At 37.8% G+C, this 57,671-nt stretch carries 60 protein-coding genes and 1 pseudogene (1 of these 61 running past the window's edge); 31 read left to right on the top strand and 30 right to left on the bottom strand.

Going from position 1 to position 57,671, the window contains the following annotated elements; translation table 11 throughout:
- From ACEW8U_RS08265 to sdaAA, 3 genes are all read left to right on the top strand, one after another.
- Positions 1-24 carry the final stretch of a hypothetical protein gene (locus ACEW8U_RS08265; RefSeq protein ID WP_373521567.1) on the top strand. The gene continues 1,347 nt to the left of window position 1, outside the view, so the window shows 24 of its 1,371 coding nt (coding positions 1,348-1,371); its start codon lies off the left edge, out of view; it ends in the stop codon at positions 22-24.
- 2 nt (positions 25-26) lie between these two features.
- Entirely contained in the window at positions 27-986 is a 960-nt protein-coding gene (locus ACEW8U_RS08260; RefSeq protein ID WP_373521566.1) for an FKBP-type peptidyl-prolyl cis-trans isomerase, read from the top strand.
- A gap of 100 nt (positions 987-1,086) precedes the next feature.
- Positions 1,087-1,995, top strand: coding sequence for an L-serine ammonia-lyase, iron-sulfur-dependent, subunit alpha (gene sdaAA, locus ACEW8U_RS08255; RefSeq protein ID WP_373521565.1), 909 nt, complete (start codon positions 1,087-1,089; stop codon positions 1,993-1,995).
- On the opposite strand, the gene ACEW8U_RS08250 is transcribed toward sdaAA, so the two are convergent.
- The 4 genes from ACEW8U_RS08250 to ACEW8U_RS08235 all read right to left on the bottom strand — a co-directional run bounded on the left by ACEW8U_RS08250 (position 1,984) and on the right by ACEW8U_RS08235 (position 5,414).
- Entirely contained in the window at positions 1,984-2,442 is a 459-nt protein-coding gene (locus ACEW8U_RS08250; protein ID WP_373521564.1) for a hypothetical protein, read from the bottom strand. The genes sdaAA and ACEW8U_RS08250 overlap by 12 nt on opposite strands.
- Positions 2,439-3,362, bottom strand: coding sequence for a calcium/sodium antiporter (locus ACEW8U_RS08245; protein ID WP_373521563.1), 924 nt, complete (start codon positions 3,360-3,362; stop codon positions 2,439-2,441). Before ACEW8U_RS08245 ends, ACEW8U_RS08250 begins: the two co-directional genes overlap by 4 nt.
- A 7-nt stretch (positions 3,363-3,369) precedes the next feature.
- Positions 3,370-4,023 carry a uracil phosphoribosyltransferase gene (upp, locus tag ACEW8U_RS08240; protein ID WP_373521562.1) on the bottom strand — a complete coding sequence of 218 codons (654 nt, stop codon included), beginning with the start codon at positions 4,021-4,023 and terminating at the stop codon, positions 3,370-3,372.
- 128 nt (positions 4,024-4,151) lie between these two features.
- The gene (locus tag ACEW8U_RS08235; RefSeq protein ID WP_373521561.1) at positions 4,152-5,414 is read right to left on the bottom strand and encodes an OmpA family protein; all 1,263 of its coding nucleotides are present in this window, start codon (positions 5,412-5,414) and stop codon (positions 4,152-4,154) included.
- Between the two features lie 176 nt (positions 5,415-5,590).
- Here ACEW8U_RS08235 and ACEW8U_RS08230 point away from each other — a divergent pair, with 176 nt between their 5' ends.
- From ACEW8U_RS08230 to ACEW8U_RS08190, 9 genes are all read left to right on the top strand, one after another.
- Positions 5,591-6,499, top strand: a complete 909-nt coding sequence (locus ACEW8U_RS08230) for an aminopeptidase (RefSeq protein ID WP_373521560.1) — start codon at positions 5,591-5,593, stop codon at positions 6,497-6,499.
- 85 nt (positions 6,500-6,584) lie between these two features.
- Positions 6,585-7,112, top strand: coding sequence for a hypoxanthine phosphoribosyltransferase (gene hpt, locus ACEW8U_RS08225; RefSeq protein ID WP_373521559.1), 528 nt, complete (start codon positions 6,585-6,587; stop codon positions 7,110-7,112).
- Positions 7,113-7,138: 26 nt separating this feature from the next.
- On the top strand, positions 7,139-7,711 hold the full coding sequence (locus ACEW8U_RS08220; protein WP_373521558.1) for an adenylate kinase: 573 nt from the start codon (positions 7,139-7,141) through the stop codon (positions 7,709-7,711).
- A gap of 84 nt (positions 7,712-7,795) precedes the next feature.
- Positions 7,796-8,791, top strand: coding sequence for a GTPase ObgE (gene obgE / locus ACEW8U_RS08215; protein ID WP_373521557.1), 996 nt, complete (start codon positions 7,796-7,798; stop codon positions 8,789-8,791).
- Positions 8,792-8,864: 73 nt separating this feature from the next.
- Positions 8,865-9,440, top strand: a complete 576-nt coding sequence (locus tag ACEW8U_RS08210) for a nucleotide exchange factor GrpE (protein ID WP_373521556.1) — start codon at positions 8,865-8,867, stop codon at positions 9,438-9,440.
- A gap of 9 nt (positions 9,441-9,449) precedes the next feature.
- Positions 9,450-10,556, top strand: coding sequence for a molecular chaperone DnaJ (gene dnaJ / locus ACEW8U_RS08205; RefSeq protein WP_373521555.1), 1,107 nt, complete (start codon positions 9,450-9,452; stop codon positions 10,554-10,556).
- Between the two features lie 78 nt (positions 10,557-10,634).
- A complete protein-coding gene (locus ACEW8U_RS08200; RefSeq protein ID WP_373521554.1) occupies positions 10,635-11,522 on the top strand; it encodes a hypothetical protein in 888 nt (295 codons plus the stop codon).
- Between the two features lie 44 nt (positions 11,523-11,566).
- On the top strand, positions 11,567-12,466 hold the full coding sequence (locus ACEW8U_RS08195; protein WP_373521553.1) for an ABC transporter ATP-binding protein: 900 nt from the start codon (positions 11,567-11,569) through the stop codon (positions 12,464-12,466).
- Positions 12,459-13,766, top strand: coding sequence for an ABC transporter permease (locus tag ACEW8U_RS08190; RefSeq protein ID WP_373521552.1), 1,308 nt, complete (start codon positions 12,459-12,461; stop codon positions 13,764-13,766). The genes ACEW8U_RS08195 and ACEW8U_RS08190 overlap by 8 nt, the downstream gene beginning before the upstream one ends.
- A 45-nt stretch (positions 13,767-13,811) precedes the next feature.
- On the opposite strand, the gene ACEW8U_RS08185 is transcribed toward ACEW8U_RS08190, so the two are convergent.
- The 3 genes from ACEW8U_RS08185 to ACEW8U_RS08175 all read right to left on the bottom strand — a co-directional run bounded on the left by ACEW8U_RS08185 (position 13,812) and on the right by ACEW8U_RS08175 (position 15,461).
- On the bottom strand, positions 13,812-14,252 hold the full coding sequence (locus ACEW8U_RS08185) for a UPF0158 family protein (RefSeq protein WP_373521551.1): 441 nt from the start codon (positions 14,250-14,252) through the stop codon (positions 13,812-13,814).
- A gap of 88 nt (positions 14,253-14,340) precedes the next feature.
- Positions 14,341-14,979, bottom strand: a complete 639-nt coding sequence (locus ACEW8U_RS08180) for an alpha/beta hydrolase (protein WP_373521550.1) — start codon at positions 14,977-14,979, stop codon at positions 14,341-14,343.
- Complete coding sequence (locus tag ACEW8U_RS08175; protein WP_373521549.1) at positions 14,979-15,461, bottom strand: cytidine deaminase; 483 nt, start codon at positions 15,459-15,461, stop codon at positions 14,979-14,981. Before ACEW8U_RS08175 ends, ACEW8U_RS08180 begins: the two co-directional genes overlap by 1 nt.
- 133 nt (positions 15,462-15,594) lie before the next feature.
- On the opposite strand from ACEW8U_RS08175, the gene ACEW8U_RS08170 reads away from it, so the two are divergent.
- Complete coding sequence (locus ACEW8U_RS08170; RefSeq protein ID WP_373521548.1) at positions 15,595-16,926, top strand: saccharopine dehydrogenase family protein; 1,332 nt, start codon at positions 15,595-15,597, stop codon at positions 16,924-16,926.
- Positions 16,927-17,263: 337 nt separating this feature from the next.
- Here the strand turns inward: ACEW8U_RS08170 and ACEW8U_RS08165 are convergent, their stop codons facing one another.
- From ACEW8U_RS08165 to aroQ, 8 genes are all read right to left on the bottom strand, one after another.
- Positions 17,264-18,322, bottom strand: a complete 1,059-nt coding sequence (locus ACEW8U_RS08165) for a DUF4249 domain-containing protein (protein WP_373521547.1) — start codon at positions 18,320-18,322, stop codon at positions 17,264-17,266.
- A 5-nt stretch (positions 18,323-18,327) separates the two neighbouring features.
- Positions 18,328-20,730 (bottom strand): carboxypeptidase-like regulatory domain-containing protein, encoded by a 2,403-nt coding sequence (locus tag ACEW8U_RS08160; RefSeq protein WP_373521546.1) that lies wholly within the window; start codon positions 20,728-20,730, stop codon positions 18,328-18,330.
- 9 nt (positions 20,731-20,739) lie between these two features.
- Complete coding sequence (locus tag ACEW8U_RS08155) at positions 20,740-22,194, bottom strand: IPT/TIG domain-containing protein (protein WP_373521545.1); 1,455 nt, start codon at positions 22,192-22,194, stop codon at positions 20,740-20,742.
- Positions 22,195-22,279: 85 nt separating this feature from the next.
- Positions 22,280-23,011: a tRNA1(Val) (adenine(37)-N6)-methyltransferase gene (locus tag ACEW8U_RS08150; protein WP_373521544.1), complete on the bottom strand. Its 732-nt coding sequence runs from the start codon at positions 23,009-23,011 to the stop codon at positions 22,280-22,282.
- Between the two features lie 14 nt (positions 23,012-23,025).
- Complete coding sequence (rnhA, locus tag ACEW8U_RS08145) at positions 23,026-23,475, bottom strand: ribonuclease HI (protein ID WP_373521543.1); 450 nt, start codon at positions 23,473-23,475, stop codon at positions 23,026-23,028.
- 90 nt (positions 23,476-23,565) lie between these two features.
- Complete coding sequence (locus ACEW8U_RS08140; RefSeq protein WP_373521542.1) at positions 23,566-24,150, bottom strand: MarC family protein; 585 nt, start codon at positions 24,148-24,150, stop codon at positions 23,566-23,568.
- A gap of 72 nt (positions 24,151-24,222) precedes the next feature.
- Positions 24,223-25,278, bottom strand: a complete 1,056-nt coding sequence (locus ACEW8U_RS08135) for an aminotransferase class V-fold PLP-dependent enzyme (protein WP_373521541.1) — start codon at positions 25,276-25,278, stop codon at positions 24,223-24,225.
- A 115-nt stretch (positions 25,279-25,393) separates the two neighbouring features.
- A complete protein-coding gene (gene aroQ, locus ACEW8U_RS08130; RefSeq protein WP_373521540.1) occupies positions 25,394-25,813 on the bottom strand; it encodes a type II 3-dehydroquinate dehydratase in 420 nt (139 codons plus the stop codon).
- A gap of 129 nt (positions 25,814-25,942) precedes the next feature.
- Here aroQ and ACEW8U_RS08125 point away from each other — a divergent pair, with 129 nt between their 5' ends.
- The 7 genes from ACEW8U_RS08125 (at position 25,943) to pyrF (ending at position 33,190) form a co-directional block, all read left to right on the top strand.
- On the top strand, positions 25,943-26,134 hold the full coding sequence (locus tag ACEW8U_RS08125) for a type II toxin-antitoxin system VapB family antitoxin (protein ID WP_373521539.1): 192 nt from the start codon (positions 25,943-25,945) through the stop codon (positions 26,132-26,134).
- A 142-nt stretch (positions 26,135-26,276) separates the two neighbouring features.
- On the top strand, positions 26,277-27,179 hold the full coding sequence (gene xerD, locus ACEW8U_RS08120; protein ID WP_373521538.1) for a site-specific tyrosine recombinase XerD: 903 nt from the start codon (positions 26,277-26,279) through the stop codon (positions 27,177-27,179).
- 111 nt (positions 27,180-27,290) lie between these two features.
- Positions 27,291-27,779, top strand: coding sequence for a hypothetical protein (locus ACEW8U_RS08115; protein WP_373521537.1), 489 nt, complete (start codon positions 27,291-27,293; stop codon positions 27,777-27,779).
- A gap of 175 nt (positions 27,780-27,954) precedes the next feature.
- On the top strand, positions 27,955-29,010 hold the full coding sequence (locus ACEW8U_RS08110) for a quinone-dependent dihydroorotate dehydrogenase (RefSeq protein ID WP_373521536.1): 1,056 nt from the start codon (positions 27,955-27,957) through the stop codon (positions 29,008-29,010).
- Between the two features lie 125 nt (positions 29,011-29,135).
- Positions 29,136-31,613 (top strand): DNA translocase FtsK, encoded by a 2,478-nt coding sequence (locus ACEW8U_RS08105; RefSeq protein ID WP_373521535.1) that lies wholly within the window; start codon positions 29,136-29,138, stop codon positions 31,611-31,613.
- Between the two features lie 40 nt (positions 31,614-31,653).
- Positions 31,654-32,310 carry an outer membrane lipoprotein carrier protein LolA gene (locus ACEW8U_RS08100; protein ID WP_373521534.1) on the top strand — a complete coding sequence of 219 codons (657 nt, stop codon included), beginning with the start codon at positions 31,654-31,656 and terminating at the stop codon, positions 32,308-32,310.
- Positions 32,311-32,374: 64 nt separating this feature from the next.
- Positions 32,375-33,190: an orotidine-5'-phosphate decarboxylase gene (gene pyrF / locus ACEW8U_RS08095; RefSeq protein WP_373521533.1), complete on the top strand. Its 816-nt coding sequence runs from the start codon at positions 32,375-32,377 to the stop codon at positions 33,188-33,190.
- Positions 33,191-33,497: 307 nt separating this feature from the next.
- On the opposite strand, the gene ACEW8U_RS08090 is transcribed toward pyrF, so the two are convergent.
- Positions 33,498-35,285 carry an ABC transporter ATP-binding protein gene (locus ACEW8U_RS08090; RefSeq protein ID WP_373521532.1) on the bottom strand — a complete coding sequence of 596 codons (1,788 nt, stop codon included), beginning with the start codon at positions 35,283-35,285 and terminating at the stop codon, positions 33,498-33,500.
- A complete protein-coding gene (gene truA / locus ACEW8U_RS08085; protein ID WP_373521580.1) occupies positions 35,282-36,046 on the bottom strand; it encodes a tRNA pseudouridine(38-40) synthase TruA in 765 nt (254 codons plus the stop codon). The genes ACEW8U_RS08090 and truA overlap by 4 nt, the downstream gene beginning before the upstream one ends.
- 106 nt (positions 36,047-36,152) lie before the next feature.
- Here truA and ACEW8U_RS08080 point away from each other — a divergent pair, with 106 nt between their 5' ends.
- Positions 36,153-36,632, top strand: a complete 480-nt coding sequence (locus ACEW8U_RS08080) for a DUF4293 domain-containing protein (protein ID WP_373521531.1) — start codon at positions 36,153-36,155, stop codon at positions 36,630-36,632.
- Between the two features lie 13 nt (positions 36,633-36,645).
- Entirely contained in the window at positions 36,646-37,749 is a 1,104-nt protein-coding gene (locus ACEW8U_RS08075; RefSeq protein ID WP_373521530.1) for a PLP-dependent aspartate aminotransferase family protein, read from the top strand.
- 160 nt (positions 37,750-37,909) lie between these two features.
- Here the strand turns inward: ACEW8U_RS08075 and ACEW8U_RS08070 are convergent, their stop codons facing one another.
- The 4 genes from ACEW8U_RS08070 to ACEW8U_RS08055 all read right to left on the bottom strand — a co-directional run bounded on the left by ACEW8U_RS08070 (position 37,910) and on the right by ACEW8U_RS08055 (position 43,604).
- Positions 37,910-39,448: a YifB family Mg chelatase-like AAA ATPase gene (locus ACEW8U_RS08070; RefSeq protein WP_373521529.1), complete on the bottom strand. Its 1,539-nt coding sequence runs from the start codon at positions 39,446-39,448 to the stop codon at positions 37,910-37,912.
- Between the two features lie 78 nt (positions 39,449-39,526).
- Positions 39,527-39,892 (bottom strand): hypothetical protein, encoded by a 366-nt coding sequence (locus ACEW8U_RS08065; protein ID WP_373521528.1) that lies wholly within the window; start codon positions 39,890-39,892, stop codon positions 39,527-39,529.
- A gap of 32 nt (positions 39,893-39,924) precedes the next feature.
- A complete protein-coding gene (locus ACEW8U_RS08060) occupies positions 39,925-41,757 on the bottom strand; it encodes an ABC transporter ATP-binding protein (protein ID WP_373521527.1) in 1,833 nt (610 codons plus the stop codon).
- Positions 41,758-41,897: 140 nt separating this feature from the next.
- On the bottom strand, positions 41,898-43,604 hold the full coding sequence (locus ACEW8U_RS08055) for a hypothetical protein (RefSeq protein WP_373521526.1): 1,707 nt from the start codon (positions 43,602-43,604) through the stop codon (positions 41,898-41,900).
- Between the two features lie 46 nt (positions 43,605-43,650).
- On the opposite strand from ACEW8U_RS08055, the gene ACEW8U_RS08050 reads away from it, so the two are divergent.
- Positions 43,651-44,169, top strand: a complete 519-nt coding sequence (locus tag ACEW8U_RS08050) for a DUF4143 domain-containing protein (protein WP_373521525.1) — start codon at positions 43,651-43,653, stop codon at positions 44,167-44,169.
- Positions 44,170-44,465: 296 nt separating this feature from the next.
- The gene (locus ACEW8U_RS08045) at positions 44,466-45,131 is read left to right on the top strand and encodes an FAD-binding oxidoreductase (protein WP_373521524.1); all 666 of its coding nucleotides are present in this window, start codon (positions 44,466-44,468) and stop codon (positions 45,129-45,131) included.
- A 71-nt stretch (positions 45,132-45,202) separates the two neighbouring features.
- Here the strand turns inward: ACEW8U_RS08045 and ACEW8U_RS08040 are convergent, their stop codons facing one another.
- From ACEW8U_RS08040 to ACEW8U_RS08005, 8 genes and pseudogenes are all read right to left on the bottom strand, one after another.
- Positions 45,203-46,447 (bottom strand): hypothetical protein, encoded by a 1,245-nt coding sequence (locus ACEW8U_RS08040; protein ID WP_373521523.1) that lies wholly within the window; start codon positions 46,445-46,447, stop codon positions 45,203-45,205.
- Between the two features lie 66 nt (positions 46,448-46,513).
- Positions 46,514-47,239: a DoxX family protein gene (locus tag ACEW8U_RS08035; protein ID WP_373521522.1), complete on the bottom strand. Its 726-nt coding sequence runs from the start codon at positions 47,237-47,239 to the stop codon at positions 46,514-46,516.
- Positions 47,240-47,299: 60 nt separating this feature from the next.
- Positions 47,300-47,623 (bottom strand): hypothetical protein, encoded by a 324-nt coding sequence (locus tag ACEW8U_RS08030; RefSeq protein WP_373521521.1) that lies wholly within the window; start codon positions 47,621-47,623, stop codon positions 47,300-47,302.
- A 72-nt stretch (positions 47,624-47,695) separates the two neighbouring features.
- Positions 47,696-47,989: a winged helix-turn-helix domain-containing protein gene (locus ACEW8U_RS08025; protein ID WP_373521520.1), complete on the bottom strand. Its 294-nt coding sequence runs from the start codon at positions 47,987-47,989 to the stop codon at positions 47,696-47,698.
- Between the two features lies 1 nt (position 47,990).
- On the bottom strand, positions 47,991-48,605 hold the full coding sequence (locus ACEW8U_RS08020; protein WP_373521519.1) for a hypothetical protein: 615 nt from the start codon (positions 48,603-48,605) through the stop codon (positions 47,991-47,993).
- Between the two features lie 245 nt (positions 48,606-48,850).
- The gene (locus ACEW8U_RS08015; RefSeq protein WP_373521518.1) at positions 48,851-49,096 is read right to left on the bottom strand and encodes a type II toxin-antitoxin system VapC family toxin; all 246 of its coding nucleotides are present in this window, start codon (positions 49,094-49,096) and stop codon (positions 48,851-48,853) included.
- Complete coding sequence (locus ACEW8U_RS08010) at positions 49,090-49,314, bottom strand: hypothetical protein (protein ID WP_373521517.1); 225 nt, start codon at positions 49,312-49,314, stop codon at positions 49,090-49,092. The genes ACEW8U_RS08015 and ACEW8U_RS08010 overlap by 7 nt, the downstream gene beginning before the upstream one ends.
- Before the next feature lie 108 nt (positions 49,315-49,422).
- Positions 49,423-50,041: pseudogene (locus ACEW8U_RS08005) on the bottom strand (Uma2 family endonuclease).
- 344 nt (positions 50,042-50,385) lie between these two features.
- On the opposite strand from ACEW8U_RS08005, the gene ACEW8U_RS08000 reads away from it, so the two are divergent.
- From ACEW8U_RS08000 to ACEW8U_RS07975, 6 genes are all read left to right on the top strand, one after another.
- On the top strand, positions 50,386-50,565 hold the full coding sequence (locus ACEW8U_RS08000) for a hypothetical protein (RefSeq protein ID WP_373521516.1): 180 nt from the start codon (positions 50,386-50,388) through the stop codon (positions 50,563-50,565).
- A gap of 38 nt (positions 50,566-50,603) precedes the next feature.
- On the top strand, positions 50,604-51,317 hold the full coding sequence (locus ACEW8U_RS07995; protein WP_373521515.1) for a hypothetical protein: 714 nt from the start codon (positions 50,604-50,606) through the stop codon (positions 51,315-51,317).
- Positions 51,318-51,372: 55 nt separating this feature from the next.
- On the top strand, positions 51,373-52,002 hold the full coding sequence (locus tag ACEW8U_RS07990; protein ID WP_373521514.1) for a hypothetical protein: 630 nt from the start codon (positions 51,373-51,375) through the stop codon (positions 52,000-52,002).
- Positions 51,999-52,517 carry a peroxiredoxin family protein gene (locus ACEW8U_RS07985; RefSeq protein ID WP_373521513.1) on the top strand — a complete coding sequence of 173 codons (519 nt, stop codon included), beginning with the start codon at positions 51,999-52,001 and terminating at the stop codon, positions 52,515-52,517. Before ACEW8U_RS07990 ends, ACEW8U_RS07985 begins: the two co-directional genes overlap by 4 nt.
- A gap of 3 nt (positions 52,518-52,520) precedes the next feature.
- Positions 52,521-54,692, top strand: coding sequence for a peptidase domain-containing ABC transporter (locus ACEW8U_RS07980; protein ID WP_373521512.1), 2,172 nt, complete (start codon positions 52,521-52,523; stop codon positions 54,690-54,692).
- Positions 54,693-54,787: 95 nt separating this feature from the next.
- Positions 54,788-55,792 (top strand): hypothetical protein, encoded by a 1,005-nt coding sequence (locus tag ACEW8U_RS07975; protein ID WP_373521511.1) that lies wholly within the window; start codon positions 54,788-54,790, stop codon positions 55,790-55,792.
- Positions 55,793-55,826: 34 nt separating this feature from the next.
- Here the strand turns inward: ACEW8U_RS07975 and ACEW8U_RS07970 are convergent, their stop codons facing one another.
- Positions 55,827-56,438, bottom strand: coding sequence for a Uma2 family endonuclease (locus tag ACEW8U_RS07970; RefSeq protein WP_373521510.1), 612 nt, complete (start codon positions 56,436-56,438; stop codon positions 55,827-55,829).
- Positions 56,439-56,654: 216 nt separating this feature from the next.
- On the opposite strand from ACEW8U_RS07970, the gene ACEW8U_RS07965 reads away from it, so the two are divergent.
- Positions 56,655-57,572, top strand: a complete 918-nt coding sequence (locus tag ACEW8U_RS07965; protein WP_373521509.1) for a hypothetical protein — start codon at positions 56,655-56,657, stop codon at positions 57,570-57,572.
- Positions 57,573-57,671: the final 99 nt, after the last annotated feature.

Here is a 57,671-nt window from a genome sequence, read left to right as displayed (position 1 = left end):
CAATTAAAAAATAAAAAAGAATAATAATGACAAAAAGAAAAGTTGTTCCGATAATAATTGGAATAGTAATGTATGGGTTGACATCCTGTTTTCCTGAAGTGGAGTCTGATCTTCAAAAGTCTATGGATAAAGATGACAGGCTTTTAAAAGAATATCTTTCCCGAAATGCTATCGATGCCATTGAAAGTCCGGTTGGTTACTTCTACAGTAAAGAAGTGGTCAATGCCACAGGTAATCAAATTGTCAATAATGAAGTAGTTGGAGTTTACTATGAAATCAGAACCACTGATGACCAATTGATTGAAAGTTATATGGATCAAACAGTTAGGCCAAGATTATATGTGCACAATGATAGCGGATTAGTTCCTAGGGCAATGAATTTTGCATCTGGACTGTCTAAAACAGGTGAAACATTAATGCTGTATGTCCCTTCCTATTTAGGCTATCAAACCTACAGTTACCAGCAATTGATTCAGCCTAATTCCAATTTAGTGATCAAAATGAAATTTGTGGATACATATTCTGAAGCCGAACTCAAGGCTATGGAGGAGGAATTAATTGAGGCTTATATTTTAGAGAATGAGTTAGTGGGATTTGAAAAAACTGTAGATGGTATGTATGTGCGAGTACTTCAGGAAGGTGAAGAAGATTCAAAGGTTTCTGCCAATAATGACATTGTCCGTTTTTCTTTCCAGTTATTTCAGCTAGATAAAGCTAACGCTATAGCTGAAAATTCAACAAATGACATTGTACAGGCAACAATAGGTAATGAAGGAAACTTAAAATTTTTGAATTTGGGTTTGAAAGGGGTCAAAAAAGATATGGAATTGGAAATGCTCATACCTTCCGATTTAGGTTTTACAAATTCCACACAAGTTTTCCCATTCATAATCAGGAAAGATCTTTTTGAAAAAGGCTTCATTAATCAAATAGCTAGGCCTAAAGAGCCGATTCGGTTTAAGGTAAAGATAGTAGAAGTAAGATAATTGAATTTATATTTGAAAGGCCTTTAATTCTTGAAATTGGAGGCCTTTTTTTTATGATGTAGAATGTCCAAATTTGTTCTCTATTTAAACCCAAATAATTATGAGTTTTCTTTTTGAAAGTTTTAAAGGATGGAAGGAATATTGCGAATCCAATCATCTGAATCTTTTCGAATCTGTGTTACAATATGAGGTTTCTCAGAAAGGTGTAACTGAAGATGAAATTTGGCGAGGTCTTTCAAAGGCATTTGAGGTAATGAAGGAAGCAGTTGAGACAGGTTTGTCGGAAGAAATGACTTCAAGGTCAGGAATGATCAATAATGGTGCGAAAAAAGTTTATAACTATCCCGTTGCTGTTCTTTCCATAGAATTTCAAAAACTAATATCACGTGCTTTGGCAGCAAAAGAGGTGAATTCTTGTATGGGTAGAGTGGTGGCAGCACCTACAGCAGGAGCTTCGGGAATTTTGCCGGGAGTATTATATACTTTACAGGAAATCCATTCTTTGGATGATAGAAAGATCCTTGAGGGTCTTCTTATTGGAGCTGGAATAGCCTTAATCATAGAGCAAAAAGCCAGTCTCGCTGGGGCTGTAGGCGGATGTCAGGCAGAGACAGGTTCTGCCGCTGCAATGGCCTCCGGGGCTATTGTATATTGTCTTGGGGGTTCGGTTGACCAAGTATTCAGCGCTGTAGCCATCACTATCCAATGTATGTTAGGCCTAGTATGTGATCCTGTTGCCGGATTGGTCGAAATTCCATGTGTAGTCAGAAATGCAAGTGCAGTCGCAATTGCCAATAGCTCTGCCCAAATTGCTTTGGCCGGAGTCAACTCAGTAATTCCTGTTGATGAATGTATTGATGCAATGGGTGAGATTGGATCCAGTATGGAAAGCAGGTATAAGGAAACAGCAATGGGAGGACTAGCCGCAACCTTGACAGGTCAGGAAATATCTAAGCGGGTATTGATTCAGGATATTGAGATTCTTCCCGACGAAGATTTAGCGGAGTAGATTGTCGAAAAATGGTATATTCAATAACCAATGGATTGAATAACCAAAAATCAAAGCCCAAGATAGTGCACTGGCCAACATATAAAAAAATATTTTTTTCTTATCCACATTAAAAGCATTCAAAATTATAGTTCCACCTATAGGGGTAAGAAAAACGGGGGTCAATACAGCGATTCCAATTGGGCCGAATTTTTTCCAAACCTTGACAATGCGTCTGGTTTTTGGGGTAAATTTTTTCCGGTTTTTTGTAAGTCTTAGGTTCCAGTGTGATTTGAACCAATCTCCCAAATAGGTCATGAAAACGACTGATGTCATCATCCCACCCACAGTTACAGTGACTATTTCCAAAAGGTTGTATCCGGCAGCCGCACCCAATATTGGTCCTGCAATGAATTTAAAAAGACATACAAAAAATATGGAAAGAAATTTAATCAGATATGGGATCATATTATCATATATAAATAAAGCCCATACAACGCTAATAAAATGAATCCTTCCAATTTGGAGACTGTCAACTTGGATTGAAGAATAGGATACAAAATTAATGTAAAGCCTATCATCCAAATAAAATCTTGTTTTAGAAATATATCCGATACCTGAATCGGACTAACCAAGGCTGTAATACCTATGATCGCCAATACATTCATGATATTACTTCCGAGGATATTTCCTATGGCTATATCAGTTTTTTTATTAAGGGCAGCAATAACAGAAGTAACCAGTTCAGGAAGACTTGTTCCAATTGCGATTATCGTTACTCCAATAACCCTTTCACTGATTCCTAAGTTTTTTGAAATATTTACTGCACTATCCACTAACATGTCCGAGCCAAAAAATAAACCCAAAATCCCTGCGAAAAGCAATAATATTGTTTTCCAAAGTGGATTTAACTCCACAGAGATTTCCTCTGAATCTAGTTGGTCTTTTCCTGAAAGCTTCCTGAAAAAATATAAATTGATTAGTATAAGTAAAATAAAAAGTATTAATCCTTCCCATCGGGAAATGGAACCATTTAGTGCCATTACGTAAAAAAGGAGTGAACTCAGGAGAGCAGCTAGATAATCCAACTTGATCACTGATTTTAATATTGCAATTGGAAATATAATTGCGCTTATTCCCAGCACAAGTGAAATATTTGAAATATTGGAGCCAATGACATTGCCCATTGCAATATCGCTATTCCCCTTGATGGCTGCATTGATACTCACAAGCAATTCTGGAGCTGAGGTGCCAAAGGCCACTATCGTAAGTCCTATGAGACCTTGACTGAGGCCAAACTTTAAAGCTAACCCTGAGGCCCCATCTACTAAAAATTTTCCTCCTGCCAATAATATGATTAGTCCAATTACTAAAAACAGATAATCCATAGTGTAATTATAGTTTTTGGCCGAAACATAAATCCCCTGCATCTCCTAAACCAGGTATAATGTAAGATTTGTCATTTAACTTATCGTCCAACGAACAAATCCAAATTTTATAGGGTATGCTCAATTGATTTTTTAAGTAATCAATACCTTCAGGAGCAGCTATAACTGATGCAATATGGATCATGGAAGGACTTCCATGTGTTTGAAGTAGGTTTTCTATTGTATTAATAAATGATTTTCCAGTGGCCAGCATAGGGTCGACAATAATCACCTCCTTTCCTTCAATATTAGGGGCTGCTTGATATAAATAATTGATTTCCACTTCTTTTGAATTTGGTAGTTCAGTTACTCGATATGCACCTATGAAACCACTATCTGCAGCATCAAATAGATTTAAAAATCCTTGATAAAAAGGAATAGCCGCTCTCATCACTGAAATTAGAATAGGTTGCTCACGGATCAGAGGTAGCGTTGTATTTCCTAATGGAGTTTCGAACGTCCTAGTGGTAAATTGAAGAGACTTGGAAATTTCATATGCCATAATTTCCCCTAACCTTTCAAGATTTTTTCTAAATCGAAGCCGGTCAATTTGTATGTTTTTATCCCGTAATTGGTAGAGATATTGATTGGCTATGGTATTTGTTTTATCAAGTATAAACATGGCAATTATGCAGTGAATAACATAAATTCAAATATCGATAATTTAACATAAACTTAAACTTCCCTAATTCAAATACACAAAAAAAGCCCGATCTTTTGGATCGGGCTTCTAATTATATTTAAAGAAGTTTATTGAACTTCAAAACTTGCTCTTCTAGCTAATTGTCTAGCATCTGCAGATCGCTTATCTACACTAGTATCTTCACCATATCCTTTATATGTAATTCTGGATGCATCAACACCTGATGAGATCAAAAGATCATAAACTGATTTGGCTCTTCTTTCTGATAATTTCATGTTATAATCTTCAGGACCTATTTCATCAGCGAAACCTTTTACTTCCAGTTTAACTCCAGGATTTCTTTTTAAGAAATTAGCAACATAATTTGTAGCAGAAGCTGAATATCCAAGTGGTTTAGCACTATCAAAAGCGAAGTAAACATTTACATAGCCTTCGTTAATGGCTTTCTTAAAGTAGTCTACTTCTTTAACTTCTTCTTCAATTGGACAGCCATTGTTTGAAGCTGGTCCGGGAGCAAATGGACACTTATCCAAATGATCAGGAATTCCGTCACCGTCAGAATCGAGCGTTCTGCCCATGTTATCTACTCTTGCTCCTGAAGGAGTATTAGGCTCTTTGTCCAAATAATCAGGGATTCCATCTCCATCAGAATCTTTCAACATATCTTTAATTTCACCGATTTGTTGAGCTAATTCTGCTTTTGTAGCATACTTATCAGCTTCAACATACCAATCGGCATGAGTGGAAGCTTTTCCAAGATAGAAATTCAATCCTATGGTACCTGTCCACCAATTTGCTTTAGGCCCTTGAAAAGTAGGGTCAGTTGGACCGATATTTGAATTGCCATCGAAAGAAACAGTTTGTCTTCCGTTCACAATAGTGCTAATATCTCCTGTAAGAGCTACTCTTTCGCCTAGCTTAATTTGACCGGTCAAACCGCCCATAATGTTATAAACATTATCGTCTAAGGGGTTCGCATCTGGTCTAACTTGACCAATACCAGCTCCTAAGTGACCTAATAGGTTGAAAGTTCTTGTGAAAGATTCCCATTTCATAATTCTTCCTAAATTGGCCACACCTTGAATATTCAACCTATAATAGTTGGTAGAAAATTCAGGAGTATCGCTTTTTTCATTGAATGATCCAAGTCCATAGTCAAGTTTTGCTCCAAACTTGTCATTGAACATGTAACGTACACCAAAATCCACATGACCTAACCCAAGGGGTGAGTAGTAGTTAGGTGTTAGTGGAGCCTGAGCATGATTTAAGCCTCCGTTTAATTCTAGGGACCACTTGTTGTAGTCGCTTTGGGCGTTTACCGTTAAGGCAATACACCCAGCCATGATTGTAGATAGTAGTATTTTTTTCATAATAAAAAATTTTTACCGTTCAGATTTTGAGTGTTTAATTGATTTATTTTCAACTTTATAATATTTTAACTATTCACAAATGTATATTAATATTTTAAAACTTTAAACTTTATCAAAAATCTTTTCAATTTTTCATATTTGTAAAACTAGCCAAAACTGATATAATTTTATATAATATGGAACTGCTCAATAAGTTACTTAATATTCATAGTGTTTCAGGTGATGAACGTTTAATGACAGATTTTCTGATTGAATATGTTAACCAACGGAAAAGTCAGTGGAAGGTTCAGCCTGAGTTTTATTTTGGAGGGGAATTTCATGATTGTTTGTTGTTAAAATTTGGAACTCCTAAGACAGCTGTCTTTTCGCACATAGATACTATTGGATTTACCGTAAGATATGAGGATCAGCTTGTGTCAATTGGAGGTCCTGAGGTAGAAAATGGATTTGATTTAGTTGGGGAGGATGCCTTAGGTCCTATTAAATGCAGATTGGTGGAAATTGATGGGGATTTGTTTCATGATTTTCCGAGAGCAATTGTAAGGGGGACTTTATTGTCTTTTGCGCAGGTCATCAGGATAAATGGTGGTTTTATTCAGGCAGCATATCTAGACAATAGATTGGGGATTTATAATTGCCTTAAATTATGTGAATCCCTTGAAAATGGATGGGTCGTTTTTTCAACATATGAGGAGCATGGGGGAGGGAGTGTTCCGTTTTTATTAAAGTTTATCCAAGAGACTTCCCCAATCAAACAGGCGTTAGTTTCTGATATAACATGGATTACCGAAGGAATTTCACATCATCAAGGAGTGGTTATTTCTATGCGTGATCAATTTATTCCCAGAAAAATTTATTTGAACAGAATTATCAAATTGGCATTGGAAAGTGGTATCCCTTTCCAATTAGAGGTTGAAGGATCAGGTGGGAGTGATGGGAGGGAAATACAGCATTCTCCTTACGCGATTGATTGGTGTTTTATTGGTGCTGCTGAAGATAATGTGCATACTCCTTCAGAAAAAGTTTCTTTACTTGATTTGGATTCAATGTTGGCGTTGTACCGCTATTTGATGAAACATCTATAAGGATTAGCAACTAATTCCATGTACGCCAAACTTTTTTTTTTATATTTGTAGGGCCCTTGAATAGAGGGCATTTTTGTTTCATAACATGGTATCGATAAAAGATAAAGAATTTATACCTTATATAAGTGCCCATGCTCTGAAAAAGAGAATAGAAGAAATGGGTAATGAGATATCCAATGATTTTTCAGGGAATCCTGCGGTTCTAATAGGTGTATTGAACGGTGCCTTTATGTTTTTATCAGATCTGACCAGAAATATAAAGATTCCAATGGAAGTAACTTTTATAAAGGTGGCTTCTTATATAGGAACAGAGTCTAGTGGTGCAGTAAAGAGTTTGATGGGATTGGATTTAGATTTAGAGGGTAAATCTGTTATTCTTGTAGAAGACATTGTAGACACAGGTTTGAGTATGAAATTTCTTTTGGAACTTGTAAAAGAAAAAAAACCGAATAAGATTGCAGTTGCTTCTTTACTTTTAAAGCCGGATGCTCTTGTTCATGACATCAAAATTGATTATGTAGGATTTGAAATCCCAAATAGGTTTGTGGTGGGGTATGGAATGGATTATGATGGATTTGGCAGAAATCTGCCCGCTTTGTATCAGTTAAAATAATTTCAATAAAACAAAAGAGATAAATCATGCTTAATATTGTGTTGTTTGGCCCTCCAGGGGCAGGTAAAGGTACCCAAAGTGAAAAAATCATAGCTAAATACCACCTATCTCACCTTTCAACTGGGGATCTGTTCAGGAAGCATTTAGGTGAAGGTACAGACCTTGGTCGGTTAGCCAAAAAATACATGGATGAAGGCAGGTTGGTGCCTGATGAAGTTGTGATAGGGATGGTCGAAGATAAAATCACAAATTCCAAGGATGCAAATGGGTTTATTTTCGATGGATTTCCCAGAACTGTCGCTCAGGCAGAAGCATTAGACAAGTTGATGCGAAATAACAAGTTGGAAATTTCCGGAATGATAGCTTTGGATGTTGAAGAAAAAATTCTGAAAGAAAGAATTAGGGAAAGAGGAAAGACTTCCGGACGCACTGATGACCAAGATGAATCAAAAATTGAAACCAGAATCAGGGTTTATTTAGATGAGACCTTGCCTGTTGCGGCATATTACGAGCAGCAGGGTAAATTCACAAAAATAAACGGGGTTGGTACCATTGAAGATATTTTCGGGGATATCGAAAAAGTAATTGACAAGTTCTGATATAGAATATTTTGTACCTTTGTATAATGTATTTGTTCGGCTAAGCATGGAGCTTAGCCGTTTTTGTTAGAAAAAAAGAAGAAAGTGGCTGATACTAACTTTATAGATTATGTGAAATTCTGCTCAAGATCTGGAGCAGGGGGTGCGGGTTCTGTTCATTTCAGAAGAGAAAAGCATGTGCCAAAAGGAGGTCCTGATGGTGGAGATGGTGGCAGAGGCGGACATATCATTCTTAAGGGAAGCGCTCAGCTTTGGACCCTTCTCCACTTAAAATACAAAAAGCATGTTATCGGTGAAGATGGTAAGGGTGGAGAAGGAGGTAGGAGAAAAGGAAGAGATGGTATTGATGTAATTTTGGAAGTGCCATTGGGAACCGTTACCAAGGATGCTGAAACCATGGAAACTAGGTTCGAAGTTACTGAAGATGGGCAGGAGGTGATTTTAACTCCCGGAGGTAGAGGAGGATTGGGCAATGATCATTTCAAAACCGCCACCAATCAAGCTCCCCATTTTGCTCAACCAGGAGAGCCCGGGGTAGAGGAATGGATTATTTTAGAACTGAAATTACTTGCTGATGTTGGTCTTGTAGGCTTTCCCAATGCCGGTAAATCAACTCTCTTGTCAAGTATATCCGCCGCCAAGCCTGAAATAGGAGATTACCCATTTACCACATTGGTTCCTAATCTTGGAGTGATTGGCTATAGAGATGATAAATCCTTTGTTATGGCGGATATTCCTGGTATTATAGAAGGAGCTTCTGAAGGAAGGGGATTAGGCCTTCGATTTTTGAGACATATTGAAAGGAACTCCATTCTTTTATTTATGATACCAGCAGATGCCGAAAGTATTTCCGAGCAATACAGAATCCTTCTCGGAGAATTGGAGAAGTTCAATCCTGAACTCTTGGACAAAAAGAGGCTTTTGGCCATTACTAAATCAGATATGTTGGACGATGAGTTAATGGATCAGATGGGGGTCGATCTACCTAAAGATATCCCCTCTATTTTTATTTCATCGGTATCCCAATTTAATCTTGACAAATTGAAAGACATGTTATGGCAGGCTATACACAGTCAATAAATGTCAGTTTGTCATAAAACAGGCAATGGCAAACAAATTGATGTTTCACAAAAGATTAAAAATTTTAAAACAAATGGCTGAGAAAGAGTTATTCGATGATGAGCATTTAACTTCCGAAGATCAGGAAGTAAATCAAGATGAATTGTCCCATGAAGAGCACATCACTTCTGATTCAAAATCCGATACAAGTGAATTATCTCAGGAAGAAAAATTGCAAAGAGAAGTGTCTGAACTGAAAGATAAATATTTAAGGCTATATTCTGAGTTTGAAAATTATAGGAGAAGAACCTCGAAAGAACGTTTGGATCTGATAAAAACTGCTTCTCAGGATTTAATGATTGAGATTATCCCCGTTATAGATGATTTTGAAAGAGCTTTTAAGGCCAGTGAAAATGAGGATAACCCGATTAAAGTTAGAGATGGAAATCACCTGGTTTTCCACAAATTCGTTAAAATACTTGAAAATAAGGGCTTGAGACCCATGGTTGATCTTATTGGAAAAAACTTTGATCCGGATACCCAAGAAGCAATTACCCAAATACCTTCTCCAACAGAGGGAATGAAGGGAAAAGTTATAGATGTTGTGGAAAGAGGATATACCCTTGGTGACAAAGTGATCAGGTATGCCAAAGTTGTGATAGGAGCATAAAAAAAAATTATGGCAAAGAGAGACTATTATGAAATTTTAGGGGTAGGTAAAAGTGCTGCTCCAGAGGAAATAAAGAAAGCATACAGGAAATTAGCAATTCAATATCACCCGGATAAAAATCCAGATAATCCTGAAGCAGAAGAAAAATTCAAAGAAGCTGCGGAGGCCTATGAAGTCTTGAGCAATCCTGATAAGCGTCAGCGTTATGATCAGTTTGGTCATCAAGGGCTTGGAGGAAATGGAGGATATAGTGGTGGTGGGATGAATATGGAAGATATTTTTTCCCAATTTGGAGATATTTTCGGGGGTGGGGGATTTGAATCCTTTTTTGGCGGTGGAAGAGGTGGCAGGAGAACCAAAAAAGGAACTAATCTTCGTGTGAAACTTAAACTCAACCTGAAGGAAATAGCCAATGGTGTTGAGAAAAAAATTAAAGTAAAGAGACAAATTATTGCTGATGGGGTTACTTTCAAATCATGCTCTTCCTGCCAAGGTTCTGGTCAGATCAAAAAAGTAGTCAATACCATGTTGGGCCAGATGGTTTCGGCCAGTACATGTCCTACCTGTGGGGGCAATGGTCAAATCGTAGATAAAAAACCAGCAGAAGCAGATCCAAGAGGCCTTATTTTAAAAGAGGAGGTTATTCCTATCAATATCCCTGCAGGTGTAGCTGATGGCATGCAATTGAGTATGTCAGGAAAAGGCAATGAAACCGCGGGAGGAGTACCTGGAGATTTGCTAATAGTGATAGAGGAGGTTGAGGATGAAACATTGCAAAGGGATGGTAACAATGTGGTGTTTGACTTGTATGTGAGTTTTATTGATGCAGCGTTAGGATCTCAAATCGAAGTCCCTACTATAGATGGTAAAGTTAAAATTAAACTTGATCCTGGTACGCAAAGTGGAAAAATTCTAAGGTTGAAAGGAAAAGGAATCAGGGATATCAATGGTTACAGTAGGGGAGATCAACTTATTCATGTAAATGTCTGGACTCCCAAACAACTCAGTAAAGAAGAAAAACAAATTCTTGAAAATCTGAAAGATTCTGAAAATTTCAGGCCCGATCCCGGAAAATCTGAAAAGAGCTTTTTCGATAAAATGAAAGAATTTTTCTAAATATTTGGAGCCAGACGAAAATCTGGCTTTTTTTATACCTCGAAGAACCTTTTAAATTGATTGCCGTAACCTTACCGTATGCTGAACAGATTTAGCTTAATAATTGGACTCGTTTTGGGGGTTATATTCCAGCTTACGGCCCAGATCACCAAAGAGTTTCAAATTGAAGAAAGACGGGGATACAATCTTGTTTATCTGGATTTCAATGTATACAAAGGTGTGTCTGAGATCAAAAGAAAACAAGGGGATGAGTCTGTATATATCAGATCAAATTTATCTAAAGTAAATATTTTGCCTTCATTTTTTCATGAAATCAGGGATGAGGTACTTTATGCCAATTTGGTCCATAGAAATGTGGAATCAGAAAATCTGGGAAAAAGTCTTTCCTACAAACTATTTTCGAGTTCTAATGATGATTTTGATCATTCTTGGTCAGTTGGATTGAATTCCAATTTTCTGTATGACCTTCATTTTTATTTCGGGATAGGTACGGCCAACCTTGATCTTTCTCATTTGCCAATATCAAATTGCATTATTCAGTCGACAAGTGCTGATATTACCCTTGATTATAGCAAAAAGACTGCTAACTCAGTAAAAATGGATACCATCATGGTGACCATAAATATGGGAAACCTAGAAGCTTTCAATCTTAATTTCACCAATGCCAAGGAAATGATTTTTGAGGCCAATTATGGCACACTTAATCTTTCTTTTTCAGACAAAATGCCAGAGTCCTGTAATATTCAGGCGATGGTAGGGGCAGGAAAAGTAAACCTTGAACTACCGGATGACAGTCAACCATTTATAGTTAAGATCAAATCCACGCCCATGTGCAGGACTTATATCCCAAAACATCTTAAGGATATTGGGAACAAAACCTATGTAAGTAGAACCTATAAAGAAAACAGTGAGAACCTGATGACATTCAATATTGATGTTTCTGTGGGTTCTGTCACGCTCAAGTAATTTCAGGTTCTAAATTTTATTATTTTTACCAAAAAGAATATTCTTTGGAACTCCTCGAAATCCAACACTTGTTTAAATCCTATGGGTCTAATAAGGCGCTAACCGATGTTTCTTTAAATATTCCTAAAGGAGGAATTTTCGGATTGCTGGGTCCCAATGGGGCAGGTAAAACTACGCTTATCCGAATCATCAATCAAATCATAGAAGCTGACCAAGGACAGGTTTTGTTTAAAGGAGAAAAACTGCATCCCAAACACATTTCTAGAATTGGGTATTTGCCAGAAGAAAGAGGATTGTACAAAAAAATGAAGGTGTGGGATCAATTAATATATTTTGCACGTCTAAAAGGGATGCCGGCTGTCACAGCCAAAGAAAAGGTGAGTTATTGGTTAAAAAAAATGGACATCATATCCTGGAAAGACAAGAGGATTGATGACCTTTCCAAAGGAATGGCCCAAAAGGTACAGTTTATTTCTACCATTATTCATGAACCTGAATTGTTAATTTTGGATGAACCATTTTCTGGTTTTGATCCTATCAATGCTGAAATAATTAAGGATGAAATACTTGAGCTAAAGAACAAGGGAATTACTTTGGTATTGTCTACTCATAGAATGGAATCAGTGGAGCTATTGTGCGATCAAATAGCCATGATACACAAGTCCTATAAAATACTGGAAGGCAGTTTGGAAAATATCAAACAACAATTTAGACCCAATAAATATAAAATAAGTCTTATTTGTGATAGCAATAACCTGCCATTGGATTTTGGGGCCCAAATCAAAAATGGTCTTGCCACTTTCACGGTACCGCTTGGTCAAGATTCTCCGAACCAATTGCTTGTCAAAATGATGGACTTTGGTGAAGTGGTAAGCTTTCATGAAATTCTGCCCAGTATGGAAGAGATTTTTATCCAACAAGTAAAAGAATATTCAAATGGATAAAGTTTGGCTGGTAATTAAGCGGGAATATCTTTCAAGGGTACAGAAGAAATCCTTTCTTTTGGCAACCATTTTGACCCCACTGGTTTTTCCGGCCATTATGGGCATATTTCTTTGGATAGCTGTTGATGAAACATCCAGTTCTGCTTTGAGGATTATAGAAGTAGTAGATGAAAATAACCTGTTTTTTCTTGAAAGTTCTGAGCAATATGCTTTTTCATTCTCCAATACATCTATAGAGGAAGCAAAATCTTTGGTCCAAAACGGAGAAAGATTTGGTTTTTTATATATACCTAAATTAGACCTAACGAGGCCAAATGGGATAATATATTATGCTGAAAAGAATCCAAGTATGGGATTGGTTTCCTTTCTTGAAGCCAATCTGAAAAGAAGAATAGAGGAACAAAGACTTTTTGAATCGGGAATCGACCCGGAGGTCATCAATGCCTATCGAACCAAAGTGGATATCCAATCCATTACTTTGGATAATAAAGGAGACGAAAAAATTTCAGATGCAACAGTCAATTATGCAATAGGCTTCATGGCTGGCATTTTAATTTATATTTTCATCTTTATCTACGGCAATCAGATCATGCAGGGAGTGATCGAGGAAAAATCCAGCCGTATCATTGAAATCCTTATATCCTCGATCAGACCATTCCAGTTGATGATGGGCAAGATAATCGGGATTGGCGCCGTAGGTCTTACCCAATTTCTGATATGGGTCATTTTGATAGGTGGAATTTCATCTATTGTAATTGGCTACTTTGGGATGCAAATGCCCCAACAACAGGTTATGGAGCTTACTAATCCTGATATGAGCCAAATGATCAATGGAGACGAAAATGTATATAATATCATTCAGACGATACAAGGCATAAACTTTTTCCAATTGACGTTGACCTTTGTGTTTTACTTTTTGGGAGGATATTTGCTCTATGGAGCTTTTTTTGCAGCTGTGGGTGCTGCTATTGATACACCTTCAGAAGCACAACAATTTATGCTTCCGATTACCATTCCTCTTTTGATAGGTTATATGGGTCTTTTTGTTTTTGTGTTGAACGATCCAAATAGTAATGTATCATTTTGGTTGTCAATAATACCCTTTACTTCACCAATTGCCATGATGGGCAGGGTGAGTTACGGAGTGCCTTTTTGGGACTTGGCACTTTCTATGGGACTACTGATCACAGGTTTTTTGTTCAGTACATGGGTGGCTGGAAAAGTTTACCGCATAGGAATTTTGATCCATGGTACTAAGGTCAATTACAAAACCTTATGGAGATGGATCAAAACTAACTAGGAGTTGAACAATAACAGAAAAGTCACCACTTAAGCCTAATTTTTCCTATTCTTCGGCATAGTTGAAGCTGTCAACTTGCTCCTTTACCCAATCCCTATATTTTTGGATTCGGTGTTCCTGCCATTTTTCCGAATATTTTCCAGAACTATCGATTAGAAATTTAAAACCTGTTGCAGCTTTCGGCTTACTTAGGGCATTGAAGAGTTCATCCTGAAAATTCCTCTCTTTTACGATTCTATCAGCAAAATTCTCCATCAGTTGATGTTCCTGATTGGGTTCCATCTTGGTGAATTCTGCAAAATTGTCCGGATTGTCATCTATTTCATCCAGAATATCTTCCTCCTCGGGAGTAAGATCATAATTGAAATAGTCCTCGTCATCAGGTAAGTGGTGAATTTTTTTATTATCCAATTGGAAAAAACAAATCATCCCCTTCAGCAGCTGAGCCGCTATTTTTTCAACTTCTTTTTCAGATAGGGTAAGCATTGTGGAATTCAGATAAAATTTTAAGAAAATTAAATAACTCGCAGTTCATATCAAACTTTTTGGTCAGGTAACATGGGTATAATCATGATTATTCAAAAATCTTTTGAAGTAAAGGTATATTTAAGTCATGTCCTCCTTCAAATTGTAGTTTTTTAACTTCAAAAGGAAAAAGTGAAAGAAACTCATCTTGCTTTTCAATGGAATCAGTGGTTATCATGCTGTCATTTTCACCTAATACAATCATAATTTCTGTATTCTTTAGCTTTTCTCCAGTTTTTTGGAAATTAAGATCATGGGCAAATCCACCACTCCAAAGTATTAGCGAGTCCACTGATATGGACAGTTGACTGACCCATCTTGTTGCCGTAGCAGCTCCTTGGGAAAATCCCATGACTTTGATGATAGGTTTATTTCGGTATTTTAAAAGAATATTTTCCAAAAGTCCATTGAGATAATTATGGTTGTTTTCAATGGCAAATTCTCTTTCATGACGGGTCATCCAATTGGCCCCGACTCTTCCCGAAAAACCCTCTAAATAAGCATAGTTAGTTGCTTCTGGTACTACAATCAACCTATCATCGCGGAATATTGGCTCAAGTTTTTTGAGAAAGTATTCCGACAACTGACCATAGCCATGAAGGGCAATAAGAATTTCTTTTTCGTTTCTATTGACCACATGGGATGTTCTGTAATGGGCTGTGTGCTGATACTTGAAATTATATTTCATTAACTGTTCAAATCGTTAAACCTAAAAGGCAATAACTGCTCAATACCAGATGCTTTTAAAATTTCCCCTTCAGGATTGAGCATTAACAAATCTATGGGCTGCCCAAATTTAACTTCATACTCATTGATAGTCTGTCGGCAAAGCCCACATGGTGTTACCGTCGCCATTTTTTTTTCATCTTTCCTTTTGGCAACTATCGCCAATTTCAAAGGCCTTAAATTAGGGTGATTCCCCATCGCATAGCTAAGGACTGCTCTTTCCGCGCATACCCCGACAGGAAAGGAAACGTTCTCTTGGTTATTTGCTACAAAAATAGAACCATCTTCCAAAAGCAAAGCAGCCCCAACTAGAAAACCTGAATATGGGGCATGGGCCAATTCTAAAATTTCGGTTGCTCGTGAGATCAAAATGCTTTCTTCCTCAGACCAATCCTTTTTTTGGATCACTTCCAAACTTACTTTCAACTCTATTCTTCTGTTCATTATTTGATTTAAAAATCAGATTGAATTAACAAAAAAAAATCCGCAATTGTTATTTTCCATTTAATTATAGTGTTGGATTTTTAGACTTGCTTGTTTTTTCACAACTTCGGGCTGTCAAATTTATTTATTTAGCATGCAGACAATATTAATCCTCGGTTCCGGAAAATCATCCGTTTATCTGATAAACTATCTTTTGGACACTGCTGATGCAAAAAAAAGAAGGATCATTCTAGCAGATCTTTCTCTGGAAATTGCTACTCAAAAGCTTAGAAACCATAAGTCAGGTAAGGCAATATGGATAGATTTAGATGACGTAGAGAATAGAAAGGCCATAATTAAAAATTCTGATGTGGTGATTTCCATGCTTCCGGCTTTTTTACATCCGATCATCGCAAAGGACTGTCTTGAACTGGGAAAGCATTTTTTTTCCGCATCTTATGAATCGGAGGAAATGAGGGAAATGAAAAGTGAAATTGAAGAAAAAAATCTTCTTTTCTTGAATGAATGTGGATTAGACCCTGGTTTGGATCATATGTCAGCTATGAAAATCATCCATTGTGAAAAAGAAAATGGCAATAAGATAACTGCTTTCAGGTCCTTTACGGGGGGATTATTGGCGCCAGAAAGTGAGGATAATCCTTGGAAATATAAATTTACTTGGAACCCTCGTAATGTGGTTTTAGCGGGTCAAGGAACCTCTAGGTATATCCAAAATGGATCGTATAAATATGTACCCTATCACATGCTTTACAGAAGATTGGAAAAAATCAGCTTTGAAAAAGTGGGTGATTTCGATGGCTATCCAAACAGGGATTCTTTGAGCTATAGAAAGATTTATGGGCTTGATGATATCCGCACGTTGCTTAGAGGGACATTGAGAAGAGCTGGTTTTTGTCAAAGTTGGGATGTCTTTGTGCAACTAGGAATCACGGACGACTCTTTTAAAATGCAATTACCTTCTGGATTTACCCACAAAATGTTTTTCAATTCTTTTTTGCCTTACCATGAAACCAAATCGGTCGTCGAGAAACTCCGGGAACTTTTACCTTGGGTTAATACCGAAATAGTAGAAAAAATCGAGTGGCTGGGAATGTTTTCAAATATCGAATTACCAAAAACGAGCGGAAGTCCTGCATCAATTTTGGAAGAAATTTTAAAAGAAAAGTGGAAATTAGGTCCTCAAGATAAAGATATGATAGTCATGCAGCATTTATTTGAAATTGAGACAACTGATGGCAAAAAAGAGATGATTTCAAGTTTGGTATGTAAAGGAGAAAATCATGAATACACAGCAATGGCCAAAACAGTTGGCCTTCCCCTGGCAATAGCTGTGGACCTGTTTTTGGAAGGTGAAATCAATGTAAGGGGATTGCATGTCCCTGTTCTACCCGAAATTTATAATCCTATTTTAGACGCATTGAGAAAAGAAGGGGTTGAATTTGAAGAAAAAGTTAGGGCGTTATAATTAATTGAAGCTAGCCATAGGGCTATTCCAAAAACCCTTGTGACCTTGTATTTGCTGCTTTATAGTTACTTAAAAAAATGGGTAAGTTCAAGAAAGGTTGTGTGAAACTTTTCTTGAACTTACACTATATCTTTATTAAATATATGGGTTATCTGCTTCTTTGCCCGTAACCCAATATTCTATTACAAACAGGTCGGAAGTCCGAAGTCCGATGTACTGGACATTTCAGCTTCCTTATGAGAATTATATTGAATTAGCATTTTATTGGCATTATTAAGTACAAACATGTTAAATATTGAAGACGATTAGGTTTTTCTGGGGAAAAATAATTATTCCCTTAAGGATTCCAATCGGAAGGAGGATTTAGTCGGGCTCCACTTACAGTAAGACAATCATCAGGAATAGTTCTAGGGGTTTGAAGAAATTCCAGTTTTTCTTTTTCAATATAGATCTGCTTTTTATCAACCGAACCCGCCATAAAATAACCTAATACCACTTCATCAGGATCATCAAGACTGATGATATTTCCCCTGATATTGGCTGGAGGATTGTCAAATACGCTTCCTGTGAGGTTTGTTTGCTGCTCGATCAACCTTAGAAACCTATGCGCTCCGGTTGAAACGGACATTTGTAGTATCTCAGCCCTGTAAGTTTGTTTGAACCTCAATCCATTATCCTCAATAAACAAAACTGGAAGTCTCTGGGACAGGCCATTGAAATTTTCATCTGAAGCAAGTGTAAATCTTTGGATTCTTGAGTCGTCCTCTAAAAAACAAATCGAACAGCAATCCTTTGGATCCGGACCTCTTGGATTGGTGGGATGATCTGGAGGTAAAGTGTGAAGTTCGGGATTGGCTACTAATGCAAATGTGGAGGTCCCTCTTCTCCAATAATAGAAATTGGCCTGGTCACTCGGATCTCTGAAGTGGGCAAAAACCTGAACTCCAATTAAATCAGTCAATCTGTCATTGGTGTTAAATTTCACAGATTGGTAAGAAAGTGAATCAATTTGTGGTCCAGATTCCACTCTTTCGGGAAGGGAAGTATAGGATCTGCCGTTCTGTAAATCAATTTGGATAGAATATGAAATCCCAACCCTTGCCCTAAAACCTTCAGGAGTGGCATAAATACCGTCATTTTCAATTTCATTTAGAAAGACAACATTGCCTTCACTATCTCTGATACCTACTTTTGCCCTAATTACAGGTCTTATCAGGCCTTCAAAAACGCTTCCATATGTATCACTTCTGGTTAATCTGATCAAATGAGGTCCAGGATCGGTTGTAATAATTCCATCTACTGTTAGCAGTTGAGCCCCTTGGGGAATATCAATCTTGTATGGATCAATACATGAGATTGGGATAATCAATATTATATAAATCAATCTTTTTAACATGTTCATTAGAATTTCATCGAATAACTTAATGTAGGAAGCGGTACGCCAAGTATTGCAAGTCTATAGGCTTGCGGAGGAGAACCTGGCTGATCAGCAAAAAATATCGAGAATGGGTTTTTTCTACCATACACATTCATGACAGCAAAAGTCCAGTCACCGTCGTAAAATTTCCCTTTCCCTTTCAATTGGAAATTCAAAGAAAGATCCAATCTGTGAAAATCAGGAATTCTTTGAAGATTCCGATTTCTGAAAAAGGCAAGAGAATTGCCTGCAAAATCAAATTTGGCTTCAGGAAAAGTAACTGGCCTTCCTGTGCTGTAAGAGAATGTTGCTGAAAGGGAAACATTTGAAGCCATTTTGTAATTTCCAATCAAAGTAAGGTCATGAGGTTTATCAAAATTGGCCGGGAACCATTCTCCGTCATTGATTATCTCTTCTTCAAAAGGAGTGATGACTCTTCTGAAAGCCCTGGAATAGGTATAACTTACCCATCCTGTAACTCTCCCAAGATTTTTCTTTGCATAAACTTCAACCCCATATGCCTTTCCTTCACCCGGAATAATTTCTGTTTCCAGATTGTTCTGAAGCAAAAGCTTTGCACCGTCTTTATATTCCACCACATTTTGAATGTCTTTATAATAAACTTCCACTGAGGTCTCAAAAATATTTCCTTTGAAGTTTTTATAGATACCAAGAGAATATTGATCGACAATCTGTGGTTTCAAAAACTGGTCACTCAATTTCCAGATATCCGTTGGCGCAATGGTGGCAGTATTCGAAATCAAATGAATAAACTGGTACATTTTGTTGTAGCCACCTTTGATAGAGGTTTTTGAATCTATGGAATAGCGCATGGACACTCTAGGCCCCCATCCATCATAAGTTTGGATAAGTTCACCATCTCCATAGGTTCTTTCACCAACGACATTTCCAGAGTTCAGAGGAAGATTTGGTGCATATTCCCGGACTGTTCTGGGGCCATAATATTGATACAGGTCATATCTCATTCCATAAGAAAAACCGAATTTCTCCCCCAATTCAAGTTCATGTTGGAGATAAAGACCAGATTCTCTTGCATATTCACTTTGTACCAATTGAGGAAGTATGGTTGACTCTCCATTGACAACACCCGGTATCAGTTCTCCTGGGTTGATGGTAAGGTTTTTGGTGTCTCCGCCAAAAGTGATTCGGTTCCTATCACTAAGGGCATAAGTAAAGTTTAATCTCAATCCATTATCAATAATCCCGGACTTCAAATCAAAATTATTGATACCGGATTGATTGAAGATGGTAAAATCATACAGTGTATAAAATCCAATTGCATTAACTGAGAGTTTTTCCGAGAATTTGCCTTGATAATTGATGGTATGGCTCGTGTTTTTCCATGAAATGGTGGTGTCAGAAGCCAAGGCAAAATCATCATAACTACGGTAGAAACTGTAAGTGACGTTATGGTTGTCGTTGATTTCACCATATAGAATTCCGTTTACATCATTGAAATTGGCCTGACTTGTCCTCAGGTCCGGATTGTTTAATGATTTGAGCAGCCAGTTTATGTAAGAACTCCTAACTCCTATTTTAGCGGAAACTTTGTCTTTGATAATCGGTCCGTTAAATCCGATTTTACCGGAAACTGTACCAACCATCAAGTCACCGCCCCAATTGGTCAAACTTCCCGATTTTGGAGTGATATCCAAGATGGAAGAACCTCTACCTCCGTATTTTGTTGGAATTATCGCTTTGTACAAAGTAAAATCATTGACCACATCAGGGTTGAAAGCCGTGAACAAACCAAAGAGGTGAGAAGGATTATAAATGGGGGCTCCTGCAAACATGATCAGGTTTTGGTCTGCACCGCCCCCACGCACATTGAGTCCAGAAGAAGCTTCCCCTACCTGACTAACACCCGGCAAGGTGGCTATACTCCTGATGATGTCCACTTCTCCCAAAAAGGGCGGCAATTCCTTTAATGTATTCATGCTGATGCTGATCGCACCCATATCTGTACTCCTGATGTTTTTTTCAGGATCACGACCATAAATAACCACATCATCCAAAGTGAAGTCTTCTTGAATCATCGTAAGACTTATTCTTCCATCACCAACAGCCACAAATGGATAAATAACAGTTTCATAACCGATATACCGGATCTCGAGCGTATACTCAGCTCGGTCCAAAATCAGGTTAAAGGTCCCGTTAGTGTTTGTGATTTCTGTTTTTGTCAGTTCCCTAACCGTAATTGTAGCTCCGACTAAGGGCTCACCCGTGATCTGATCAATGATTCGGCCACCTACCTTAAGGTCTTTTAACTGGCCGATATCTCTTCCTACGACAGTTTTTTGTTGCGCATTTGCCGCGAAACCAATCAGGAAAAGAAAAAATAGTATTGGTAAAATTTTTCTCATCATATTAATTTTTTAAAGCCCATTTGGATCAAATCTCCAGAATTCCATTTGATTGTTCGATTCAATTCTACGCGCTAAATAAATAAACCCATCATTAGAGTAAACCCCAACATTTAGGGCTGCGGAGATTCCATTGAAATCATTTTTTTTAATCCAATTTTTTGTAACCATATTTAATTGCCAAACCTGTACGGATCTATTATTCATTCCTAGGTAGACGTTATCACCTATGGTGACGCCAAAACCTGATCCACCAACGATGTCTCCGGGATAAAATCCGAATTCATTCCAGGTTTCAGTACCCGGATCAAAAGAAAAAATGGTTCTGTCAAATGGGGTTATGATATAGAATTTATTGTCGTGTTGGAAATGAAGAAGGGAATTATCTACGGAAAACGGAGTAGAAGTAATACTTTCCCAATTACCTTGGGATTTGGAATATTTATAAGAATTATCGTTTAATATCCCACCGAAAACATAAAGGTTTTCATTGGTTTCGAAAGAAATCGCATTTATACACTCGAATGGTAAATCAGGTAGTTTTTCAAAGGCGCCATTTTGGATGCTCCAAAAATCTCTGGAAGTTGTATATGGCGCTCGAGAGGCTAGCATTCCCCCACCTCCGAAATAGTTATTAGTATGAAATGCAAGCCATAGGGCATTGCCTTGAAATGGCACTTCTGTCCATTGTTCGTTACCCAAACTGTATTTCCACATTTTTGAACTCACCACCTGATTGGCATCAGTTCCTAATCCCAAATAGAAATTTTCATTGTCCTGAAAAAAGATATTATCTATAAATCTGACTGAGGCGGGAGGATTCTGCAATTTTAAAAATGACCCAGTGGTGTATTCAAATTGCTGAGAAAGCACAAATTCCTTCCCCTGAACAATAACGGTCACATTTTCTTTTGCCACAGAACCAGCAGCGGGAATTCGTGCTGTAATCCTTGATTCAAATTCAATATTTTGAATCTCGGCAGGTCTATTCCCGATCAGTATTCTGGTATCAGAAGTGAAATTTTTTCCAGTTAGCGTGATGATAGTACCTACAGGACCGTTGTTTGGTAAAAAACTTTGGACTTCAGGTGATAGTGTTGTGAGTTGCAAAACATTGCCGAACTGGATTTCCCCACCTACATTTATAAAGGATTTGGCAAAATAGCTTCGTTCAATGTTCAACGCATCAGTTTCACCTATAAATCTGCCCGGGGTGATTCTTTCTCCCAAAGAAATGATCATTGGCTGATTAAAGGACTCGTTTTCTGCTATGTAAAAACCATGGTCAGAAGCATTGATATTTTGGGTAGTAATGATCCTTCCCAACAATCTGGCGCGCTCCCCACTCAGATAAATAACCTCCTCAGTCACCAGTGAGGGAGATATATTATTTTCTTCCTCACATGATGAAAAAATACCAAATAGAATGGCCAGCAATGATAATAAACCAATCTTACTCTTATTCATTTAATTTGTTCTTAAAATAGGCTCTAAAAATACAGGAATAATGGGTTTAAAAAAATACTTTAGTCTTCGTAGGTTAATATATAAACTAGAATATGATAAGAAACTCGTTTAACAATTCCGAATAATCTTTCGAGTATTCTCCGGATTCATCCTTTATATTGATAATGGACTTTTTTATTGCTCCTTTTGAATATGAAAAATCCTGAATAGTCCTTATAATATTTTTATTCTGTTTATCCCTTAAATCTAGTTTCTCGGTGATAAAAAGTCCTAAAAACTCAAAAATTTTATTGATTGTATCCATTTGTTCAGGAGGTAGAATTAACCAGCAATGTCCTTTATTCTCCATCAAACTATAAATACCATTTGCAAGGTCAAAAAAAGAAAGACTGTCATTGTGTAACGCCAAATTTCTTTTTTGATCAATTGATTTTAAATGTTTTGGAAAATATGGGGGGTTGCTTACAATCAAATCAAATTTGATATCCTGCTTCCTTTGAAATTCCTGTAAGCTTTGATTTAAAATTTTGATCCGGTTACTCCATGGACTTTGGTGGATATTTTCAGAAGCCTGTTTGGCAGCATCTTTATCAATTTCAATCCCTGTAATCATTGCATTAGGAAACCTTTGGGCAAGCATCAAAGAAACAACCCCTGTACCTGCGCCAATGTCCAAAATATTTTTTGGATTTCCCCGTCCTGCAAATGCACCCAGGACTACCCCATCTGTGCTGATTTTCATGCCGCACCTGTCCTGGTGAACAGTAAATTGTTTGAACCGGAAAGAGGAGTCTTTTATTCTGCTAGCCAATGCCATGATAGAATAATTGATTAAAGATTCTCATAGCCCTCATCAATAGGTAAATTTGGCATTTCCGCAGCAGCTACCGCCAATTGATCGCAGCGTTCATTTTCTAGATGTCCTGCATGACCTTTTACCCACATGAACTTTGGCTTGTACCTAACATGCAAAGGAATATAGATCTTCCAGAGATCGACGTTCTTTTTGTCCTTGAAACCTTTTTTTTGCCAACCCCAAAGCCAACCCTTTTCTATGGCATCCACCACATACTTACTATCTGAGTAAATGGTAACTGGTATATCCCTTACTTTCAGTTCTTGAAGGGCACGGATAACAGCCAAGAGTTCCATTCGGTTATTGGTGGTAAGTTTGAAACCTCCCGAAAGTTCTTTTCTGTGCTTATTATATTTCATAACAACGCCATAACCTCCTGGCCCAGGGTTGCCTTTGGCGGCACCGTCTGTAAAGATTGTAATCATGCTGCAAAGAAAAGTAGATTTATTTTTGATTAACTATAAAAATTAGGAAATCCATTTAGGTTTTAAAAACTTGAATGGTTTGTTTCAAAATCAAATCATCTCACCAGTGTATAATGCTCCTTTGAAAATCTTGATGGCGATAGATAAAAGAATGATACCGAAAATCCTTCTTAACACATCCAATCCTGTCTTGCCTAATTTGCTTTCCAGCCAATTGGTACTCTTTAAAACTCCATACACTATAGCTAGGTTGATAATTATTCCGACCGCAATGTTGGCCTGCGTGTATTCAGACTTTAGAGTCAGAATGGTAGTCAATGTGCCTGCACCAGCAATTAATGGAAAAGCAATAGGGACTATTGATGCACTTGTGGTGGAGGCTTCCGGGTCAGGCTTAAACAGCTCTACACCTAAAATCATTTCTGCACCTAAAGCAAAAATGATCAATGCACCTGCAATTGCAAAGTCCTCAACTCCAATACCAAATAGTCCCAAGATTGACTTGCCAACAATAAGGAAAAGTATCATTAGAACACCAGCGGCAATGGTTGCCTTAGCCGATTGGATATGACCTACTTTTTTCCTAAGATTGATCACAATCGGTATGGAACCGAGAATGTCAATCACTGAAAAAAGTATCAATGTGACCGAGAATATTTCTTTGAAATTGAACATGGTGTTTTTGTGCTGTGGAAGCAACAGGTTGATAGTTAGAATTAGACTTTGAAGGTTGTCTAAATTTTAGGCCTAATATTTCTTGAGAAAATTGATCAGATTTTCAAATTCCGAATCGGAGATCGAAGGGAAATTCGCTATTCTAAAACTGCTTGACTTTAATGCACCATAGCCACCGCCCATCTGCATCCCTTCTTTTTCGGCTGATTTTTTTACTTCAGAGATAAGTTCATCCCTACCGGTAATAGCGAGAACAGTACTGCTTCTTGCTTCAGGATTGGGAATTAGCATTCTTAATTTTCCTGTCTTGGCTATTGTATCTTCCAGCATCCTCATCCTTTCCTTGGTTTTTTGGTCGATATGCTGGATTTCAGGGATGTCCTGTAAAACCCTATATAGTAAATAGATGCCAAAAACATTTGGGGTGTAGTGCGTCTGATAATTTTCTGCATTTTCAAGCATAAAGTTCAGGCTATTATACCTCCCTTTTTCGCCTTTATCTTTCGCCTTTGCAATAGCATTTGGGGAAATAATCAAAATACCCAATCCTGCAGGCAATCCAAAACATTTCTGAACTGAAGCATACCAAATATCTGCCAATCCAAATTCCAGCTCAATTCCTCCCATGGAAGAAGTTGTGTCCACCGCTATCATCTTTTCGGGATACTTATTTGCAATGGCTGCGATTGTCTGATTGGTGACCTGAGTGGCGTTTGAAGTCTCATTTTGGGTAATGGCAATCACATCATATTCTTCTCCAATTTCCAAATCTTCCACATCAATGGTCTGATCAGCTTCTAATTTATGGGCAAAGCATTTTGGTTCGATATATTTCGCATAATCAAACCATTTCTTGCCAAAAGAACCAGAAAAAATATGGTATCCTGCCGACTGCACAATGGATTGGGAAATGATCTCCCAATTCTCCGTTGCAGAGGAGGTGAAAAGTAATTTGTAATCATCAGGCACATGCAGCTTTTCACGCATTAGCGTTTCAGTTTCCTGATAGAGATTCATGAAAACAGCAGAACGGTGATTTGCGCTAAGAATTCCTTTTTCGTAGGCGTCCTGCATGTATTGGGGTAAGCTGTCATAGACCTTGGATGGTCCCGGTGCAAATGTGATCATGATTTCTAAATTTGATTGATTAATAGTTTGAAAAGTCTCTATGGTTATAGACATTCAATTTTGTATAAATGGATATTCGTTGATATTTTGATATTAGGATATTGGATTTCGGAACCTACTGGTTTAGAAAAAACTGGATGCCCAGTTCATACCCTTTGAGACCTAGACCAGATATCATGCCAACACATTCCTTGGTAATAATGCTTTTGTGACGGAATTCCTCTCTTTTGTAAATATTGGAAATATGTACCTCCAATACCGGAGTGGTCACTCCTGCAATAGCATCCGAAATGGCAACAGAGGTATGGGTATATCCTCCCGCATTAATAAGTATTGCATCAAAATCAAACCCAACTTCATGAATCTTATCAATGATTTCGCCTTCAATATTGCTTTGAAAATAGTATAATTCCAGATCAGAAAACTTGGTTTTCAAGGTTTCAAAATAATCTTCAAAGGAAGTGCTGCCATAAATCTCAGGTTCTCGTTTGCCCAAGAGATTGAGATTAGGACCGTTGATGATAAGGATTTTCAATGTGATTGGAGTTTAGTTGTTTTGAAAGGTTAAAGTTATCGGTTAAAAAGCGATTATGCAGATTTTTGGGGATTAAACTTTTGTATGTAAAAATAAAGCTAATTTTGTTTATAATCTGGATTCAAAATCATGAGAATATATATTGAAATAGATGAGAACCTGATAAGCGAGATTCTGGAAAAAACCTCAATCAAGACTAAAAAAGAGGTAGTAGAAACTTCACTGAGGGAGTATTTAAGAAAACTGAAATTGAGGGAGCTTGCGAAACTTCGTGAAAAATTGAAATGGGACGGTAGTCTTGAGGATATGAGATCAATATAAAAGATTATGGTTTTAATCGTACTGCATTATGGATTGCAATTTATTTCAACATTCCAATTTGGCACAGAGATAGAGATTTTGACCACATTGCTTTAGGAAGCAATCTTCAATTATTCACTTGATATTTTAATAAGAAAAATATATGGCCACTTGGACCCCAATTCTCCGCCAATTTCAACATCACCTGAAAATCGAAAGGTCATTAAGTAAAAATTCCATGCTTGCCTATCAGCAGGACATGGAAAAGCTCAGCAGGTATATGGAGAATAATTTCCCCGATGTACAACCTACACAGGTTAAATTGGAGCACCTCAGGTATTTTGTAAATGGACTGGCCGAACTTGAAATCTCGGAATACACCCAAGCCCGCATCATCTCAGGGATCAAAGCATTCTACCGATTTCTGATGTATGAGGACAGAATTTCTGAAGATCCAGCTCAACTTTTGGAAGCACCTAAATTGGGAAGAAAACTTCCGGATACTTTAAGTTTTCATGAGATCAATCAGATTTTGGAAAGTATTCCTCTAGGAGAAGCTCAAGGTCATCGCAACAGGGCAATGTTGGAAGTTCTGTATAGCTCTGGATTGAGGGTTACGGAATTGATCGAATTAAAAATTGGCAATGTCTACGCAGACGTGGGTTTTTTAAGAGTCATTGGAAAAGGAAATAAGGAAAGACTTGTGCCTATTGGAAAAGATGCGCTGAAGTATTTGAAGTTATACGCAGAAGAAGTTCGCAACCATATGACACCGGCCAAAGGCCATGAGCAATATGTATTCCTTAACCAAAGAGGCAAAAAACTCACCCGGGTGATGGTTTTCCTAATTATCAAAAAACAAGTAGAATTGATTGGTTTGAAAAAAAATGTAAGTCCCCATACTTTCCGTCATAGTTTTGCTACCCACATGATCGAAGGAGGCGCTGATTTGAGGGCCGTTCAGGAGATGCTCGGACATGAAAGCATCACCACTACTGAAATCTACACCCATCTTGACAGGGATTACCTTAGGCAAGTACTGAATGAGTTTCATCCGCGGGGATAATTAGAGGAAGAATTATAAAGATTTAATAACCCATGATGATTTGCATTCTTTTTAAAAAAAAAGTTAGTTTTCGAAGAAATGAATTCACCTTTGTTATAAATTTTATTCTTTATGTATATACTCAGACTAACCATTTTATTCTTTTTATTGGGTACAGGTATTTCGTTCGGTCAACAGGTAGAAAAATATCAACTTGGTCTGTTCCATAAGTCCAATGGAAATATTCAATATATCAATAATGGGAAAAGAGTGATTGTGCGGACATTTGATGGGAAGCGCTTCAAAGGGGAAATGGTTATATTAAATGATGGAAGGATTTTTGTAAAAGGTGATGAAGTTGATATCAATGAAATTGCTAAATTTAAGTCAAACCCTATTGGACCAAAAGTAGTAGGAGTAGGAATAATAGCCCTTGGAGGGGCAGTTACGATGTTAGAACTTCTGATTTCAACTGTTGTTGTAGGTATTACTCCATTTAGTGATAATAAAATTTCGCATAGTGGAACGGGATTAATAATAGCAGCTACTGGAATTCCATTCTTCTTGATCAAAAGGTCCTTTAATGAACGGAATTGGATTTTTCAGTTAGTTACAGAATAATATAAGATTCTAGATAGCTAAAGTTTGAATGTTGCCTTCGGTCTTCCAACTCCGGAGTTTCAAAAAAGAAAAGTTGGATAATTACTTCATTTTAGGCAATAATATTCTCTGAGAATAAAGGTATTATTTGTAATCCATTTGGTTTAATTTAGCGCTTTGAAAAAAAGACAGCAAAGTGTACAAATCTATCGTCAAGCCAATACTTTTTAGGAAAAACCCGGAGGACGCCCACCACCTTACTTTTGACCTGATCAAAAAAAGCTTTAACCTCCCACTTGTTAGGAACATCATAGAAGGAATTTACGATTATCAAAATCCAGTTTTGGAAAGGGAAGTATTTGGGTTGAAATTCAAAAATCCCGTTGGATTGGCCGCAGGTTTTGACAAAGATGCTAAATTGATAGATGAGATGGCCATGTTGGGATTTGGATTTATTGAGATTGGTACGCTCACTCCGCAGCCCCAAGAAGGTAATCCAAAACCGAGGTTATTCAGGCTTCCATCCGATGAGTCATTGATCAATAGAATGGGTTTCAACAATGGGGGGGTGGACGAAGCCATCATTCGTCTTAAAGAGAGAAATTCAAACGTATTGATAGGTGGGAATATTGGTAAAAACAAAGTAACAAGCAATGAAAAAGCTGTCGATGATTACCTCTACTGCTTTGAAGCACTTTTTCCCTATGTGGACTATTTTGTAGTCAATGTCAGTTCTCCGAACACACCGAATCTTAGGGACCTACAGGAAAAAGAACCACTCAAAAAGCTGTTATTGGCAGTTAAAAAAGCCAATCTAAACAAAAACAAACCCAAACCCATCCTTCTCAAGATTGCACCTGACCTGACTGTGGGACAGTTGGATGATATTGTGGAAATAGTCCTGGAAACCGAAATTGACGGTGTGATTGCTACGAATACGACGATTGATCGAAGTCTGTTGACTACAGATGTCAAGCAAATCGAAGAAATTGGTGCAGGAGGGGTAAGTGGAAAAGTATTGGCAAAAAGAAGTACTGAAGTGATCCGCTTTTTGGCCAAACAATCCAATAATGCTTTTCCTATTATTGGTGTCGGAGGGATATTTTCAGCACAGGATGCCATTGATAAATTGGAAGCGGGGGCGTCTTTGGTACAGATTTATACAGGGATGGTCTATAAGGGTCCGGGTTTAGTCAAACAAATCAATAAGGGTTTGGCCAAATATTTGAGCAATTCGAAAGTTAAAGTATAAATGATTTTGAATCTTCCGCTTACATTTTAACCAATAGGCTTTTCATCAAATTGTGGGACTGATTGTTCGGAAATCTGTATATTTCCGCGATCTTCCATTTATTTGGGACTGATAGAATATACATTATGGCTTCCGAAACACCCAGAACAAACACCTTTAGAAAGAAAAGTGACCCCAAATCCAAATCCAAGGAAAAGAGTCCAAGTCGCTTTTCCCTGGATTTTGTGAAGGATAAAAGAATACCGTTGACCTTGGGAATAGTCTTTATTCTTGTAGCGATATTCCTTTTGTTTGCATTCTTTAGTTATCTGTTTTCAGGTAAAGCTGACCAAAGTCTTGTAGCCTCTGAGTTGGAACAGGGCGTAAGAAGTACCGCTGCAGAAACAAGAAATTGGCTTGGTCTGGTTGGCGCCCAAATGTCGGACCTTTTTATCCGAAGGTGGTTTGGATTGGCAGCTTTTCTCTTTCCTCCTTACCTGTTTCTTTTGGGTTTCAAACTAGCGTTCAAAAAATCTTTGATTTCTCTGTCCAGGTATAGCGCTTTTGCTTTGTTCTTTGTCTTTTGGATAGGCCTCGTCACAGGTTACCTTGTTCAGTTGGCCGATGGTTTTAATACCCTTGGGTTTTTGAGTGGGGGCTTTGGTTACGAACTTGGATTGTTATCCAGTGAATTTCTTGGCTGGGGTAGTATCCTCCTCATTGTGGGTTCCCAATTGATTTTTCTTGTTTTTTTCTTCAATATTCATCAATTCAACTGGTCTTTGAGCGAAGGAATAACTGGATCTGTGGAAGAAAGGGTTTCCAAAAATTCACCTTTTGAGGACAGTTTAGATGATGTAGAAGAAGAAAGAGATGAATTAGGAATAGAAGGGGAGTTAGATGAAGAAGAAATTGAAGAAGATGTAAGTAGCTGGACCATTAAATCTGAAAAAGAGGAAAATAAAAAATTGGGTACTTCACCTGTTTTCAACATAGAAGGAGAAGATTTGGTGGATGAAGAAAATAAACTTGAAATAACATCCCGAATTGAGGAGAAAAAGTTTTCGGTCAGCAAATCCGAAAGGGAGGAGAAAACAGCCGAAGAGGTAGAAAACCTCGATCCTTATGACCCAACGCTGGATTTGCCTCATTATAAGTATCCAACGCTTGACCTGCTCAATGACTATGACTTCCAAAAAGTCACCGTTTCAAGACAGGAGTTGGAAGAGAATAAAAATAAGATTGTAGAAACGCTGGTCAATTTTAAAATCGGTATTCAAGAAATTAAAGCTACAATAGGCCCTACTGTAACACTTTACGAGATAGTACCTGATCCAGGGGTCAAGATTTCCAAGATCAAAAATCTTGAGGATGATATAGCACTGAGTTTGGCTGCATTGGGTATCCGTATCATTGCGCCTATTCCTGGCAAAGGAACAATTGGTATAGAAGTTCCCAACAAAAACAGAGAACTTGTGCCTGCTAGGTCAGTCATAGGTACGGAGAAATTTATGAAAAGTGATAAGGATCTTCCTGTCGCTTTAGGCAAAACTATTTCCAATGAAGTGTTCGTGATGGATTTGGCAAAAATGCCACACTTGCTGATGGCTGGTGCGACCGGTCAGGGTAAATCTGTGGGGTTGAATATGATCTTGGCATCTTTGGTGTACAAAAAGCATCCATCCCAACTGAAGTTTGTTTTGGTTGATCCTAAAAAAGTTGAATTAACGCTTTTCAATAAAATAGAAAGACACTTTTTAGCTAAGCTACCAGGAGCGGAAGAAGCGATTATCACGGATACCAAAAAGGTTATCTATACTCTGAATTCTCTTTGTATAGAGATGGATAAACGCTACGATCTACTCAAAGATGCCGGGTGTAGAAATCTCAAAGAATACAATGCCAAATTTGTAGCCCGTAAGTTGAATCCTGAAAAGGGGCATAAGTTTATGCCTTACATCGTATTGGTTATTGATGAGTTGGCTGATCTGATGATGACCGCTGGCAAAGAGATAGAAGCCCCTATAGCCCGTTTGGCACAATTGGCAAGGGCTATCGGGATTCACCTCGTCGTGGCCACCCAGCGTCCATCCGTCAATGTAATCACAGGTATTATCAAAGCCAACTTCCCGGCAAGGCTTTCCTTCCGGGTGACTTCCAAGATTGACAGCAGGACTATTTTGGATGCAGGTGGAGCAGACCAATTGATTGGGATGGGAGATATGTTGCTTTCCCATGGTTCTGAAATGACCCGATTGCAATGTGCTTTTTTGGATACTCCCGAGGTGGATTCTATTTGTGATTGGATTGGGGAACAAAAAGGCTATTCAGATGCCTATCTTTTGCCTGAGTTTGAAGGGGAGGAAGGAGAAGGTAACTTGTCAAGTATTGACTTGGCGGACAGAGACCCTCTTTTTGACGACGCGGCCAAATTGATTGTGTTGCATCAGCAGGGAAGTACTTCTCTGATTCAAAGGAAGTTGAAGCTCGGCTATAACCGTGCAGGGAGGATTGTTGACCAATTGGAAGCAGCAGGTATAGTGGGACCGTTTGAAGGAAGTAAAGCCAGGGAGGTTTTGATACAGGATGAAGCCAGTTTGGAACGGTTATTGAACAATCTATAATTCTTCTTGATTTATACAAAGGAGAAAACCTACAATCAAAATGAAAAACATAATCACCCTTGTCGTATTTCTTTTTTCAGCTTATATGTCCCCAACTGTTTTTGCACAAAAGGACCCAAAAGCAAAAACCATTTTGGACGGCATGAGCCAGAAATACAAATCATTGAAAGGTCTTCAAGCCAGTTTTGAATTTTCCTATGCCGAATTTGAAGATGGAAAAAGTCAGTCACAAAGTGGAGACATAGCCATAAAAGGGGATAAATATCATTTGAAATTACCAGAACAGGAGATTTTCAACAATGGCAAAACTGTTTGGACATATATAGAATCCGGAAATTACAAAGAGGTAACTGTCAACAATGCGGGCGATATGGAGGATGAACTGACACCCTCTTCTGTATACACGATATATCAAAAAGGATATAATTATAGATTGATCGGTGAAAAAAATGAAAAAGGGACTGTCATACAGGAAATTGAGCTCTTAGCTGAAAAATCCAATGCCCCTTTCAAAAGGGTTAAATTATTTGTTGACAAAAACAAAAAAGATTTGATGGGTTGGGAAATATATGATGATCAGGGAGGAGTATTTAAATATAAATTCACATCGGTAAATACAGAAGTTGATTTGCAAGATTCTTATTTCACATTTAATCCGCAGAAATTCGGAAAGGTAGAAATCATTGATCTGCGCTGAAATTAATATTCAGGGAGGGATTGAAATATTTTTTATGCCTACTTTTAGGAAAATTTAACCCTTCATGAATCGAAAAGAACTCTTTCAGCAAATCAGTGATAAAAAATCTTTTTTGTGTGTGGGTCTAGATACGGACCTTTCTAAAATACCTTCGCACCTGCTCAAAGAATCGGATCCTATTTTTGAATTCAATAAGCAGATCATCGAACAGACTGCCGATTTTGCTGTCGCCTACAAACCCAACATTGCTTTCTATGAGGCTCTTGGTCCCAAAGGATGGGAAAGTCTTCAAAAGACTTTGGAGTTTATCCCGAAAGAAATTTTCACCATTGCCGATGCTAAAAGAGGGGATATAGGAAATACTTCCGGCTTGTATGCCAAAGCCTTTTTTGAAACCATGGATTTTGATTCGATCACTGTGGCGCCTTATATGGGAGTGGACAGTGTCAGACCTTTTTTGGAATTTGAAAATAAATGGGTGATCCTATTGGCTTTAACTTCCAATGAAGGAAGTGCAGATTTTCAACTCTCTACATCCCAATCGGGGAAACCATTCTTTCAGGAAGTTTTGGAGAAAAGCAGCGGTTGGGGAAATCCAGATAATATGATGTATGTGGTCGGTGCCACAAGAGGAGAGAAGATCGCAGAGGTCAGGAAAATTGTACCTGAACATTTTTTTTTAGTTCCAGGTGTTGGCGCCCAGGGAGGCAGCCTTGCAGAAGTAGCTAAATTCGGTATGAACAGTCAATGCGGTCTTTTGGTCAATTCATCGAGAGGGATTATATATGCAGGTAATGATAAGGACTTCGCAAAAGTAGCCGGAACCGAAGCTAAAAAATTGCAACAGGAAATGGAAACAATGCTGAATAAGTATCTCTAAACCCTTCTCGGATTCATTAAATCGTCCTTACCTACGGTACTTTTGGTGACGTGTTATCGATTTGATCCCGGCAATAAATTGCCGGGCTGCTATTTCGGTCATGCCTACGGCATTAATTATGGATTTATTTTAACAGAATTGCCACATTTGTTACATCTCCTACCGCTAATTACAAATGATGACATCCAAATCAAATCTTAGGAAGTTATCTGACTCAAATCTAAAATCTGAATTCTGCCTTTACCCTTCACCCTTCATCCCTTATCCTTTATCCTTCATCCCTTATCCTTTATCCTTCATCCTTTAATTACCCCAACCCTTCCCCGATGGCCATTGACTTCATTTGCATTTGATGTAATTGAGAATAAAAACCTCCCAATTCAAGCAAGCTTTCATGGGTACCCATTTCCTTGATTTCACCATGGTGCAATACGATGATTTTATCTGCTTTTTGGATGGTAGATAGTCTGTGGGCAATTACGATGGAAGTTCTTCCTTTCATCATTTTTGAAATTGCTTTTTGGATCATTTCTTCTGTTTCTGTATCCACGGAAGATGTTGCCTCATCAAGGATGATGATTTCAGGATTATAGACCATGGCCCGTACAAATGAAATCAATTGCCGTTGGCCCACCGAAAGCGTAGCGCCTCTTTCCATGACATTATAATCTAAACCACCGGGAAGTCTTTCTATAAACTTTTTGGCACCGACTAATTTGGCCGCTTTCATGACTTCTTCTCTACTGATGTCAGGATTGCCTAAAGTAATGTTGTAGAAGATGGTTTCTGAAAACAGGAACACATCCTGTAAAACTACTCCAATATGCCTTCTCAATGAGCCTAATTCAAAATCCCGAATATCCGTATCATCTATTTTGATAGTCCCTTGGTTGATTTCGTAAAACCTATTGATCAGGTTGATGATCGAGGATTTGCCTGCACCTGTCGCACCTACCAATGCGATGGATTCCCCATGTTTGGCCTCAAAGTTGATATTTTTCAAGACCCAATCTTCATCAATATAGGCAAACCAAACATTTTCAAGCTTGATATTACCTTTCAATTTTTCGGGCTTTAAGTTGCCTTCATTGGGAATTTGGTCATCACTTTCAAGTAATTTGAAAATTCTTGAAGAGCTGACCACTCCCATTTGCAGGGTATTATACCTGTCAGCAATCATCCGGATTGGCCTGAAAAACAGCTGTAGGTACATAATAAATGAAATCAATACACCGACTTGAATATCCAGGTCAAAGACGCCTGTGGCACCATACCAAACTACTAATCCTATACCAATGGCCTGTATGATTTCAGCTACAGGGAAATAAATGGAATAATACAGAACGGATTTGATGTGGGCTTTTTTATGGTCTCTATTGATGTCCTTGAATTTTTCATATTCCCGCTGCTCCCGGTTGAATATTTGGACAATATTCATTCCTGTAATATGTTCCTGTAAGAATGAATTTAGGTTGGAGACGGCATTTCTTACCTCATTGAAAGCGAATTTTATTTTCTCTTTGAACACATAAGTAGAAATGAGCAATAAAGGCAGGGTACACAAACTCACCAAGGTGAGTTTCCAGTCCACATAAAACATCACGGCGAGGATTGTCACCAACTGTAACAGGTCACCGATGATGGCTGCAAGACCTTCACTGAAAACCTCAGCAAGTGTTTCAATGTCTGAGATGTTTCTAGTAACCAACCTTCCAATGGGAGTATTATCAAAAAACTTGAGACGCATTTTCAGTAGATGCCTATATAACTTGATTCGGATATCCTTGATAATTACCTGACCAATCCATCCTGATAGATATGTGTGTGCAAACTGAACAACAGCCTGCAGTACCATTAGAAAAATGAGCAAATAAATAATTCTGACAAGACCGTTCCCATCTCCCACTGCTACATAATCATCTATGGCAACTTGGATAAAGTAGGGCCTTGTAGGAGCCAATATAGCCAAAGTAATGGTCAAAAAAACCAAAAAATAGAATTGTGGTTGATAGGGTTTGACAAACTTGTAAAGTTTCCTCAATACCTGGGTGTCAATAATGTCACCGCTTTTGATATTTTCTTTTTCCAGGCTCAAAAGTTTGTCGATTTAAATAAATTTTCGGAATATATGATTTTACAAAGGTATAATCCATGGGCAGGCGCAGACGATTTTGCTTGTGTTCTGTCTTTGCTTTCCAAAATATCAACAAATTGATCAATGCTGAGCTTATCTGTCCCCACATTTGTCAAAGTGCCGACAATGGCCCGTACCATTCCACGCAAAAACCTGTTGGCAGTTATATGAAATAACAATTGCTGGTCAATTTGTTCCCAATAAGCCTCTTTTATTTTACAGTTGAAATGGGTTACATCTGTTCGAACTTTACTGAAGCACTGAAAATCTTCATATCGGAGAAGCATTGAAGCGGCTTCGTTCATTTTTTCGATGTCTACATTTTTGTGGAACAGCCAAGAATATTCCTGTTCAAAAGGATTTTTCCGGAGGCTGATTTTATAAACATAACTTCTCCAAAGTGCATCAAATCTTGTGTGAGCATCCTCATGGACTCTTTTTAGGGAATATCCTGATATATCCTTAGGTATAATGGCATTGAGTTTTTTGATAAAATCCTTTTCAACCAATTCTTCCTGTGCATCAAAATGTACGAACTGCTGACTGGCATGAACACCTGTATCAGTCCTGCCACTACCCATGATGGAAGTTGGCTGACCCAAAATGATGGAGATTGCATTTTCCAATTCAGCCTGAACAGAATGTGCATTTTTTTGGATTTGCCATCCATGGTATCGGGTCCCTTTATAAGCTAGTTCAAGAAAGTATCTGAATTTTATCATTTTGGTGCTACAAAGATACCAATCCCTATCAATTTCAAATGACCATTTATCCATTCCTTGCGATTCAACAAATAACCCTGTTTCTTTGTCAAAATTTAGCACAAAGATGATACAACGAATTCAAACTGTTTTTATGTTTTTGGTGGCTGTGGCCATGGTATTGGTATTGATATTTCCCATTTGGCATCAGGTCAACCCTAGTCAAACTCAAATAGCCACGCTTACTGCATGGGCTTTGAATACAATAGATGTTGAATCAGGTGGTCTAGTACAGTCCAGTTCGAAGGTAGCAATAGCCATACTGGCATTTATATCTATGGGATTAGCACTATTCAGTATATTTCAATATAAAAATAGAACCCGACAGATGTTTGTAAATATGATGAATTCATTGGCGATGGTCATCAATGTTGGTATCATTATTTGGTTTTCCCATAATGCCAATGAAGTAATCAATCCTCAAGTCAATGGTGCATTTGTGATTGGTTTTTGGGCAATTTTTGCTGGGATGATCATGAATTTATTGGCGAATAGGTTTATCAGAAAAGATGAGATGCTGGTAAGGTCTGTTGACAGAATCCGTTAAAATCAACCCAACCATGAAATTAGAGACGATTGCCATCCATGCAGGTACTATCATTGAAGACAAAAATAGACCTGCTGTCCAACCCATCACACTTTCTACAACTTTCGAACATGTAGAAGGATCACCGATTTATTCAAGGGCTAATAATCCCAACCGTTTGGCATTGGAGCAGGTCTTGGCAAGATTGGAACACGGAGAGGCGGCAGCGGCCTTCTCTTCTGGGAATGCTGCTGGAATGGCGGTTTTTCAATCTTTGGAACCAGGTAGCCATATCGTAGCTCCGGATGACATGTACCATGGGTTGAGGAGTTTGCTCGTCAATGTTTTCAAGGGAATACTTGAAGTGACATTTGTGGACATGACCAATGTTCAAAATGTGGAGGATGCCATTACTTCGAAAACAAACCTGATTTGGGTAGAGACCCCCTCCAATCCATTGTTGCAGGTTTCAGATATCAGAAGAATTTGTGAAATAGCGAATGATAAAAAGATCAAAGTAGCCTGTGACAATACCTTTGCCACCCCGGTTTACCAAAATCCTTTGTTGTTGGGCGCTGATATAGTGATGCACAGCACGACAAAATATCTTGGGGGTCACAGTGACATATTGGGAGGTGCTTTAATTACAAAATCCAAAGAGGGTATTTGGGAAAAAATTAAAATGGTGCAACAAGTCGGAGGTGCAGTGCCTTCCCCATTTGATTGCTACATGCTTACCAGAAGTATTAAGACGCTGCCTTATCGCATGAAAGGACATGCTGAACATGCTGCAATCTTAGCGACTTTTTTGCAGCAACATCCCAAAGTGGATAAGGTATATTACCCTGGGCTGATTTCCCATCCCAATCACCTGACTGCGGCTGCCCAGATGTCCGGTTTTGGAGGAATGTTGTCTTTTGAAGTATCAGGAACGGCAGATGATGCTGATAGGGTGATTTCACATTTGGAATATTTTACCAATGCAACAAGTTTGGGCGGGGTAGAAAGTCTGATTGAAAGAAGAGCGGCTGTGGAAGGTTCAGATACAAAAACCCCTCAGAACCTGCTTCGAGTTTCAGTAGGACTAGAGCATTTGGACGACTTATTGGAGGATTTAGATCAGGCTTTAGATAAATAAAGGCTGTCCAGAAACAGCCTTTAAACTTTTATTAAGGGTAAGCTTAAAAAGGGTGACCAAAAAAGCAACTTATTCGTATTTCTCCGAAAGTAATTAAAGATATTTAATTATGAAAGTTTTAACAACACTATTTGATTAATGGAGTAATTGTTGGTTTAAACTAACCTGCCCAACCTTCTCTATCCAGACTCCTGTACTGTATTGCCTCTGCAAGATGCTCTACTTTGATTCCCTCACTTTGGGTCAAATCTGCTATAGTTCTGGAAACTTTCAGGATACGGTCATAAGCCCTAGCAGACAGTCCCAATCTTTCCATTGCGGTTTTCAACAATGCTTTTCCGGCTTCATTGATCTGACAGATTTCCTTTACCATATGGGAAGGCATCATGGCATTGCAAAAGATGTCAGGCTGACTCTTAAATCTTTCAATCTGAACTTCCCTACCTATAATCACCCGCTCCCGAATAGATTTACTGGATTCAGATTTTCTGGTGGAAGTCATCTCTTCAAATTTAACCGGTGTCACTTCTACATGAAGGTCAATCCTGTCCAATAAGGGCCCACTTATTTTGTTCAAATAACGCTGTACAATACCCGGACCACATACACATTCCTTCTCCGGATGGTTATAATAACCGCATGGGCAAGGGTTCATACTCGCTATCAGCATAAAATTGGCAGGATAATCCACAGAGACTTTTGCCCTGGAAATGGTCACTTTTCTTTCTTCCAAAGGTTGCCGCATCACTTCCAAAACAGTTCGTTTGAATTCCGGAAGTTCATCTAAGAAGAGCACGCCATTATGAGAAAGAGAGATTTCTCCTGGTTGGGGATTCCCGCCCCCACCGACCAAAGCCACATCACTGATGGTATGGTGGGGTGATCTAAATGGTCTTTGGGCAACCAAGGAGGCATTTTTTCCCAACTTACCTGCTACCGAATGGATTTTGGTTGTTTCCAATGCCTCCTGTAATGATAATGGAGGAAGGATTGAAGGCAGTCGTTTGGCCAACATGGTTTTACCTGCACCAGGAGGACCTATCATGATGACATTGTGCCCACCGGCAGCAGCTATTTCCATGGCCCTTTTGATATTTTCCTGACCCTGCACATCTGCAAAATCAAATTCAAACTGCTCCAGAGAACTATAGAAAATATCCCTTGTATCTGTAATCAAAGGAGGAATATCCAATTCCCCTTCAAGAAAGCGAATGGCGTCTTCCAATGTACTGACTCCTATGATATCAATATTATTCACAATTGAAGCCTCAGAAGCATTTTCCTCAGGAAGTATAAATCCTTTGAAGCCGTTTTTTCTTGCCTCAATAGCTATGGGCAATGCCCCCTTAACAGGCCTGAGATTACCATCAAGGGAAAGTTCTCCCATGATGATGTAATTTTCCAATTCTGGAAATAGGACCTGTTCGGAACCTTTCAATATTCCCAAAGCGATGGGCAAATCATAAGATGAACCCTCTTTTCTGATATCAGCAGGAGCGAGATTTACCACGACTTTTTGTCTTGGCATGCGGTAACCGTAATATTTAAGTGCAGATTCTACTCTTTGCTGACTTTCTTTTACAGCACTATCCGGTAGGCCTACCATATAAAAACTTGTGCCTTGACCGACATTGACCTCAATCGTAATTAGCTTGGCATCTACACCTGAAACCGCACTGCCAAAAGTTTTTGCTACCATGTTTTAAAATTTTGGGTATAAAAAAAGGAAACCTAAGCGGTTTCCGAAGATACTGAATTTAGCCAAAATATAATTGGCTTATTTAAAATTTTGTCGGGGTTTGATAACAGAAGGGTCTTTGTCATCTTCCACTTGATCAATTTTTCTTTCAATATTTTTGAGTTTGACTCCCTGTTCCAGATCGTAAAGTTTTGCTTTCAGTTCCTTTTTTTCATTTTCTTTTAATGAGATTTCACCTTCCAACCCATTCCTAACTATTTTCCCTGTTCCCCAAGCAATAAGGAAAAGGACTGTTCCCACCAATAAGAAAGAAACTATCGTTCCTGTATTCAGTTCATCAATTCCAAAAAGCCCTTTGAGGCTGTTGAATGACAGAAAAAAAACCAAACTTACAGCAAAAAAAAGCGCTACGGTAAGGTGCATGATTTTATTGATTTGTCTCATAGGTGTATGTCTTAATATTTTTGTCTAATATACTAAACAGACTGCATTGTGGAAAGTTTCCTGTAAAGTCCTTCTACTTCCATCAACTTCTGATGGGTTCCTCGTTGTACAATTTGTCCTTTCTTGATAACGAGAATTTCGTCTGCATGTTGGATAGTGCTTAGTCTATGGGCGATAACTAGGGTGGTTCTGTTGTTCATTAGGTTGGTCAGTGCTTCCTGCACCAATTTTTCAGATTCGGAGTCCAAAGCTGAAGTTGCTTCATCCAGGATTAGGATTGGGGGATTTTTCAACACCGCCCTTGCAATACTCAGCCTTTGACGCTGTCCACCTGATAGTTTGGATCCCCTTTCTCCAATTGAGGTTTGATACCCCTTTTCCAATTGTACTATAAATTCATGAGCATTGGCAATTGTGGCCGCTTCGATGACCTTTTCTTCTGAAATTCCCTCAAGACCAAAGGCAATATTGTTGAATACAGTATCATTGAATAAGATGGATTCTTGGGTGACTATACCCATCTGTTTTCTCAAACTTTCGATTTCTATTGACCTTAATTCTCTTCCATCTAAGGTGATGGATCCTACTGAAGGGTCATAGAAACGAGGAACCAAATCCGCCAAGGTAGACTTACCACCTCCTGATGGTCCGACTAATGCAATGGTTTTACCTTTTTCGAGTTTGAAACTGATTTCTTTCAGTATTTGATCTTTTTCATAGCTGAACGACACTTGGTCAAAAACAATCCCCTCATGAAATCCATCTATTTCCGTAGGGTTATCAATATTTTGAATCCTGGTCTGTGTGTCCACTACCTCAAATATTCTTTCTGCTGAAGCCAAACCTCTTTGAATACTGCTTGCTGCTCTTGAGATTTCTTTCGCGGGATTTAAAACTTGGGTGAAGATGATGATATATGTGATAAAATCCGAAGCGCCTAAATCAGAATTGTTGCTCAAAACCAGACTCCCTCCATAAACCAATATTCCGGCCACCACAGTGACACCCAAAAACTGTGAAATAGGTGAGGCCAGTTCATTTTTCCGGGCCATGGAAATATTCACATCAGAATAAAAGTCAGTTTCTGAATCAAATTTATCCCTGATGTATTTTTGTGCTCCAAATGCTTTGATGACCCGCATCCCTCCAATAGTCTCATCAAGAATATTGACGATCCTGCCCAATGATTCCTGGCTTTCGATGGCGTTTTTCTTTAATCTTCTGGTAATTCCACCAATAATTGCACCCGAGACCGGGATCAAAATAATGGTGAAAAGGGTCAGCTTGACAGACATAAAAAACAGTACTGCAAAATATAGGATGATGGTAGCGGGTTCTTTGAAAACCACACGAAGGGACTGCACAATGCTGTTTTCCACTTCCTGAATGTCATTGGTCATTTTGGACATCAGGTCGCCTTTTCTTTCGTTGGAGAAATAGCCAATGTGCATCTTGGTGACCTGTTCAAAGATATTCAATCTCATTTTTTTGATCACTTCTGCCCTAACTTTCGCCAAAACTACCCCAGAAAGGTATGTGAAAAGATTGGCGAGGAACACTGATAATACGATTATGAGACAGACATAAAGCAGCGTTCCAAACTTGCCATAGGTATCAGAGATATGTAAAAAATAATAGTTGAATAAGTGGAGGAAATAATCAATGGAAAATGAAAAATCAGGTTTTTCCAGGAATTTAGTCAAATCAGCAGGTTCGACCTGTTCAAAGATGACATCAAAAAGGGGCTTTAAAAGGGTGAAGTTCAGCAATCCAAAAATGATTGCTAAAAGGGTGTAAATCACATAAATTGGAAAATATCGACGGTAGGGCCTGGCGTATGATAAAATCCTGAGATAGGTATTCATGCTCTATTTTCTGATTTTCGCGCAAGTTAAGGAATATAACTCAATTCAAGTTTCAAATCCGAATAAGGTCTAATTCCGCTTATCTTGGTACTTGGTACTTGGTACATTGTTCAACTCGTCCGCCGCGGCGGATTGTGCTCTCAATAATTAAAATCATTCCTCACCATATTCATCCTCAAAGAAAACTGGGTGAAAGTTGTGGATTCCGGAGCTGATAAATCCTGTGCGGTTCTTCTTCTGTAACTTTGGCTGAAATCCAAAAAAACATTCTGCTTGATCATGTAGCTGAGGTTGAGATTGGCCATGGCTACCCTGTTTTCTATTCCCTGACCGATTACATTGCCGAAAAGACCGATTCCTGTGTTAGGATTGGTTCTGTTTTTAAGGAGATTTTTGCCATAATTTACATCAGGGGAAGGATCATCCCCATAAAACTGATATAGCCCTGTAAATGTCCCAAACAGTCTTGGCAAGAATTCAGGCTGATATCTGAGTATCCCGATCACTTCCCTGAAGTTGGCACCCAATGGATGTGTCAGTGGGGTCCGGTAATTGGTGTAGGATTGTAAATCGAATTTTTCCTGGAAGGTATAAGGTCTTACCTGATTGTATTCCAATTGAAGGTCCAAGTTCCTTGCGCCAAAGACTTCTATGTATTTGTATCCGGTTTGAATGGCATGTTTGTTCCTGATGGAGTTTTTCCCATCGATTCCAAAAAATTCCCCAAAGACAAATTCATCCAAAGCAAACTGCCCGTATAGCTGCATGCCAGGAGTAAAATTCCATTTGAAATCTGTGCCCATCATCACCTTATCCGGCGTGCCCAATTGATGTTCCACCCATCTGTAGAAAATAATGGGATTCAGGTAATTCCAATCAAACTGGTTTTTCATCACCGATTGGAATAAGCCCAAATTGAAGTTTTTTCCAATATTGGTACCCAATCGGTATAGCGAAAACCATTTTTGTGGATACCGTCCATCTGTTGGTCTTCCCTGACCATCAAGGATGATGTCAGCAGTTTGCTGAGCCCATAGGTTGGTCAGTTGGAACCGCCAGATTTTGGTGTTGATCTTGACAAAAGCATACGGGTTGGAAAAATCAGATAAGATCATAGATCGGTAACCTTCCCCGATGAAATTTCTATCATGCCCCAATTGGGCCTCAATATGTTTGGTGACATTAAAGCTGATATGCCCCATGGCTGAGAAATAACCATAGCCCTCACCATCGTATCTTTTCCAAAATCCTTCTCCCGGAACTGCCCCGTTAAGCTCGGTATATTCTTTAACCCAAGAAGGGAAAATAGTCTGTGTTGTGGTGAAGTAGGAGTAAAATGCCACTTTTCTATCAATGCTTCCCCTAAGTTCCACACCTCTCGAATTTCTGAACCGCATATTTTCCTGTCCCGGTTCAAATCCTGCAGATAGGTAAAGTACAGGGTTGAGATGAACATCAAAAACTTCATCTCGATAGTGTAAAAAGTCTGAGGGTTTTCTGTAGAGCTTTTTGAATATCGGATTTTTGGAATCTGCTGTTTCCCAGCTGACAAATTCCCAATTGTCCTTTCTCAGATAATCGAAATTAAATTGGTCTGCATGGGAAAAATGTACCAACGCCTCTTGTGAAGGAACATAATCCAATGAATCCAAGAATCCAGCTAAATGATCCCTTCTAAAGGGTTTGAAACCTGTCTGGAAACTCTCATTGTTTTTACCGTTTTTGATCTCATATCTTTCTATCATATGGTAATAATCCCGATTGTAAGGGACATAGGCACCTTGCCCATATGATTGCGAGCCAAAAAGTAGCAATAAGGAAAAAGCGAAAACCAATTCTTTTTTCATACGGGGTGAAGCTAAATCGCTGTAAAGCTAAAAAAAGTAAAGTAAAATGAATATCCATAAATATTTAAAATCTCAAAAAATTAATATTTCAGTCCCTGGAATCATCAACTATTTATATGCCCTTACCAATGCTTATATAGTTCATAAAGTTCCGAGGTCTGAGATAGGGGGACTGAAAATTTCCGAAGTAAGAGAAAAATATTATTACGAAGATTTGGGATTACAGAATGCTATTAGGTCATTTAATCCTGCGAGGGATTTACATAAACTTTTGGAAAACCTTGTCTATTTACACCTAAAAAGGAAAGGGTATTCTGTTTTTGTTGGTAAATTGGGAGATAAAGAGGTTGATTTTGTAGCTGAGAAAGAAGGAGTAAAAATGTATTTTCAAGTGACTCTGTCGATGGTGGAGGAATGCACCAAACAAAGGGAATTGGGAAATCTGGTGTTAATTGAAGATAATTATCCGAAATATGTAGTGACTTGGAACGATCCTTTTGGGACAGGGGATTGGGAAGGTATCAGGCATTTGAATGCCTTGGAATTTTTGACCAATTTTGAATAGTGTTATGTTTGTATAATGGAGTTCTTGCTGTTGATACCAAAAAGTCCTCAAAGACAAACTCATCCAATGCACACTGACCATAAAGCTGGATGCCTGGTATCATTGAACGATAACCTTCCCCGATGAAATTTCTATCATGTCCCAATTAACCCTTGATATGTTTGGTGACATTAAAACTAATATGCCCCATGGAAAGTAAAAGAAAATGAAAGAGTCTTAGAATATTGTCTGGTGGAAATAAAATCAAACAATATCTCAGTGAGACGTTTACTATAATAGAACCAAAAGATAAAAACATGTCAGATATAGTTGAAATTTTGAATATTCAAAGGATTACCCACGATGTGAAACTGTTCAAAACCAATAAGCCTGCTGATTATGATTTTTTACCCGGACAGGCTACCGAGGTGGCGATCAACCAAGAAGGTTGGAAAGAAGAAAAACGACCATTTACATTTACCTCTTTACCAGAAGAGGAGCATTTGGAATTTGTGATCAAATCTTATCGGGACCACGATGGGGTCACTAAGAAATTGGAGACCCTTTCCATTGGAGATGAGTTATTGATTGATGATGCTTGGGGAGCTATTCAATATAAAGGTAAAGGTACATTTATAGCAGGTGGTGCAGGTATCACTCCATTTATATCCATAATCAGATCGCTCCAATCCAAAGGTGAAATAAAAGGAAACCGTTTGTTTTTCGCCAACAAAACAGGCAAAGATGTAATCCTTGAATCCTATTTCAGTGATTTATTAGGGAAGGATTTTATTTCAGTTTTGGATCAAGAAGTGAAGGTGGGCCATAAATATGGTCGGATAGACAAGAATTTTCTTAAAGAAAATGTAACCGATTTTTCACAGGAGTTTTATGTTTGTGGACCGGAAGGTATGGTCAAGGCAATCAGTCTAAGTTTGGAAGAACTTGGGGCCAACCCGGAAGGAATTGTTTTTGAGAAATAATAAATGATGTTTAGTCAACCTGAAGGTAAAAAGCCAGAAGACCTTCCTATTGGTAGGTTTTCTGGCTTTTTTTATTGAAATCCAAAAATAAGAGGAAGTATAAAAACCATCAAAATAGCCCAAACCATGTAAATCGGAATATATTGGACGATTGATTTTCCAACCGTTGATATTTCACTTTTGTGCAAGACCGTTTTCGTTAGATTTTTTGCAACAATCAGCAGATGGATTAGCATCAATGCATTGGCACCAAGAACAGCTATCCTGTTAGGGGAAATTCCCCATTCCGAAATACGGTAGATAATTGCTGAGAGTGCGATTAGATTTACCACTGTAGTAACCACAGCCAAGAATAGAAGAATCCAAGTTCCGAATTGATTTTTATTCCTGTTAGCACTTTCTGCAACAGAAAAAAAGATCAATGCCATTACACCAATCAATAGCAGATTGAAAATCAAAAGAAATTCCCGGTCGTTATATGGGTCCTTTCCAGAGATGACAATGGCAGATAAATACACAACAAGCATCACTAAAACCAAAGGACTGAACAGTTTGGCAATGACAGGAGAGACTTTATTTACCAATTGAGGATTATTTTGGGTTAGAAAAGCAGCAACAACAGGGACCATGGGCAGCCCGAAAATCACGATATATTGAAAATAAAATTCTTCAATCTTTAATCCTATCAATTCAAATAATCCCAAAGTAATGCCGGTCATCAATCCACCTGCGATCAGCAAAAGCCCTGACATGACCGCCAAATCCCCATTGAACCTAAGGAATTCAAGTCTTTTCAGATAATTTCGAGGTTCATTGCCCAAAAATGAAAATCCAAACATTCCCCATAGCACCAGTGGCAAATGGATGCAGGCCAAAATCAAAGTGTTGCTTTCGGGGTTATTTGGAAGTGAATTGATGAACACTAAACTGATCAAAACAACAGCGGCAATCATGAAAATTTTGTTAGCAGGTAATTTGTTATTTTTGACAAAATAGGCTGTTAAAGCAGTGAGGGCAATGATGCTGGTATTCCTTGGATAAAAGAATTCCTCATCAATGGAGAAGATTGCGGGAAATTTGATGAATATTCCAGCAATAAGGGAGAGCAGTGCTACTAACCATAGTTCATTCTTGGTTCCCCAAAAGATGGAATCGGATTCGTAGCTTAGTCTTTCTTGCCAAAATTCAGCTAGCTTATTGCCCTGGACTTCTGGATAAACCCGGTCAAAAGACTTTTTGAAGTCAGATTTATTTTTTCTGTAAAGAGTTTCCAGGTATGCCGGATCTTCGATATGGGTAATGATTTCTTCATGCATGTTCTTGTAAGTTTAAGGTAGTTGGATTTAGGTTATTTTATTAAAAAGCCATTCTTCATAGTCGTTTTATAGCTTACTTTTTTCAAGATTTTCCAAACATTCGTTTAGGGGTTTGCCTGAGACATGAATACATTCGCAAATCTCTATTCCCACTTGCTCATAATCGGTATTAATAAATTGGGATTTACAATCTTCCAAGGAATTTCTGGGCATCACTTGATATCCATAATTTGCAAACCAAACGGTAAAACCCATAATAGAAATCACCCCGATAAAAAACAGAAAGGGGAATTTGTATTCATATTTATTTGGTTTAGGCAAGGTTACTTTTTTGGAAAAGCGGCTAAATGGAAAGATGTATTTCAATTTATCAAAATGCCAAGCTAGGATGTAAAGATTGGCCAAAACCATCAAAGGTGAGCTCACAATAGAACCTTCAAATCGAACTGCAAAGGAAAGAATCCAAATATTAACAATAATAGGTAAGTACAATAAAGCGCCTAAGAGCACAGTGCCGGGAATTAATAAAAATACCCCTGCTATAACTTGGGCGACTCCGATAAACGTGTAATAAAATCCCGTGTGATGCAATGCTTCCAGATAGGCTCCCATGGGATGTAATTCCGACAATCCACTTGCAAATCTTTCCCCTAGGATTTTTACCATGCCTGCTACAATGAATGCATAGGCCAATAGAAATCTGCAAAGGATGGAAAATATCCAATGCCATCGATTTTGCTTGATTTTGATATAATACCCCTCCAAAGTTGAGGAAATACTGAGTAGTGTCATTTACCTTTGAATTTCAATTTTTTGAAAAAGAAGTTAGGGTTGATGTTTTATTGCTGGTGATCAATCCCAATGTCCTGTGACTGCGAAAGCCATTACCGCACTGATCCAAATCGCCCCGAAGTATAGTATGGTGCTGAAAATGATGGCTATAAGCTTCCTGTTTCCAGCAGGAAACCAGTGGAAACCCATCAGGTAGAAAAACGCTCCAGCAAATGCTCCACCGATTGGAATAATGGTGAGCGGGAAATACATCCAGGATTCGAAGATATCCTCTTTGGTTAGGATCAAGAACAGCAGGCAAGCCAAAGGAAGGCTAGCACCGAGGGCGGCAGGAATAAGCAATTCTTTGATGGACAATGGATGGATTGAAGATGAAGGATTCATAGTTTTGTTTGTTTTCTAGTATTTTGATTAATTGAAAGTACTTTGTATTTCAAAGTAAGTATTTAAATTTTTTTAAGGTTTATTTTCCTTGATTAGATTTTCCAGAAACTCCAGGTGTGATTTGAAAGCCTCTTTGCCAGCATTTGTAGCCGAATAATTGGTCAATGGCTTTCTGCCTTGAAATGATTTTTCTACCATGATATATGATGAATTTTCAAGATTTTTTAAGTGAGAGGCAAGGTTGCCGTCCGTAACTTCCAACAGCTCTTTGAATGAGTTAAAATCGAACTGCTCATTGACCATCAGAATGGACATAATCCGCAGCCGGATGACATTTTCAAACGCTTTGTCGTAATTCCCCTTCACGTTATCGGTCGTATTTATAATACATCATCGATCCATAAATCACATGTAACACACCAAAACCAAGCGCCCAAGTGATCAATCCATAACCTGGAAAGAAAGCAGAGATAATCCCTAGAATCAGTTGGCCATATCCCAAATATTTGATGTCACCCAGTGTGAATTGGGAGGCATTGACCAAAGCTAAGCCGTAGAAAATCAATGTGGCAGGTGCGACCACAATCAGATAACCCCTAAGTACTAAGGCCAAACAAAAAATCCCTCCGACCAATACCGGAATGAACAGGGCCTGTAAGAATCGCTTTCCTGCCGGATTCCAAAGCTTGGTGGCGATGCGTTTACTTTTCTTTTGACTAAGTAGGTATGCACTTCCTACAGACAGCGATAAAATGATTAAAGCCAATACAATGAGTTTGGGGAAAACAACGGAATCATCAATAAAGGTGGTACGAAATCCATAAGGTGGATTCGGGAAATAAATCCATAAATAAGCAATGGTGGCACCTATAAGGGCATAGATTCCGGCCAATACTCCGGACAGCCCGCTCAATGACAGAAAGCGGGTACTCCGCTCCATCATGGATTTGATCTCGGCTAATTCTTTTTCAGCATTTTTCATTTTAAAAGTACTTTGAAATACAAAGTAAATCAATATTTTCTTAAATTGATGTTGTCAGGTAAAAATTTAACAGAAATTAATTTTTCATTCCAATCACAACCAATTCCCTCGAAAAGATATTACTTAAGCATTAAGCCTTTTATTCTTGAAAAGTGTTTTTTATTTTTCGTCAAGACTGGCAAATCGTTCATCATTGCAGTTGCAGCGATAAAAATATCCCTAAACTCGATCAATTTATTTTCTTTCTATAATTGCTGATAAATCATTGCTGATTTTTCTGAAATGGATTTTGTAAAAGATAGGACCGGAATATCTTCCGTAAGCATTTTTACATCTAGCCATTTTTGAGGACTTGTTGCTCCAATGTAAAGCTCATATAATGTGACGGAACTGATAAAAATCTTGGTTTCATTTGACAAGTCATATAGCTGGGTTTTGGATTTGTCTTTTGCCCGCAAAAAATCAATAAATATTCCAGTATCAATTACCATTCTTTAACTTTCCATTGATTAAAATGTTGTTGTACTTCATCAAATGACTTAATGTCTTCATCTGTCCAAGTTGAAATATTCAAAATTTTATTTTTCCAATTTTTCATTTCAAAGGATTTATCATCTTTGGATTTATCCAATATGAAGTCAAGGAAATCATTCACTTGTTTCTGATAGTCTGGTGACAACTGATTATATTTTTCTAATATGTCATTCATAGGATAAATAACGATTTAAATCATTCAAGAGATTTTGAAAACTCATATTATTTAATTTCTCAATATACTGATTTATTGTTTTTGAATTATTTAATAGCCAAAAAAGTATTAAACCCCATCCAGTCCCTCAAACAACTCATCCAAATCCAACACAAATCCATCTATACACCCAGATTCCACATGGTCCCCCAAAGTAAAAAGTTTGGAAGGAATATATTTTCCGTCGGACAGTGTATAGACCAAAAGCGTTTTTTCATAAGGATGGATAATCCAATATTCCCTGACACCACTTTCCTCATATACCTCATATTTGTTTTGGAGTTCTTTTTTATTGTTGCTTGGGGAGAGGATTTCCATAATCAGGTCAGAGGCACCAACATAGCCCAATTCATCCAGTTTTTCCGGATCACAGACTACACAGATATCCGGCTGCACTACAGTGGTAATGTCTTCATGCTTTTTGGATTTCGCAGGAAGGCGGACATCAAAGGGGGCTGAATAAACCTTGTATTCTTTATTTTTCCAAATGGATAAACAATTTGGCAAATATTCTCCCAGAGAGCTCCTGATGGATCCTTCTTGGTGCAGCTGCAGCCTGTTTAAAAACCTTTCCTTTGATCAGTTCGACCATATGGTCTATTTCCCAAGTCAGGTAATCGGCATAGGTATACAATCCGTAATGGGAATAGGGTTCTTTAACCATGTTTTTTTCTTCATCCTCTTCCATATATCTAAGTTAATGAAAATGATTTTTGGATTAACCAAGTAATAGTAATAAAAGACCAAATAAGGTTCTAAAATCCAATATCCATTTAAATTGTACTATAAATATTTTTAAAATAATTTAAATAAGATTGATTGTTCTGTTATTTTTTAATTTACATAATTATTCGTTTGAATGGGGGGGGTGAAAACGAAGTAATTAGAATATTGTTCTGCTTATTACTATTGAAATAGTACAAATTCATATGAGTTATTGATGATCAGCAAGTTAAGGATTTGGATTATTGATTCCCAATCCTTAAGTTCAATTGTCTTTTAATTATTATTCACTTTTTACAAACAAAAATCATGAAAACTTTAAGTATTGAAAAAATGGAGAATTTGAGTGGAGGAACTGTTTGTTTTGGTTTCGCAGTAATCCATGATCAAATGTGGGATGCCTTCCAAAATGATCCCTCTGAGGAAAATTTCCTTTATTGGGCGGCATCCTTTGCTGCCCTTGTTCATTGTACTACATCTTACCAATGATTTGAAATCCCCACTCTTATTTTATATTTAAAATAGATATGAAATTATTGATTAATATATTTGTATTTTACAATATTTTATTTGGATTCACGCCAAATGATGAGAGTGGGGTTTATTTTGGGAATTTCCTAAATAAGAAAATTTGTATCATACTAAAAGTAGAATCAAATCTTGTATTTGGATCCTATTCTTTCAATGGTATTGATAAAACTCCATTTTTTGGGTTTATTGAAGATGGTATAATTCAATTTCAAGATCATGAAGGTTTGATAATAGAAGAAACACCAACTTCAATAGAATTAAATGGAAAATATATGGTTTTGACTTCAATTTTAGGTGAAAAGCAATATCAATTAAAAAAAATTTCGAAAAAACTTGATTTGGATTTATTTGCCCTATTTAAAAATACAAATGATAAAGATTGGAATTTAGTTGGTACTTGGAAAACAGTTGAAGCCTATAAAAAAAATGTAAAATTTAATAGTAAAGAAGTAAAACAAGGATATAAGAGGACATACCTTGAAGATGGTAGAGTTGTTTCAGATATTAGAACACTTTCTGAAATGAAAAAACTTGGTATTACTCAATTTGTCCCAGATATGAATTGGCGGACTGTATCAAACAAACTGATATTATCAATAGAAACTGGCCATCCGGCTTCAGGTTCAAATTTGATATATGAATATTTAATAGTAAATGATACTTTAATTCTTGAGAAAGAGGACATTAAATATATTCTTATTAGGAATTAAGCAGTTTGATTTAAAACCCGATTATTTTAATCATCCAAATTAGAAAATAATAGCTGTGAAAACATTTTTAATTCTGATTTTGCTGAAATTTACAATATTTTATTTTTTAAGGTTCAATATCGATTATGAATCTTTATTTTATGCTTCTTATGATGATGAGGTATTAGATATTATAAATAAAAACAAAGAAAATTTAAACTGGAAGTATAAATATTTGTTTCCAACTATATTTATTTTCATACAACTTATAATAAAGACCACAGCAATTAGCCTTATAATATATACAGGTTTGTTTTTCGTTAATTCCATAGAAGGAACCAAATCTTTGGCAATTATCTTCAGTTCTGTTTGTATTGCCGAGCTTATTTTTGTGATAGAGAAGGCGGTAAATTTGCTTGTTTTTATAGCAAAACCTGACCTTACCCTTGCGTTTATCCAACATTTTTCACCGGTATCGCTATATGGTTTGCTTGGTCAGGAAATTGGTATAGATTACCTGAATTATTTTCTGAAATCTATTAATCTTTATGAAATAGTATACATATTGGTATTGGCCTTTTTGATATCCGACAATCTCGACTTGGGTTTTTCAAAGTCCCTTAAAACCACTTTTTTTTCTTATGGTTCCTTAATGGCATGCTGGGTTGTTTTTGTGACTTATTTAATATTGAATATTAGCCCATGAAGAAACAGGTTAAATTTATTTTGGTAATAGTCCCTTTCATTTTTGTTTCCATTATGGGTATTATGATTATTGGGAAAATTGAGGAAAAGAATGAAACCTTGGACCGAATATCCGTTTTACCGCCTTTTCAATTCCAATCCATTTCAAGTGATGAATATTATAGTGATAGAGATTTGCCTCAAGGGAAAATGGTTTTTATTTTCCATGTTAATTCCACATGTGATTTCTGCCGGTATGAGGCTATGCAGATAGCTAAAAATATTGACAGTTTTCGAGGAAGCACATTGGTTTTTGTATCCTCAGAAGAGAAAAAAGATATGATGGAATTTGCCAGAGAATTTAGTCTCTGGAATATACCTCAGGTAGTTTTTTTGCAGGATGTCTCCTTGGAGTTTTCCAATATTTTCGGTTTTCAATCTATTCCAGGCACAATTGTTTACGGTAAGGACAGGAAGCATTTGGCAACATTCAAAGGAGCGGTTAAGGCTGAAAAATTATTGGAATTAATTGAATAGAAAATGGTTGATCTGAAGGCAATCCGAAAGTCATATGTAAAGCAACAGGATCAATCTGATTGTGGAGTCGCCTGTATGGTTTCCCTTGTCCGGTTTTTTGGGGGAGATTGTAGTTTGGAGAGCTTAAGGGAAGCAAGCGGGACCAACAAACAGGGTACTACATTATTGGGACTTTATCAAACGGCCCGGGTTTTAGGATTGCAGGCAGAACCCTTGGAGGCTACGGAAACAACACAATTGAAATCTCTGAATTCACCTGCGATTTTGCATGTAGTCTTGGAGGAAAAAAGGCAACATTATGTCATTTACCATGGATTTCTGAATGGGAAGTATATTTTTTTGGATCCTGATAAAGGACTGGTCTTTATGGAATTGGCAGAATTGGACATGCTATGGAAGTCAAAAGCATTGCTCTCACTTTATCCTAATGAATCATTTGAGCTAAAAAGCACACAAAATTCACAGAAGAAAAAATGGATCATTGATATGGTCCATGAGGATATGCCTGTATTTGGAGCCTCGATTGTGTTGGGTATTATGGTCACCGTATTGGGTTTGACGACTTCCATTTTTTCCCAAAAGCTTATTGACGAGATTCTACCTGAAAGGCAGACTGAAAAACTGGTAGTAGGGATGGTTTTGGTGGGTATTTTGTTGCTGGGAAGGTCGCTTATTAGCTATGTAAGAGGGAGGTTATTGGTCAAGCAAAGTAAGGATTTTAACTTACGGATGATTTCAGGATTTTATGGTAGCTTACTTCGACTTCCGAAAAGTTTTTTTGATAACCGGAAAACCGGAGACATGGTTGCCAGAATGAATGATACGCGGAGGATCCAGCAGGCAGTATCTTTTCTTGTCAGTGAAATAGTAGTGGAAGTTTTGCTTGTGATAGTCACTCTAATGGCAGTTTATTTGTATTCAAATCCGATTGGTCTTTTGGTATCAGTGGTCTTGCCATTTTATTTTTTCTTGGTGTATCATTTCCATAAGCCTATCAGTTCCCATCAGCAATCTGTGATGAAATCTTATTCCCTTACTGAGAGCCACTACATCGATACTTTACAAGGGGTTGGAAGCATAAAGGCACTGAACAAAGAAGTTAACTATGAAAAACTAAATGGAAATATTTATGGATATTTTCAGGAACAGGTATTTAAGCTAGGTAATCTTGGGATTAGCTTTGGTTTGGTTTCCAATTTACTGGGAATTGTTTTTATGGTTTCGGTATTGGCATATTCTTCCCATTTGGTTTTACTGACCGAACTTCAGATTGGTGAAATGGTGGCCATACTTGGTTTTTCCGGAATGATCATTCCGGCTGTGGGCAAACTCGCCATGGCCAATATTCAGCTTCAGGAGGCAAAAATAGCTTTTGACCGGATGTATGAGTTTGTGTCGGCCAAACCGGAATCTATACATGCTGTACATCCTGTTCCGGAGAATATTCATACCCTTGATGTAAAAAACATTAATTTCAGATTTCCGGGTAGAAAAAGTTTGTTGAAAGATATAAATCTTTCCATCGAAAAAGGAAAACTTATTACCCTGTTGGGAGAAAGTGGTGGAGGGAAAAGTACCTTACTTCAGATCTTGATGAAATTCTACGATGCCGGTTCGGGAAATATTTTTATCAATGGAAGCCTGAAATTGGGAGACCTAAATACAGGTGATTGGAGAAGATCTATAGGTTACGTTGCTCAGGAGACAAAGATTTTTAATGGAACTTTATTGGAAAACATATGTCTTGATGACATCAATACACATGGGGATGCTGTTATGGGGTTTTGTAAGGAAATAGGTATGGGTAATTTTTTTGAATCCATGCCACAGGGGTATATGACTTTGGTAGGCGAAGAAGGAATAAATCTATCGGGAGGACAGAAACAACTTGTGGCACTGGCTAGAGCGCTCTACCACCAACCCAAAATTCTGTTATTGGATGAATTTACCGGAGCCATGGATAGAAATACAGAAAACATGATGTTGGAGTTGCTCCAAAAACTAAAGGCTATCATGCCGATGTTATTGGTTACCCATAAAATCCGTCCAGCTTTGCAATCTGATTTTGTATATATACTTGAAAATGGAGTTATATCGAATAAAGGACTTCCTTCTGAGCTCCTTCAAAAAGATAATCTGCTGTCATTGGCTTATAGGGATACAATGGTTTTGTAGAAAATTACTTTCTTTGAGAATATGAAACTTAGGTCTTTTAAACTATTGGTTTTAAATTCATCATAAAGATTTATTGAAACAATAATTAAAAATTCATGGATTTTCCACTAAATAAAATTGCAAAAATTTCATTTTCAAAAGCTCTCGCCAATTTCCTGAAAATCGGATTTGGCGTTTTTTGGCTTATGATTGTGATGATTATTCTTTTCTATTCTCCCATCAATCTAAATGCCCAGGATACAAGTTTTGAATATTTCTCCGATCAGAAATATTCCGGCTATCCAATTATCACTTTCAAAGAAAATTTCTTTAACCAGCCTGTCTACTTAATTGATGGGGTCAAATCAAGACCTAAGGAAGTTAGGGCATTTATGGAAATCATGCCGGGTGATGCCAATGAGTTTGGCAACAACAATACAAAACTGGCAGTAGGTTCAGCCTTGCGCTATGCCGCACTTGCAGTAATAACAGGGACAGGGGTATTTTTATTTACAAATGAACTTACCCCACAAAATATACGTCCCTGGCTTTTTACTAATGCGTCAGGAGTTACATTAACTACAATAGGTTCATCTATGGTGACAAATGCCAAGCGCAAAAATTCAAAATTGATTGAAAACTATAATTATCTTGTAGCAAGAGAGAACATTACCGGGCCTTACCTCAGGATGGATGTGAGATTAAATTTTATAGGAGAAAAAATAGATATCTATGATGGTCCAAACCTGTTGGATAAAGCGAGGATAAGAACACTGATGGAAGAAAAGCCAGAAATGTATGCAGATTACAAAAAGGCATTGAACAAACAGAAAGTTGTTTTAGGCTTGGACCTGACCGGATTGGTTGTGAGTCTATTGACCCTTACATATATAGTTTCTCCCCGGTCTCAACCCTCCACTCAAAACAGCCTGTTGATTCCATTTGTTTTTACCGGTCTTGGCTTGGGTATTGCATCCAACCAATTTAAAAGAAGCGCAAGGAACCTGACTAGACATGCACTTGACAGGTATAATTTCGGTAATCGTTATGTACCTGTAGTCAGGCAACCATCCATGGAGTTTTCAGGGCCTTCGTTCACCTTATTCAGCAGGAGTTTTTAAATCGGATCAAATAAATAGTAAGAAGAATTCATTATCAATCAAGCCCTGTAAACAATTCCTCCAAATCCAACACAAATCCTTCTATACATCCGGAAGCCACATGATCACCTAAAGTGAAAAGTTTGGAAGGAATATATTTTCCATCAGCAAGCGTATAGACCAACAGTGTTTTTTCATAAGGATGGATAATCCAGTATTCCCTGACACCACTTTCCTCATATACCTCATATTTGTTCTGGAGCTCTTTTTTATTATTGCTTGGGGATAGAATTTCCATAATCAGGTCAGGGGCACCTACACAGCCCAATTCATCCAGTTTTTCCGCATCGCATACCACACAGATATCAGGCTGTACAACGGTTCGGATGTCCTCATGCCTTTTGGATTTCGCAGGAAGGCGGACATCGAAGGGGGCTGAGTAGACCTTGCATTCTTTTTTTTCCAAATGGATAAACAATTTGGCAAATATTCTCCCGGAGACTTCCTGATGTAACCTCCTAGGTGCTGCTGCGGCCTGTCTGAATACTTTTCCTTTGATCAGTTCCACCATATGGTCTATGTCCCAAGTTAGATAATCGGCATAGGAATAGAGCCCATAACGGGAATAGGGTTCTTTGACCATGTTTTTTTCTTCCTCATTTTCCATAGGCCTAATTTAGGGAAAAATTAAATTTGTCGGGTTTCTAATTAAGGTTTTAATTTTTTTATATTTATAGTTGATATTAGTTAAAAGTTATATTAATCATTTGTTATTGGTATGTTAAATAATCAGACTGGTATATCTTTTTTTGGGAGTAACATTTTGAAGACTTTCCGTATTCTTCATTTCAATTCCCAATTTTTATTCAAATCCAGAAAAATCTTGAGTGTATTATTTTTATGTTTTTTTTCAATAGTATCGCACGGCCAAGACACAAGCTTTGAATATTTCTCTGAAAGCAAATACAAGGATTATCCGATCATCAGTTTGAGGGAAAACTTTTTTGGAAATCCAGTTTATTTTATTGAAGGGACTAAGGCCGGTTCCAAGGAAGTCAGGGCATATATGGAGATCATTCCGGGTGACGCCAATTTATTTGCGCAAACCCATACCAAGACTATCTCAGGTACTTTTCTTGGAATTGGTGGGCAAGCACTAGTACTTGGTGCCTTGGGTTATGTGTATAACAACAGAAGCGGGCTGAACAATGATATTGTAAGAAATTGGTTCTTTATGACTATTGGTGGTGGAATCACATCGGGGATCGGAAGGCAAATGAACAGGCAAGGGGTCAGAAAAATCAATGGCCTTATTGAAAACCACAATTATTTGGTTAATCAGGACCAATTGGGAAGTGTTTATCTGAAAATGGATTTCAGACAAAACTTCTTTGGAGAAAAAATTGATATCTATGATGGTCCAAATCTATTGGATAAAGCGAGGATAAGAACCCTGATGGAAGAAAAACCAAAAGTTTATGCAGATTATCGAAAAGCCCTGAACCAACAAAAAATCAGTTTTGGTTTAGATATGACTAGTTTGGCGGTGGATATTGTGGTGATTGCTTATATTATTTCTCCTCAGTTCCAGTCCTCCACCCCAAGCAACCTATTGATACCTTTGATCTTTACCAATATAGGCTTAGGTATAGCTTCCAGTCAATATAGGAGAAGTGCCAGGAACTTGACCAGGCATGCTTTGGACAGGTATAATTTCGGTGATCGTCTTGTCCCGATAGTCAAGCAGCCTTCCTTGGAGTTTAATGGGCCATCTGTCACCTTGTTCAGTATGGGCTTTTGAAACCTTTGAAACTATTTTTTTTCTAACAGCTTGTCAATTAGGGTTTTGTTGATTTCCTGAATGATTTATTTCAATCATCAGTCAAGCCCACTGAATAAT

Origin of the sequence: Aquiflexum sp. (assembly GCF_041751335.1) — a bacterium.
Lineage (GTDB): Bacteria > Bacteroidota > Bacteroidia > Cytophagales > Cyclobacteriaceae > Aquiflexum.
The sequence above is the reverse complement of the archived record's forward strand: the minus strand, read 5'-3'. Positions and strand labels throughout refer to the sequence as shown.

What these genes read in the sequence shown, in the direction of transcription:
- ACEW8U_RS08040 (WP_373521523.1), bottom strand. Translation starts at nt 46,447, where the DNA reads ATGCATGAAGAAATCATTACCCATATCGAAGATCCGGCATACCTGGAA.
- ACEW8U_RS08170 (WP_373521548.1), top strand. Translation starts at nt 15,595, where the DNA reads ATGCAGACAATATTAATCCTCGGTTCCGGAAAATCATCCGTTTATCTG.
- truA (WP_373521580.1), bottom strand. Translation starts at nt 36,046, where the DNA reads ATGATAAAATTCAGATACTTTCTTGAACTAGCTTATAAAGGGACCCGA.
- ACEW8U_RS08115 (WP_373521537.1), top strand. Translation starts at nt 27,291, where the DNA reads ATGTATATACTCAGACTAACCATTTTATTCTTTTTATTGGGTACAGGT.
- ACEW8U_RS08065 (WP_373521528.1), bottom strand. Translation starts at nt 39,892, where the DNA reads ATGAGACAAATCAATAAAATCATGCACCTTACCGTAGCGCTTTTTTTT.
- ACEW8U_RS08100 (WP_373521534.1), top strand. Translation starts at nt 31,654, where the DNA reads ATGAAAAACATAATCACCCTTGTCGTATTTCTTTTTTCAGCTTATATG.
- ACEW8U_RS08105 (WP_373521535.1), top strand. Translation starts at nt 29,136, where the DNA reads ATGGCTTCCGAAACACCCAGAACAAACACCTTTAGAAAGAAAAGTGAC.
- ACEW8U_RS07980 (WP_373521512.1), top strand. Translation starts at nt 52,521, where the DNA reads ATGGTTGATCTGAAGGCAATCCGAAAGTCATATGTAAAGCAACAGGAT.
- ACEW8U_RS08185 (WP_373521551.1), bottom strand. Translation starts at nt 14,252, where the DNA reads ATGCTTACCCTATCTGAAAAAGAAGTTGAAAAAATAGCGGCTCAGCTG.
- ACEW8U_RS08045 (WP_373521524.1), top strand. Translation starts at nt 44,466, where the DNA reads ATGTCAGATATAGTTGAAATTTTGAATATTCAAAGGATTACCCACGAT.
- ACEW8U_RS08010 (WP_373521517.1), bottom strand. Translation starts at nt 49,314, where the DNA reads ATGAATGACATATTAGAAAAATATAATCAGTTGTCACCAGACTATCAG.
- ACEW8U_RS08060 (WP_373521527.1), bottom strand. Translation starts at nt 41,757, where the DNA reads ATGAATACCTATCTCAGGATTTTATCATACGCCAGGCCCTACCGTCGA.
- ACEW8U_RS08190 (WP_373521552.1), top strand. Translation starts at nt 12,459, where the DNA reads ATGGATAAAGTTTGGCTGGTAATTAAGCGGGAATATCTTTCAAGGGTA.
- ACEW8U_RS08245 (WP_373521563.1), bottom strand. Translation starts at nt 3,362, where the DNA reads ATGGATTATCTGTTTTTAGTAATTGGACTAATCATATTATTGGCAGGA.
- upp (WP_373521562.1), bottom strand. Translation starts at nt 4,023, where the DNA reads ATGTTTATACTTGATAAAACAAATACCATAGCCAATCAATATCTCTAC.
- ACEW8U_RS07970 (WP_373521510.1), bottom strand. Translation starts at nt 56,438, where the DNA reads ATGGAAAATGAGGAAGAAAAAAACATGGTCAAAGAACCCTATTCCCGT.
- ACEW8U_RS08035 (WP_373521522.1), bottom strand. Translation starts at nt 47,239, where the DNA reads ATGACACTACTCAGTATTTCCTCAACTTTGGAGGGGTATTATATCAAA.
- ACEW8U_RS08260 (WP_373521566.1), top strand. Translation starts at nt 27, where the DNA reads ATGACAAAAAGAAAAGTTGTTCCGATAATAATTGGAATAGTAATGTAT.
- ACEW8U_RS08155 (WP_373521545.1), bottom strand. Translation starts at nt 22,194, where the DNA reads ATGAATAAGAGTAAGATTGGTTTATTATCATTGCTGGCCATTCTATTT.
- ACEW8U_RS08160 (WP_373521546.1), bottom strand. Translation starts at nt 20,730, where the DNA reads ATGATGAGAAAAATTTTACCAATACTATTTTTTCTTTTCCTGATTGGT.
- ACEW8U_RS08070 (WP_373521529.1), bottom strand. Translation starts at nt 39,448, where the DNA reads ATGGTAGCAAAAACTTTTGGCAGTGCGGTTTCAGGTGTAGATGCCAAG.
- ACEW8U_RS07975 (WP_373521511.1), top strand. Translation starts at nt 54,788, where the DNA reads ATGGATTTTCCACTAAATAAAATTGCAAAAATTTCATTTTCAAAAGCT.
- ACEW8U_RS08220 (WP_373521558.1), top strand. Translation starts at nt 7,139, where the DNA reads ATGCTTAATATTGTGTTGTTTGGCCCTCCAGGGGCAGGTAAAGGTACC.
- ACEW8U_RS07995 (WP_373521515.1), top strand. Translation starts at nt 50,604, where the DNA reads ATGAAATTATTGATTAATATATTTGTATTTTACAATATTTTATTTGGA.
- ACEW8U_RS08030 (WP_373521521.1), bottom strand. Translation starts at nt 47,623, where the DNA reads ATGAATCCTTCATCTTCAATCCATCCATTGTCCATCAAAGAATTGCTT.
- dnaJ (WP_373521555.1), top strand. Translation starts at nt 9,450, where the DNA reads ATGGCAAAGAGAGACTATTATGAAATTTTAGGGGTAGGTAAAAGTGCT.
- ACEW8U_RS08000 (WP_373521516.1), top strand. Translation starts at nt 50,386, where the DNA reads ATGAAAACTTTAAGTATTGAAAAAATGGAGAATTTGAGTGGAGGAACT.
- ACEW8U_RS07985 (WP_373521513.1), top strand. Translation starts at nt 51,999, where the DNA reads ATGAAGAAACAGGTTAAATTTATTTTGGTAATAGTCCCTTTCATTTTT.
- ACEW8U_RS08050 (WP_373521525.1), top strand. Translation starts at nt 43,651, where the DNA reads ATGAATATCCATAAATATTTAAAATCTCAAAAAATTAATATTTCAGTC.
- ACEW8U_RS08150 (WP_373521544.1), bottom strand. Translation starts at nt 23,011, where the DNA reads ATGGCATTGGCTAGCAGAATAAAAGACTCCTCTTTCCGGTTCAAACAA.
- ACEW8U_RS08020 (WP_373521519.1), bottom strand. Translation starts at nt 48,605, where the DNA reads ATGAAAAATGCTGAAAAAGAATTAGCCGAGATCAAATCCATGATGGAG.
- sdaAA (WP_373521565.1), top strand. Translation starts at nt 1,087, where the DNA reads ATGAGTTTTCTTTTTGAAAGTTTTAAAGGATGGAAGGAATATTGCGAA.
- ACEW8U_RS08080 (WP_373521531.1), top strand. Translation starts at nt 36,153, where the DNA reads ATGATACAACGAATTCAAACTGTTTTTATGTTTTTGGTGGCTGTGGCC.
- ACEW8U_RS08075 (WP_373521530.1), top strand. Translation starts at nt 36,646, where the DNA reads ATGAAATTAGAGACGATTGCCATCCATGCAGGTACTATCATTGAAGAC.
- xerD (WP_373521538.1), top strand. Translation starts at nt 26,277, where the DNA reads ATGGCCACTTGGACCCCAATTCTCCGCCAATTTCAACATCACCTGAAA.
- ACEW8U_RS08165 (WP_373521547.1), bottom strand. Translation starts at nt 18,322, where the DNA reads ATGTTAAAAAGATTGATTTATATAATATTGATTATCCCAATCTCATGT.
- rnhA (WP_373521543.1), bottom strand. Translation starts at nt 23,475, where the DNA reads ATGATTACAATCTTTACAGACGGTGCCGCCAAAGGCAACCCTGGGCCA.
- ACEW8U_RS08175 (WP_373521549.1), bottom strand. Translation starts at nt 15,461, where the DNA reads ATGAACAGAAGAATAGAGTTGAAAGTAAGTTTGGAAGTGATCCAAAAA.
- ACEW8U_RS08250 (WP_373521564.1), bottom strand. Translation starts at nt 2,442, where the DNA reads ATGATCCCATATCTGATTAAATTTCTTTCCATATTTTTTGTATGTCTT.
- ACEW8U_RS08210 (WP_373521556.1), top strand. Translation starts at nt 8,865, where the DNA reads ATGGCTGAGAAAGAGTTATTCGATGATGAGCATTTAACTTCCGAAGAT.
- ACEW8U_RS08180 (WP_373521550.1), bottom strand. Translation starts at nt 14,979, where the DNA reads ATGAAATATAATTTCAAGTATCAGCACACAGCCCATTACAGAACATCC.
- ACEW8U_RS08055 (WP_373521526.1), bottom strand. Translation starts at nt 43,604, where the DNA reads ATGAAAAAAGAATTGGTTTTCGCTTTTTCCTTATTGCTACTTTTTGGC.
- hpt (WP_373521559.1), top strand. Translation starts at nt 6,585, where the DNA reads ATGGTATCGATAAAAGATAAAGAATTTATACCTTATATAAGTGCCCAT.
- ACEW8U_RS08235 (WP_373521561.1), bottom strand. Translation starts at nt 5,414, where the DNA reads ATGAAAAAAATACTACTATCTACAATCATGGCTGGGTGTATTGCCTTA.
- ACEW8U_RS08135 (WP_373521541.1), bottom strand. Translation starts at nt 25,278, where the DNA reads ATGATCACATTTGCACCGGGACCATCCAAGGTCTATGACAGCTTACCC.
- ACEW8U_RS08200 (WP_373521554.1), top strand. Translation starts at nt 10,635, where the DNA reads ATGCTGAACAGATTTAGCTTAATAATTGGACTCGTTTTGGGGGTTATA.
- ACEW8U_RS08230 (WP_373521560.1), top strand. Translation starts at nt 5,591, where the DNA reads ATGGAACTGCTCAATAAGTTACTTAATATTCATAGTGTTTCAGGTGAT.
- pyrF (WP_373521533.1), top strand. Translation starts at nt 32,375, where the DNA reads ATGAATCGAAAAGAACTCTTTCAGCAAATCAGTGATAAAAAATCTTTT.
- ACEW8U_RS08015 (WP_373521518.1), bottom strand. Translation starts at nt 49,096, where the DNA reads ATGGTAATTGATACTGGAATATTTATTGATTTTTTGCGGGCAAAAGAC.
- ACEW8U_RS08125 (WP_373521539.1), top strand. Translation starts at nt 25,943, where the DNA reads ATGAGAATATATATTGAAATAGATGAGAACCTGATAAGCGAGATTCTG.
- ACEW8U_RS08140 (WP_373521542.1), bottom strand. Translation starts at nt 24,150, where the DNA reads ATGTTCAATTTCAAAGAAATATTCTCGGTCACATTGATACTTTTTTCA.